The sequence below is a fragment of the Christiangramia forsetii KT0803 genome (genome assembly GCF_000060345.1).
In the GTDB taxonomy this organism is placed as follows: Bacteria; Bacteroidota; Bacteroidia; order Flavobacteriales; family Flavobacteriaceae; genus Christiangramia; species Christiangramia forsetii.
Genome location: NC_008571.1, coordinates 2,306,228 through 2,363,898, shown reverse-complemented (window position 1 = coordinate 2,363,898; position 57,671 = coordinate 2,306,228). Strand labels below are relative to the sequence as shown.

The following is a 57,671-nucleotide window of genomic DNA, read 5'->3' as shown; positions in this document are numbered from 1 at the left end:
GTCAAAATATAAAACTTTTAGTTTCTTTCAAAAGTAAGACTTGCAGCCTGAAAGTCGTTTGGTGTAAAAGTAAATCTGTTTCCGTTAAAATTAACAGTTCCGGGAACTTCACCTAGTTGAGGAACCTGGATCGTGTATTGAGAATTGGAAGAACTACTCCAATTTCCAGAATCTGAGTCTGAAACACATTCATCTCCTTCATTGGTGAAAAATTCAGAAGAAGCAGTATTGTCGGCGTTAAATGTAATCGTCGATTGTCCCGTACATTCATCTACTGTATACCCAGGAATGTTATTAGCTTCAACCAGAAGCCAGGTTCCAACAATATCTCCATCTGAACCTGCATCATCGTCATCACTGCAGGCAGTGAAAAGTGCAATTGATAATAATAGAATTAAAAACTTTTTCATAAATAGCTGTTTTAGTTAGTCAAATATATTCATTTATTAATAATCTTCTTCTCTCTCTAATTCGCCATCAGAGAAATACCTCCAGTTTCCAGTTTTTCGTCCTTCTTGGTACTGGCCTTGAATGGTTTTAATTCCTTTAGGGGTATAATATACAGCCGGCCCGTGTAATTCACCTTCTTTATAGTGCAATTCTTTAGTTACCTGTCCATTATCCGCATAAATAAGACTTTCGCCATGTTTTTGGCTATGTACATAATTAGTCTTTTCGGCAAGTTTACCGTTGGTGAAATAAGTTTTTTGAAGCCCATTCAGTTTATCATTCTTATAAGACTCGATCATCATGATACTATCTGATTTTTGATGATAATATACCCACTTACCTTCGCGCTTTTTATCCAACATCATTCCTTCGCTGATAGATTTACCGGATTGGGCATAGTATGTAACATGAACGGAGTCCTGAGCCTGTTCAAAGTCCATGATGGCTGTTGGGTGATCATAGAAACCTTTTTTGTAAAACTTGAAGGTTCCGGTTTCTTTTCCATGTTCAAAGTTACCTTCGAATTTAGTATTAGAAGTACCTTCAAAATTGACTTTCCAATGTCCATCACGTTTTCCGTCATTATCAAACTCATTTTCCTGGGCAATACTATTTGCTGAAATTAGGATTAATAGTGCGATGTTGAAATAATGTTTAATCATGTTTAGATAAGCCTCTTGAATACAGATTTAATTCTAGTAAAATCAAAAATCAATCCAACAATAGAACTCTGAAATTTGGATTTTATTTTGGAGCGCTGGTAAAACCGGATGATATTAAAAAAGCCCGGTAAGAACCGGGCTTTAAAATATATTATTTATTCTGTTTTTTCTGTTGTTCTTCAGCTTGCTCCATCATCTGCTGAAACTTTTTGGTAAACTTATTCTGCTTTTTAGGTTTCTTCTTATTCTCCTGAATCTTAGCATGGATTTTATCCTCATCAATGATCGCATATTTAATCACAAGCATAATACCAATAGTAATTAGGTTGGAAGTGAAATAATAAAGCGATAATCCACTGGCGTAGTTGTTGAAGAATACCAACATTGCTAATGGAGAAAGATACATTAAGAACTTCATATTAGGCATTCCCGGTTGTTGATTAGCCTGCATACTTTGGCCGGTGGTCATCATCATATACACAAAGATAGCTATAGATGCCAAAATTGGGAATAAACTTACGTGATCACCATAAAACCAAATATGGAAAGGTAATTCAGCAACAACATCATAACTGGAAAGGTCATCTGCCCAAAGGAAGCTCTTCTGCCTTAATTGAAAAGCACTCGGGAAAAACTGGAACAATGCGTAGAATACAGGAATCTGCATCAATGCAGGTAAACATCCGCTCATAGGGCTGGCTCCCGCCTTGCTATAAAGCTTCATAGTTTCCTGCTGCTTTTTCATTGCATTATCCTTGTACTTTTCATTTAGCTCATTAATCTCAGGTTTTAGGATCTTCATCTTAGCCTGAGAGAGATAAGACTTGTAGGTAACCGGCGATAGTACAATTCTTACCACAATCGTCATTGCTATAATTGCAATTCCGTAGCTTGGAAGAAAACCAGCTAAAAAGGCAAAGAAAGGAATGAAAATATATTTATTGATCCATCCAAAGATTCCCCATCCAAGAGGAACTATTTCATCAAGATTGCGGTCGTAATCGTTTAAAATTTTATAATCTGAAGGACCATAATACCAATTCATATTATAATTAAGTTCTCCCGCTTTTAATTCCAAAGGAATAGTAGAGGCAAAAGTCTTGGTAAATACTGTATCTACTTCTTCATCTTCTACCAGATTTTCTACTTTAAAACTACTTGTTTTGAAAGGATTATCGGTTAAAAGAATGGAAGAGAAAAAGTGTTGCCTGTAGGCGATATAACTAATATCTTCATCATCATCTTCTCCATCGCTCACACTATCGTCATCTCCACCATCATATTCATAAATAAGATCGGTATAACGGTTTTCATAAGAGATACTCTTTGCGTGTCGGTAACCTTTAAGTTTCCAGTCTAAAGTAGGAGTTTCAGCACTATTCAAAACTCCTGTTAATCCTTCTGAACGTACACTGAAATCCAGCATATATTCACCCGGACGCATGGCATAACGATATTCCAGGTATTCATCTTCAGAAACTTTAAGTTTCATGGAAAGAATCTGGTTCCCATTACTTTCTGTTAGTTCTGGCTCAAAATATAGATTTTCAGTATTTAAAGTTCTACCATCTGTAGTAGTGAAACTCATATTTAACGAAGCATTTCCGTCCTTAATTAGATAGATCGGAATAGAATCGTATGTTTTGAAATTTTTAAGACGTGCTTCTTCAATATATCCACCTTTATTCGAAATCTTTAGTTCTAAAAGATCATTGGAGATTGTAGTAGAGCCTCCCTGTGCTGAAGTTAATGTTTCTGAATAACCAAAAGCTCCTAAACGACGCTGTGCATCTGCGAGACTAGTAGAGTCATTAGTTTGTGAGGTATTAGAATTGTTGGTAGTAACCTGATTATCTCGAGGTTCCTGTTCAACCTGTTCGGTTGTAGTAGAATTTTCAGTTTCAGTCTCTTCAGGTGTATTGTTATAGAGCATCCATAACAGGAGTCCTCCAATTAATATAAATCCAATTATGGATTGAACGTCTATTTTCTTTTCTTCCATTACTTAATTTTGCTTAATCGTCCTAGGTCAAAAAAACGGCCAAATTTATTTCTGTGCCATCTTGGCATTTTTTTGTTTTACAGAATGTTCGTGTGCAGCTTTTACAAAAGAAACAAAAAGAGGATGTGGACTGGCCACGGTACTCTTATATTCAGGGTGGTATTGAACTCCAACAAACCAGGGATGATCTTTAAGTTCAATAATTTCTACCAGGCCTGTTTCAGGATTGATTCCAGTGCTTAGCATACCGGCATTTTCGAGCTGCTCCTTGTATTTGTTATTGTATTCGTAGCGGTGACGATGGCGTTCTTTAATCTTGTCGACTCCATAAACGGCATGGATAATAGAATCCTTGCTTAACTCACAGTCCCATGCTCCAAGTCGCATAGTTCCACCTTTATGGGTAACTTCTTTCTGAGCTTCCATAAGGTCTATCACCGGGTGTTTGGTGTCAGCATCCATTTCGGTTGAATTGGCTCCTTTTAGCTGAAGAACGTTTCTTGAAAATTCAATAACCGCCATTTGCATTCCAAGACAAATCCCAAGGAAGGGCAAATCATTTTCGCGGGCATATCTTACTGCATCAATCTTTCCTTCAATTCCTCTTTCGCCAAATCCCGGAGCAACAAGTACTCCGTCAAGATGACTTATTTTATTATGAATGGTGCTGTCATTTATAAATTCTGAATGAATATATTCCACATTTACAGAAACTTCATTTTCTGCACCAGCATGAATAAAAGATTCCAGAATCGATTTGTAAGAATCCTGAAGCTCCACATATTTTCCAATCAAGCCAATATGAACTTCAGCTTTCGGATTCTTGTGTCGCTGTAAAAACTGATTCCAACGATCAAGATTAGGCGTGGAGTCATCTGGTAATGCCAGTTTTTTCAAAGTAACTTTATCTAAACCTTCCTTTAGCATCATATTAGGAACATCGTAGATGGTTCGCGCATCAATACTTTGAATTACCGCTTCCTGTCTAACATTACAAAATATGGCCAGTTTTCTTCGAATATCATCCGATAGTTCATGTTCTGTTCGGCAAACAAGAATATCGGCCTTAATTCCACTTTCCATCAGCGTTTTCACACTATGTTGGGTGGGTTTTGTTTTTAATTCACCGGCAGCAGAAAGATATGGTACCAGTGTTAGATGGATTACCAGCGCGTTATCGTCTCCCAATTCCCATTTTAACTGTCTAACAGCTTCAATATAGGGTAGAGATTCTATATCACCTACAGTACCACCAATTTCGGTAATTACAATATCGTAATCTCCGTTCTTGCCCAGGATCTGAATTCTCTCTTTTATTTCATTGGTTATATGCGGCACCACCTGAACGGTCTTTCCAAGAAATTCACCGCGGCGTTCTTTTTCAATAACACTTTGATAAATTCTTCCGGTAGTTACATTATTAGCTTGTGATGTATTTACGTTTAGAAATCGCTCATAGTGACCAAGATCAAGATCGGTTTCCGCGCCATCTTCGGTTACATAACATTCTCCGTGTTCATAGGGATTTAGGGTTCCCGGATCTACATTAATATATGGATCCAGTTTCTGAATAGTAGCTTTAAATCCCCGTGCCTGCAACAATTTTGCTAAAGAAGCAGCGATAATCCCTTTTCCAAGGGAAGAAGACACACCTCCTGTAACAAATATATACTTGGTATCGGCCATTTTATTCTGGTTTGTAGTGTTGTTTTATTCAGGGCGCTAAATTACAAAGAAGAATAGAAAAAGCCGCTAATTTGGAAAGCTAATATTATGACCTTTTTAACAGGTGATTTTTACTGAAATCAGGGTTTTGGATACCGTTTTCTTATCTGTCTCAACAGGCCTTCAAGGCTATTGATCTTCAATTCAAAAACCTGTTGCATTTGGTCTCCAAGTTTCCCGGTTGGAAAACCTTTCTGTCTAAACCAAACATAATACGGTTCTGGAATATCAGAGAGATAATAGTCTTTGTACTTGCCAAAATGCATCTTGGCGTAGGCAAGTTCTAGAAGTTTCTGTGGATCTGGAGTGGGCAACTTTAGGAAGCTTTTAAATAATCTGAAAGTTCAGAAAACTTCTTCTTATTCATAGGTTTTACCATGTATTTTATAACACATGGATATTCTTTGGCCTTTTCCTTATCTATTTTGCTGGTACTGGAAGTGAGTATAATGATACGGTGTCGTACATTTTTGTTCTTCATAGCTTCCAGAAAGTCCCAGCCGTTCATCACAGGCATGTTAAGATCCAGAAAAATAAGGGCGTTTTCATCTTTTACGACAGATTCAAAAGCCATTGTGGGATCTGTATAATCCTCCACATTACCATCAAACCCTTCAAGTTCTATGAGTTTTTTGGTAATAAAATTAGAAATAGGCTGGTCATCTACTAAATAGATCTTTCTCATAAATCTTTGGCCTTTAATTCTGTTAATTCCTTTGATGCCATTTCAACAACTTCTTTTAATACCTCATCCATTTCTTCTACACTCCCTATGAGTTTTGGAATTAACTCTGTTCTACATCCATGATCATCGAAGAATTCAAATAATTCAGCAATTCCCTGAATGCGAGAAAGTGGTTCACGAATATTATGAGCGTTTAGAACCGAAATATGAAGTAGCTTTTCATTTTTTAAAGCAATCTCACTTGTTCGTTCTTTAATCGTTTGTTTTTGATTTTCAACGATTCTTTCGATCTCCAGATTCTTGGATTTAATAGTGTCATAAGCCTCAGAAAGATTTCTATTTTGAATAGAAATTTGTCTTTTTAGATATATTTCACTGAATTTTGCCTGAATGCAATCCACCATTAATTTCAATATCTCTACATCACCGACCGAAAATGCTTTTTCCTGATCGGCGAGCAAAGATACTAATACTTTTCTTTCATATTTATTAAAACACCATCCCCATAGTACGGGATCTGTCAAAGCTTCGATATCAACCTTGTTTCTTACTAATTTATCAGGTATTTTACTGGTCATAATAGGGATTTCTCTAGCCAGTAATTCCCTTTCGTAGTCGTATATCTCAGATTTTTCTTTTAGATCGAACCAGACTTTATTTCCATGTAATTCAAAAAAGAAATATTTATTATTTTGAAATATAGTCATCCTGATAATTCTAAAATTTATCAGATACTTCAAATGTGTTCTGCAAACTTCGGCAACTTCGTCAAGATTGGCACAACGATTCACATCATTGGCAAATTTTGAATAGGCTTCATAGGTGATCCTATATAGCTGAGAAGTGTTGTGAGTTATATTACTCATTTATTTATGAGAGAATATTTATTCAGGAGTTTCAAGCAATTCATTATCAATTCTTATCCCTGAAACGTCGGCAATGGTGTTAAGCATATTTACAAGGTCTGCCTGTGCCATTAATTCCTGAATTTCTTTGTGAGTAAAACCTGCCTCTTCCAGTTTCTGAAAATCTTCATCTGAAATATCAGAATGATTTAAAGCGGCTTTGGTAACCACTTGAACAGCAGTTTTGTAACTCACTGGCATAGACGGAGAGTTTAAATGCTGGGTAGCTTTAAAACCTTCTTCTTCAGAGATCATAGAACTCATGCTATCGGCAAAAATACCATGTGCATGAGAACAGTAATTACATCCTCTTTCTTTCGAAACATTATAGATAATTAGTTGTTTCAATACGTTAGGAACCTGGCCTTCCATTAGAGTATTCTTCAGTTTACTCCAGTTGCCTTGCAATAAAAGGGCATTGTCCCCCTGGCATTTAAACCAGTTTAGAACAAAGGGTAATTGTAGTGTTTTTTTAGTGTCATCGTAAATATCTCTTACTTCTGGAGATGCCGCATCGTAAGAAATCATTTTAAATCTAGATTGAGTTTGAGGTAATGATTGGTTCATAGATTTGTAGGGTAAAAATTAGAGTTCGTAATTATTCTGTAAATATTACAGTTATTTTTTGTATTTCATCGATTTTCAAGGCTATTTAACATTTATTGGAATGTTTTATAATTAAAATGAAACAAGGATGTAAGATTAATATTACGTACGTGAGCCGTTAAATATTTGGTAATCTTTAGTGCTTCTCTAACGGTATTTCTAGATTTAACTTTCCAAAAATTATATACGAGAAATGGCGATATTCGGATCTATTATTAAAAGTCTTATAGACCTAAAAGAAAATTTTACTAGCGAAGGGGAGGCGAATAAAAATCAGGAAGATGTTTTACGAGGTCTGTTGAAAAAAGCCAAAGATACCTCGTTCGGAAAACATTATAATTTTGACGAAATATTAGAATCTGATGATATTCAAAAAGAATTCGCCAATCGAGTTCCATATTTCGACTATAATAAGATAGACAGTGAATGGTGGCATAAATATCATGAAGGGGAAGAAGACGTAACCTGGCCCGGGAAACCGCCATATTTTGCACTGAGTTCGGGAACTACAGGAAAAAGTAGTAAAAGAATTCCGGTTACTGAAGAGATGGTTGAGTCTATTCGTAATGCCGGAATCAAGCAGGTAAGTGCACTTAGTAATTTTGAACTGCCACCAGACTTCTTTGAAAAAGAAATTATGATGCTTGGTAGTTCAACAGATCTTCAAAAAGAAGGAGATCATAAAGAAGGGGAGATTAGCGGAATTAGTGCCAGCAATATTCCTTTCTGGTTTAAAGGATATTATAAACCCGGCGAAGAGATTTCAAAAATCGACGAATGGGATGATCGAGTTCAGAGAATTGCAGAAAAAGCTAAAGATTGGGATATAGGAGCTTTAAGTGGAATTCCTTCATGGATGGAGCTCATGCTCAAAGAAGTTATAAAATACCATAAAGTAGATAATATTCATGAAATTTGGCCAAACCTTCAGGTCTATACATCCGGAGGTGTCGCTTTTGAACCCTATGAAAAAAGTTTTGAAGCACTCTGGGGGAAACCTGTGCAGGTAATAGATACCTATTTGGCTTCTGAAGGCTTTTTAGCTTTGCAGAATAGACCCGGAACCCATTCCATGAAACTTATTCTGGATAATGGGATTTATTTTGAATTTGTTCCTTTTAAACCTGAATATATTAATCAGGATGGATCTATAACTAATGATGCTCCGGTAATTTCACTAGCAGACGTGAATGAAGAGGAAGATTATGTACTTCTTATTTCAACGGTTAGTGGGGCATGGAGATATCTCATTGGGGATACCATTAAGTTTACAGATAAAGAGAAGAATGAGATTAAAATTACCGGAAGGACCAAATTCTTTCTAAACGTTGTGGGTTCTCAACTTTCAGTAAATAAAATGAATGATGCGGTGCAGGAGTTGGAAAATCAATATGATATTAGAATTCCCGAATTTGTAGTTGCTGCAAAAAGGGCTGATGATGGAGAATATTATCACTACTGGTATCTTGGAACTGAAGATAACCCCAATGCTACCGATGAAGAATTAGCTGAAGCACTGGATAATGCACTAAAGGATGCAAATAAGAATTATAAAGTTGCCAGAGGCAAGGCATTAAAAGGAGTTAAGCTAACTACCATTGATCCGAATATGTTTCACGAATGGAATGCCCATAATAAGAAAAAAGGAGGGCAGGTTAAGATGGAAAAAGTGATGAACGAAGAAAAGCTACTTGAATGGCAAAAATTCCTGAAAGACCAGGATGCACTATAAATTAATGATGAAAGTCATTAGATAATCATAACCTGCTAGGGAAAATTCATCCTGAACTACTTTCACAATCTCTTATAGCATTATTATCAATATAATAAGTGGAAATCCTGAAGACGAAGATTAGACGAAGTCAATTAAATTCAGGGTGATGGGATAATTCTTAAACAAAATATAGTGCTATATCCTTTAATTTGTTTCTTCATGAACTTCATTAATTAACACCATAATTTCTTCCTGGGATAAATAAAGATCTTGAATTCTGTTTTTATAAGTTTCTGATAGCTTAGAGTGATTAAGAATAAAGTCTTTGGTAGCAATAATCTGTTCTCCTAAACCGTGATTTACGGCATAAGTGTCTGCAGCTCTTTCTGCTTCCCGTATATAATTTTTGGAGGTTATATATTTTGCGCCAAACCAAACCAGGTTAGCAGCAGATCTATCCCTGTAATCCATTATATGGCCAAGTTCGTGACCAATCCATCCAATTAAAACTTCTGAAGGTACTGTGGTAACATCAAATACTTCATCTTCAATTTTAAATTTTTCATTGATAAAAATAAAATAACTTCGGTTTTTTCTATTCTTCAGAAGTCCGCTAATTTTTGGCTGAGCCTGCATAAAGGACTTCTTAATTTTCTTTTTAAACCTAATTTCTATAGGGGTGTCCTTCAATTCGGGATAATGAGAAAGCGCTACGTAGGTTTCTCTCCAAATAATGTCGGGTACAATTTTATTGCTGAATTCTAAACTGTCTTTTTGTTGCATGGTGGATTGCTGGGCATGACAAACGGGTAGAAATATCAAAAAACTGATAAAATAAATTGTTCTTCTTAAAATGTCTGTCATATAAAATTATTCTTTCTCAAAATACAACAAAATTGATGCCTTTGATACTTTCATGTTTTAAAATAGACTTAAAATATTTGAAGGAATCTACTTTAGTCTATAAAATAAAAAAGCAGGCTGTTAAGCCTGCTTTAAAATTATACTGTACAATGATTTCTAACTTTTCATGATCTCCTGAAGTCTTTGCTGAAGAGAAGCATCAGACTGAAGAGCCATTGCAAGTTGCTGGTATCTTTCCATACTAAGGTCACTTTCAGAAATTACTTCCTGCATCTTTTTTTGTAATTCAGGCTGCATTTCTTCAAGTTGAGAAACAACTGCTTTGTATTTTTTATCTTCTGCATCAGTAGTTTCTACCTCTTTATTTGGATCCATATTAGCCTGGTGAATCTCATTGAATCTTTGAAGTTCAAAATTTTTCTCCTGAACCACAGTCATCATTTCTTTCTGAGCTTCCTGGTTCATCATTCTCATTTTTTGAAATACGTCTGCGAATTGAGTTAATTCAGCATCACTTACTTCTATTTTTTCCTGTTGTTGCGGCATTGTAGTAGATTGAGCCGTTACGGAGGCTGTTCCTACTGCGACTACAAATAACAGACTACTAAAAAACTTTTTCATTTTTCTTATTTTATGATTTCGTTTATGGAACTGCGAAAACTATGCCCATATATCCAAACTACCAAAGCTTTAAGAAAATGAAGTTATGTCTTAAGGAAGCTTTAACAAGCATAGAAGCACCCTGTTAAAATTAGAAACTCCATCAGGCCACGATCTTAATAATTTCTCCATTAACTTTACCGAGAATAGATTTCTTATATCCGTCTGCCACTTTGTCCATCGGTACAGGTGTATGTCCGGGGAAATAATCTTCATATTTCTCTTTCGCATCTTCCACTAAATCTGCGGAAACGGCATTAATTCTAAGGCCATTTTCAAGTTCAAGAGCGACTGCTTTCACAAAACTGTGAATGCCGCCATTTACCATTGCAGCACTGGTTGTTTTATCTACCGGATGATCTGCCAGAATTCCTGCTGTAAGCGTGAATGAACCACCGGGATTTATATAGTTCTGGCCAATTCTTACCAGATTTACCTGACCCATTAATTTACTCTTAATACCAATGTAGAAATCTTCTTCAGAAAGATTATTAAATTTATCCCATTTAGCATCACCGGCTATACACACAATAGCGTCTACTTTTCCCGATTTTTTGAACATCTCTTCAATAGACACAGCATCTGAAATTTCTACCTGGTATTGCCCCGAATTTTTACCCACTTTTATAATTTCGTGCTTATCTGCAAGGGATGCTGTTACTTTTTTACCAATAGTTCCGTTGGCTCCAACTATTAATATCTTCATGGTTTCTTTATTTCTTTTTTACATTATTCTCATAGGTAGCGATCCATTCCTGTGGAGTTATTTTTGAGGAAAGATTTCCTATTAAATCATAAGGAATTGTTTCTATATTCTTCAATCTTATACAACTTTTCCCCATATCGGGTTTTTTCCCAGTCCTTTTCTTGAATTCATTTATAAACCAAGTATGCATCTCATTGTTTGCATATATTCCTAGATGATATACTGCGATATAATTTTTTTGTGATGCCAGATTCATAAATGGAAGGGGGAGGGAAGTATCACAATGATAACCATCTGGATATATGGAGTGAGGCACCACATAGCCTATCATTCCATAGCTCATGGTCTCTTCAAAACCCAGCGGAAGATTATCCTTGATTACCGAGCGTAATTTAACCATAGGTTCTTTTCTTTCCTCGGGAACATTTTCGAGATACTCATCTGGTGAATTCGCTTCTATTTTCATATGATTTCAATTTAAAAAAACAGGAGATACTTGTAATAAAGTTAATGCTTTATTTAAAAAATGTTTTTACTGAAATTAATAATAAAATTGTTTTTGAGTAAAGTATGTCAAACCTATAAATGAGGTTCTTCTGAACTTGTTTCAGAATTTCATATCAATATAAATAACATGATATTAAGACCATGAAATCGAAGATTCGTCGAAGTCAAATAAATTATGGGAGACGAATAAATTTTCAGGTCAGAAAACGGATATGCATTAAAAGAAAAACGGAAGTTTAATGTAGACTTCTTTTCCTATAAAATAAAGCGGCCAACCCAAAAATTGGACCGAGTGCCAGAAAGATAAAAATTAGTGCCGGAGATAAAAGACCATTCAGGAAATTCAATAGTTGTATGCTGAAAATTGTAATAGTAAAACCAATACAATTAACAATGGTTAATGCAGTTCCTCGTGAGTTAGCAGAAGCATTTTGAGCAACGAGGGTAGAAAATAACGGGGAGTCTGCGACTACTACTAATCCCCAGAAAATAAAAAAGGCGATAAGTAGGATTTCAGAATTAAAATAAAATATAAACGGGGAGAGGAGGCAACAAATTCCTGATAATAGCAATGCCGAACTTGCGGTATTTTTAGTCCCAAATTTTTCTGAAATATATCCTCCTGCAACACAAGCCAGTCCGCCAGATCCAATTATTAAAAATGAGATGAGGGATATACTAAAATTTGCTTCCGGATGAAATTGCTTATAGAAATTCAAAATTATCGGAACAAAAGCCCAGAACGCATACAACTCCCACATATGCCCGAAATATCCAAAAGCGGCCGCTCTAAAATTTGAATTTTTAAAAACCTTGAAAGCAAGCTTAAGATCGGGTTTGGTTCTTTTTGACCTGTAAGGACCATCTGGAACCAATAATACAATTAAAATACCACCGATAGCTGCCAGGATTGATGTAAAGATGATCACCGATCTCCACTGTAGATCTATATATCCGGAAAAAACTTTTAATAAATGTGGAAAAGCTGTTCCCAGAACCAAAGCTCCCACAAGATAGCCTAGAGATCTTCCAAGGCCTTTATCATAATAATCTGCAGCGATTTTCATTCCCACGGGATAGATTCCGGCAAGTGAAAACCCAGTTAAAAATCTGAATATTATCAGGCTTACAAGCGTATTGTTTTCAACTAAGATCCCCAGATTAAATAAAGCTCCTAATAAGGCGCAAAGAAAGAAAACCTTTGAAGGTGAAAACCTGTCTGAAATTGTAAGAAAGGCAAAGCTTAGGGTTCCTGATATAAATCCGAATTGAACTGCAGATGTTAGGTGGCCTAAGGCTTCAGAATTCAGGTTGAATTCAAGAAGTAGGTCATTCATTACTGCGTTGCCTGCAAACCATAGAGAAGTGCAGCAGAATTGTGCGAAAACGATAACAGGTAATATCCGGGAAGGTACTTTCAAGAATTAAAAATATAATTATTACTGGATATTACCTGTTTTATGGCATCTTGCTAAACTAATCTTTTAAAGCTTTTTCAGGCATAGTAACATCCTCGTCTTTCAAATACTTATCAAGAAAAGTCAGGATCTGCCTGTAGCCTTTAATCTCATTTTCTTTTTTAATAAAACCATGACCTTCATCCGGGAATACCATATATTCAACAGGAACGTCGTTCGCTTTTACAGCCTCCACAATCTCATCAGATTCCACCTGGAGCACTCGCGGGTCATTTGCACCCTGTAAAACCATGATTGGATTCTTTACATTTTCAGCATGAAATAAAGGTGAAATTTTTCTAAGTCTTATGGAATCTTTCGTGGTGGGATCTCCCAATTCCTCATAAAGGGCGTTTTTGAAAGATTCCCAGTAAGGAGGAATAGATCGTAGCGTACGCAACCAGTTAGTTACCCCAAAAATGTTAACCCCAACTTCAAACTCGTCTGGCTCAAAGGTCATCGCGGCCATGGTCATGTAACCACCGTAACTGCCACCTATAATTCCAATCTGGTCTTTATTGATATAATCCTGTGAGGCCAGCCACTTTTTGCCATAAATTACATCCTGAAGATCTTTTTCACCATGATTCTTATCATCCATTTTGTAGAAACTTGCACCATAACCACTACTACCTCTGTTATTCACCGCTAAAACTGCATATCCATGGTTTACTATATATTGTATAAGCGCAGAATATCCTACTCTGGACTGTCCGCCAGGTCCACCATGCACCCATACCAAGGCAGGTTTTTTATTTTCTGCGGAAGCATTAAGAGGCTTATAATAAATGGCAGGTATTTCCAGTCCGTCGAAAGACTTATATCTCACAACTTCAGCTGAAACAAGATCTTTAGGATCAATTTCCGGATTCAAGGTATTGGTTAATTTCTTAAGTTCTTTAGACTTAATATCATAAACATAGATATTATTAGGAGTTTTTGAAGTTCCTACAGTGAGTCTTAAAAGCTCTTCACTTTCAGAAAAACTGGCAGAAACTATATTACCATCTTTAATTTCAGGAAGTTCCATAGGAGTCTGACTGGCGTTTTTCCATAAAATTAGTTTGTTAGCACCATCTTCATTAAGAGCGATCACCCTATAAGTATCATTCTCGCTAAGATTGCTATACATCACATCCCAATTGGTTTCATAAAGTACCTGAGATTCTTTTGTGTCTAAATTGAAAGACATTAAACGGCTAAATTCTCCACCATGATTAGTGGTGTAATAAAGCTCTGTTTCATCTTTACTGAATCCCGTTGGGCTATAGTTGAAACCGGGTTTAGAAATTTCGGTCATTTCTTCACTCTCTCTATTCAATAAGAAAAGTTTATTCTCGCTGGTTGTAATAGGTTTTGACAAAATCAGAAATTTTCCTGAACTGGATACCTCTGAAACAGAATAACCTTCATTATTCTCATAGAGCATATTCGGTTCCCATTTGCCAATCTCCATTTTATACAGATCGAAAAATTGTGGATCTCTTTTGTTAGACAAATAATACATAGTGGATTTATCTGTGCTCCAACCTGCAAAATTCACCTTTTCATTTTCTCCGGTGGTTAATTCCTTAGAAGTTCCATCAGGTTTTAATAGATAAAGATGACTTATTTCATTTCCTCCTTTATCTGCGGAATATAAAATATCACTGGAATTGGGAACATAATCTACCGCAAATAATGATTCCTGATCAGATGTGGTAATAGCTTTTTGACTTCCATCAGAAATATTAATCTCGTACAAATTAAAAATTCCGGATTCATCATTGCTTATAAGGAGCTTAGATTCATTAGCAGAGAAACTCCCGCCGCCAATACGCGTATTCTCATAAAACTGTTCAATACTATACTCTTTTGGTTTTTGCTGATCTTGTGCAAATAGTCCTACGGCAAAAAGAAAAATTAAGAAGTTGATCTTTTTCATTTAGTGAGTGTTAGTTAGAAATGATCCTGATTTTCAACCTAATATACAAAAATTAGAATTTTAGAAATGAGAAGGTATTAACTAAAGATGTTCCTGATCATTATTCGTAAGTCTGTGTTTTTCATTCCCTGTATGTTTTGTAGATGCCGGCTCAAATAGCATCACATGAACTTCATCTTCTGCTATAGGTTTATGTTCAACTCCACGGGGTACTATAAAAAACTCATTTTCTTTAATTTCAACAATTTTATCCTTGAATTCAATTTTTAGTTTTCCTTTTACAATCCAAAACATTTCATCTTCTTCTTCATGAGAGTGCCAGATAAATTCACCTTTTAATTTTGCAAGTTTTACCTGCTGGCCATTAAGCTCCCCTACAATTCTTGGACTCCAGTAATCTGAAAATTTCTCTAATTTCTCTTTTACGTTTATTTTTTTCATAATTATTCCGGGCTTTTGTGATCATAACTTAAAACACGTTTTAGCATCCATTTATCATTTTCAAGTATCCAGACATGCGTAAATTTTGCAGAACTGGTTTTGTATGCTTTAATATTTGGCTCTTTGATATAAAAATCATGGATTCCATTTTGAATTGCTCCATATAATCTACTATCCTTATATAAGGGGAAAATTTCGAGACTCCCAACCATAAGTTTTCGTAAAGGTTTTTTATCAGGATTAGAACAAATATTATCTCGTATAGCTTGCAGAAAATTACCTTTAGTGGTACTCAATCCACCCTGGTCGTGATAGAATTCCAGGTCGTCGCTTATAAAGTTTTTATATTCATCAATTTTGCAATGATTAAATCCAACGTCAAATAATAAGCTGTCTCGAGACTTCAATTGTTTATATATTTCTGAATCTGTAGCTACCTGAGCGTTTGCTTGATTGAATATAACAAAGCAGACAAAAAACGTGAAAATATTCTTCATATTAGTTTAATTATTTTTTCATCAACCAAAGATAAGTTTCAGTAAAATTCTCCCTCCAGAGCGCCTCGTTATGTTCACCGTCTTCTACAAATTTCACCATATAATTTGATGATTTCAAACCTTTTTCGCCTAAAAGCGTGATCATTTTTTCAATGTCCGGCACCATTTCTTCAGATTCTGCAGTGCCAGCCAAAAAGTAGAATTTTGTGTTGGAATTTAATTCAGCATTCCTGGTGGCATCATAAATTTTATCACTAAACCAGAAAGAAGGAGAATAAACTCCAGCCATTCCAAAGGTCTCAGGATATTTTAGAGCGGCATAAAAAGAAAAAAGTCCACCTAGCGAAGAACCGAAAATCCCTGTATTTTCATAATCTGGCAGTGTTCTATAAGTGCTGTCTACATATGGTTTCAAATTCTCCACGAGAAAATCAAGATATACATCGGCCTTTCCACCACCATATTTTTCATGGGAAAAAGGCGTCAGTTCATTAATTCGCTTATCACCTCCATGTTCAATTCCCACGATAATAGCTTCAGGTTCCCGAATGCTATCAAGGCTTTCGTCTACTTTCCATTCTCCAACATAAGAGCTTTCAATATCAAAAAGGTTTTGTGCATCGTGCATATAGATCACCGGATATTTTTTATCTGAAGATTTATACGTTTTTGGCAAATAGATCCAGATCTTTTTGACCGTATCAAGCTGAGGTGCCTGGATAGTGAAAGTGCATACCTGTTTAGATGCTGTACTTTGAGAAAATACATTACAGGAAATAACAAGCGATAGGAGTAGTAAAACAGATCTCAATTTCATGAAAAAGGTAATTTTTGGGATGTCTATTCAAAAATAGAATTTAAACCGGTAGGCTTAACTATTATTTCAATTCGTTTCCCCACATTCAAAACATGGAATAATGCTCTCTAAAATTTACTTTTTCAATATTTTCAATCTTGTAAGTCTCAAACTTCTTGCTGGTTCTTAAAATTCACACGTAAATTGGTAAAATAAAAATGAGTAAAAGAATTGAGACAAGGGCAAGGACTTTTTTTATTTAGACCTGTATTAAGATTTTTTGAAGTTTAAGTATATAATTTTGAAGAATATGAGCTCATAAAAAAGGCGATAATCAAAAAATAACAACTAGAGCTTTGGTTATATAGAAGGCTAATCCATTTGTAGTTCACTGCGCTTATTTCTTAAATCTGGCCCGTTGAGTAAAATAGATTTTAGATTGAGCAAATAAAAAGTCCATCCTGTTTTACAACCCACAAAAAAATTCATTCTGGATTCTTCATCTTGTGGAATATTTTCCTGAATTAATCTTAGAATGGTCTGTTTATTTTCTTCAACTATTTTAATCCCAACGATACCGGATTTTCCAAACACGAATCTCAGAAATTCCCCCTGTTCCGGATTTAAAATTTTTCCATGTTCTTCAGTGCTTTCCGGCCAACCGTACCACTGCCATCTGTATGAATCGCCTGGCTGTATCTTTTCTTCACGTTTTCTTTTTTCACCGCTTGGAGTAGAAAATTCTGCTAATCGCAAAAACCAGTTCTCCAATGCTTTCGGAGTCATCCATGCTTCAATGATCTTATCTTTTGAGATATCTAATGGAATATTAACCGTAAAGCTGCTCCAATCTAATTTTTTCCTGTCTTCCATAACTTAGCTTTTATTAATCAGTACACACCAATTATTGATTCTTACTTAAATTTAAAGAAAAATACCATGTCTAAAATGTATAAAGTGCCTAATGAAACGAGAATTGGCCATGTACACCTAAAAGTTTCGAATATTGAAAACGCGCTGGGTTTTTACCGGGATATTCTGGGTTTTGAGATCACCCAGCGAATAGGTGATCATGCAGTTTTTCTTTCGGCCGGGGGTTATCATCATCACATTGGCTTAAATACCTGGCATAGTGAAGGTGCAGGGAAAGCTTCAAAATCTGGCGTAGGCTTGTTTCACGCCGCGATCCTTTATCCCACAAGAAAAGACCTTTCGGAAGTAACAAAAAGATTATTTGAAAAAGCTTATCCAATAACTGGAGCCGCAGATCATGGTATTTCCGAAGCTATCTATCTGAATGATCCAGATGGCAATGGCATCGAGCTCTACTGGGACAGACCAAAAGAAGAGTGGCCTAAAAATATGGATGGAACATTGAATATGTTTACTAAAAATCTCAATTTAGATGATCTACTGAAAATATGATTAAGATTCTTAAAATCAGATAGGTATATTTATATTTATTTTTTATGCGTAACCGATATGAATATTCTTCGATTTTTCATATCATTGTCAGCCAAAATCTATTTATATGAAAACTCTATTGATGATAATTATTTTGCTATTCCTTAGTTTATTTGCGTCTGCTCAGGAAGAACCAGATAATTTTTTGATTGAAAAAGGCACCTGGAGTCTGGGAGGTGCTATCGGATTTAATTCTTCGAATTCAGAATATGAATCTTATGAAACCAAAAATTTTGGATTTACAATTAGACCAAAGGCGGCCTATTTTATTAATGATAATTTAGCCGCCGGCTTGCTATTAGGATATAATTATAACTCTAATAAGTATTCGCAGTCTGATAATCTTCAGGAGTCGACAAATAATGCCATTACCATAGCTCCATCTTTGCAAAAGTACATTGGTATCTCAGAATCATTTGCTATCAACCTCACCGGTTCATTGGAATATAGCCGGATTTGGTATGAAAATGATGAAAGTGAGAATGACTGTCTTAATTGCATAGAAACCATCCGGGATCGCTATGGTATTGCATTAAGGCCGGGTATAACATATTTATTGTCAGATAAATTTTCAATAGATGCGAATTTGGGAGCTCTTCAATTTACTCATACAGATAGGCAAGAGGAGGGAATTAATGATGCTTCGACCAACTCGCTGGTCTTTTCCTTAGGTCTAAGTAATATCTATTTAGGGCTCACATTTTATTTGAATTGATATTCATTTTTGTAAAATTTCTTCTTCAACCAAAAGGAGACTCTTACCAATAATATTAATGCCGGAACTTCTACCAACGGGCCTATGACGCCCGCAAAAGCCTGTCCGCTATTCAATCCAAATACCGCGATTGCCACAGCGATTGCCAGTTCAAAATTATTTCCGGCAGCGGTGAAAGAAATAGAGGCATTCTTATCGTAAGAAGCACCAATGGCTTTGCTCATAAAGAAACTAATAAGAAACATCAGGCTGAAATAAATTAATAGGGGAATAGCAATTCTTACCACATCCATCGGGATTTCTACAATAAGTTCTCCTTTTAAAGAGAACATTAAAATAATTGTAAATAGAAGCGCGATTAAAGTTAAGGGTGAAATCGTTGGTATAAATTTGGTGTCATACCACTCTTCTCCTTTTATATTTACTAAAATTAGCCTGCTCAAAATTCCCAGAGCAAAAGGGATTCCCAGGTAAATGGCAACACTTTCCGCAACGGTTGCGATAGAAATATCTACAATAGCGCTTTCAAATCCAAAGAAGGGTGGAAGCCAGGTGATAAACAGCCAGGCATAAAAACTATAGGCAAACACCTGAAAAATGCTGTTTAAAGCAACCAGACCGGCGCCATATTCGCTACTTCCTTCTGCCAGGTCATTCCATACCAATACCATAGCGATGCACCTGGCAAGACCTATTAAAATAAGTCCAACCATGTATTCAGGATGATCCTGTAGAAAGATGATCGCGAGAAAAAACATAAGAAACGGACCAATGATCCAGTTAAGTATCAAAGAAATACTTAGAATCTTCACATTTTTAAACACTTTTGGCAATAATCTATACTTTACCTTGGCTAATGGAGGATACATCATAAGAATAAGGCCAATGGCTATGGGTATATTTGTCGCTCCCGAGCTATAAGAATTAATATTTTCAGGAATCGAAGGGATAAAATAGCCTAATCCAACACCAATTCCCATGGCCAGAAAGATCCACAAAGTGAGGTTTTTATCCAGGTAGTTTAGTTTTCTCGCCATATTAACTTATATTTTCAAATACATAGATCATCTCTGAACCAATTTGATCACTGCGCTCACTATACTTTTCCTGAGCTTTTGGAGTATTGTCAAATTCTTTTGGATCCTTGTAATCAAGGGCGATTCTGACTTCAGAACCTGGAATAAAAGGACAGTTTTCATCAGCATGAGAACAAGTCATTATTGCAGCAAAATTTTTTGAAGGATTTCCCAGGGCCTCATAAACTTTAGAATAACATTTAAGCGGTTGACTGTTTTTAGAAAAACCTACTTCAAATTCTGGATTTTCACCAGGCTTAGAATCTATTTTAAATCCTGCTCGTCTTAGTGCGTTAATTGCATTTATAAAAAAAGCCGTTTCTTCTGTTCCGCCAGAAAAACATTGAACTTCTATGCCTTTATATTCCGAAATCACTTTTGCCCATATCTGTGCTAACTGGCTGCGCCTGGAGTTATGCGTACAAATGAAGTTGAGCTTAATATTTTCTTTAGCATCTTTTTTTTGTTGAATATATTCAATGAGCGGTTGAAGAATTTTTTTTCGGTTTTCAGGAATATCGAGATTTTCTAGTTCCTTCAATTTTTCGTTCAATTCAGGATAAAGTTTTAGATGATGCATATCTATTTTTTTAGCAACAGCCTGATTTTGGAGAGCAGCCGGAGTTTTGTAATTGAGATAATTTTACTTTAGGTTTTGATACCGGGATGCCACAATCTTCTTTTGCCAGGCAGTCGGTTTGAGTGTTGGTTAAAATAAAGCCTTCCTCTTTGACGTCTAAACCAAATTTATTAATGCTTTCACCCTGGTACTCCACTTCTATTTCAGCATCAGGCAAATTCAATTTATTTTTCGCAAGCTCAATGATATTCACCAGTTTTTCAGGATGCAGACGATGGTTATAATCATTCTCTTCCCATAACTGAAAAGATATTTTTTCTTCATGTCTCAATGTTCCACCACAGTCTATAAACTGTTTGCTGATTTTTCCAACTTCAGTTACATGAAAATGCTCTGGTACGAGCTGGCCGTTAGGAAGCTGGAAAATGATTTCTTTTAATTTGTTTAAATGTTTAGTAAATTCTGAAAGTTTCATAATCTTATTATCTATTTATCGTATTATTACGATAGTTATTAGTAAATTTTTTTAGCAGCATTCTCCAGAATCACAATTCTGGATTTTATCAAACAAACCATTAAAAAGTTTTTGTACGCTATACCATTTTTCAGCATTTATACAATAGCTCATGGAAGCACCTTCAATATTTCCCTGAATAAGTCCGGCATTTTTAAGCTCTCTTAGATGCTGACTGATCGTTGCCTGAGCCAGACCGAGCTCGTTCACCAGATCACCATTTATACATTTATTAGATTCTAATAGATATTCTAGAATAGCAATACGTGCCGGATGTGCAAAGGCTTTGGCTAAAACTGCAAGCTCATTCTGTTCTATTGTGAATAAATCTGTTCTGGTTACACCCATGCGGAAAATTATATATTGCAATATTACGATGAATAGATTATTCAGCAAAATTTAAATGTAAAAATTTTAAATCTGGATTCGTTGGCCGGTGGCGGAGGCCTTATTGATCTTCTCTACAATATGAATATCCTTCATTCCTTCTTCACCAGAAACCAGCACTTCAGTATTATTCAAAATTGCCAGCGCATCATCGTCCATTTGAACAGCCTGCTGATTTTTGCGCATAGGAGTAAGAATTTTTCCATTGCTGGTTTTCCCACGTACACCGGAATAGGATTGCATAGGTCTCAAATAATACCAGCCATTTTTTGTGGTCACCTCCAGGTTATTAAGACTTTCACCAAAACTGGTCTTTCCGTCCACTATAATTCCGTTTGGAAATTCCATTTTATAACTTGTAGTCTCGTCAACTTCTGTAAAGATATCTGGTCGGTTCGTGCTTTGTTTTGCAGTTACCGCTATTGGTTCAAGCCCGGTAGAGTATCTCGCTGCATTAATTGAATAGACACCCATATCGTAGATTGCACCACCTCCCATTTCTTTTTTAAGTTTCCAGGGATTGATGCTTCCTCCATTATATCCAGCTTCAGAAATGACTTGCTGGATCTCACCATAAGGTTGTGTTTTAGCCCATTTCATGATTGTTTGAGTATTAACCTCATGCTGCATTCTATAGCCAATGGAAAGTTTTACCCGGTTTTTATTACAGGCTTCAATAATCTGTTGACATTCATTTGCTGTTCTGGCCATTGGTTTTTCACACCAAACATGTTTCCCGGTATTGGCAGCCTTAATTGCATATTTAGCATGAAGACCAGTGGGTAGGACGATATATATTACATCTATTTCATCATTATTCGAAATTTCATGCATATTTTGGTAGTTATATACATTGGAATCTTTGATTCCATATTTTTTTTGCCAGACCGGAATTTTTTCCTGGCTTCCTGTGACGATTCCTTTTAACTCACAATGATCTGTGAGCTGAAGAGCAGGGGCAAGAAGATCTCTGCTATAGTATCCCAGTCCTACAAGTGCAATTCCTAGCTTTTCTTTAGATTCTGCAGCGATACAACCTGGAAAAGGGAGAACAGCAGCACCAAGTAGTAGTCCTGATCTCTTAATAAAATTTCTTCTACTGCTCATGATTTTCAGATTAACCTCATTAAAAGTAACTTTTTGAAAACATGAATTATAAAAAAAGTTAATTTTTCTGAAAAATTTAAGCAAATATTCAAAAGATGCTTCCTAAAATTGGTTAATTATCATAAAGTAAACAAAGCCTTAACGCATTATTGGCAGTTTCTAAGGGTGTTCTAAGGTAATTTCATAAAGATAAATCAAACTACTACAATCAATGAAACCCTTAACTGTCTTCAGGAATATTTCCCTGCTAATCATAATGAGTATATTTTTTTACGCATGTAATTCTAAAACTCAAGTTGTAGAACCTTCGGTTTCTCAATCAGAAAAGGTGAGTATGAAGAATCCGGTGACAAAGAGTACTCCTGAAACATATAAGAAAGAGATAAGATATTCTATCGATTCACTTAAAACGAAAGAACAAATAGATAGTCTTATTACTACTTATACTGAAGGGGAATTAAAAACAATATTAGCCTTAAATCGTATTGAGAAAAACAGGTTAAGACCCAAGAGGCCTATTGTAATTCCAGAATGTTCTTCAGATGAATTTAACGCCTACAGTCCGTTTCCTGAAACAGTAAGCTTTTTACAGTGTATCCCAAAGACGGTGCTTATTTCTCAAAGAGTTCAGGCTTTCGGATTATATGAAAATGGAGAATTAGTAAAATGGGGTCCGGTTAGTACCGGTAAAAATTCTACGAGAACTCCTAATGGTTTGAATTATGGAAATTATAAAGCCAAGCGTAAGGTGAGTACTGTAGATGAATCATGGATATTACCATATTATTTCAATTTTATGAATTTTGAAGGGGTAGGGGTGCATCAATATGCATTACCGGGATATCCTGCGAGTCATGGATGTGTACGTTTATACATGGATGATGCAAAATATATCTTTGACTGGGCGAACATGTGGGATGTAGAAGGATCTAAAATTGCAAAAAACGGAACTCCGTTTATGGTATTTGGCGAATATGATTACGGAAAAGGGAAGCCATGGATTAATCTTACTCAGAATATGAAAGCAAATGATCTTACTCAGGAGGAAATAAACACACTTGAAGGTTATATTCAGAAATATCAGGAAGATCCTAAAAACTTTAAAAATATAGCTTCGAAAAATGCTGAAGCAGAATTAGCCAAAGCTTAATTAAATCAGATTTTAATTATATTAGCCGGTAAACATTAATGCTATGAAAGGTTTTAATTTTTACCGGTTTTTTTGTGCTTTTACTTTTGTATTATTTGCTTTCAGTTCAATCGCACAGGAAACCAGTATCATGATAAGGGCGAAGGCGAAAGATGCTAAATTTATTGGTTCCTCTATCGGTGGAGCTAAAATTTTGGTCAAAGATGCTTTAACAGGAGAAATTCTAGTAGAAGGTATTACTTCGGGAAGTACCGGAAACACCGAAAAGATTATGAAACAGGACCGGAAGCGTAATGAGATGCTTTCAGATGATAAAACTGCAGGCTTTAATGCATTGTTGGATATACAACAGCCTAAATTTATTACTGTGGAGGCTTATGCTCCTGTAAATAAAAAACAGGCTCAGGTTATGAGCAGTACTCAGCTATGGGTAATACCGGGAAAACATATTAAGGGAGATGGCGTGGTGCTCGATATTCCCGGATTTGTCGTAGATATTTTAAGTCCGCAAACTCATGAAAGATTGGCTTCTACTGAAAAAATCGAAATAAAGGCCAATATCGTAATGATGTGTGGCTGTCCCGTAACTGAAGATGGGATTTGGGATGCCAGTCAGTACGAAGTAAAAGCAATCCTTAGGAACTCAGAAGGTATTTCAGAAGAAATTGAAATGAACCAGAAAAATAAGGAGAGTACTTTTCAAGCAGATTTATCACTGGATAAAGGACTTTATGAAGTATTGATCTATGCCTACGATCCGGTGACAGGAAATACCGGTGTAGATAAGACCAATATCATCGTGAATTAGGCATTTAATAAGCCTAGAGATTCTATTGTTCTTAGTACCCCATTATCATTATTATCATGGCTGGTAACGAAATTACTGGCCTGAATAATTTCGGGATGCGCATTTTTCATGGCATAGCTGTGTTTTGCCACTTGCATCATTTCTAAATCATTTAAATAATCCCCAAAAACAAGGGTTTCTTCCGGAGAGATATTTAGTTCTTTTTGGATGCCTTTTATAGCGTTTCCTTTGTTCGCATTCAGCGAAGTAATATCTATAAATACTTTAGCAGCTATGGCAACTTTATACCTGTCTGTATAATTTACAAAATGTGGGAATGTATTATCTTCCACCCCATTAAAATTACACAGGGTCACCTTTAAATAGGTGTCCTCTACCATGGTTAGATCATCTACCACTTGTAAGCGTTCATAGAATTTAGAGATCTCATTTCTAAATTCTTCATCTTTGGTTTCGATGTATGCAGATTCTTTTCCGCACAAAACCAAATTGGTATTTTCAAGTTTTCGTCCCAATTTAATAAAATCAATAGCTGCAGCTTTTTCTATGGGATTTACGTATAACTCTTTGCCTTTGTGAGAAACGTAGGTTCCATTTTCAGCAAAGAACATAGTGCGATCTTTTATTTTTTCAAACTTTGATGCTAGATTATAAAACTGGCGACCGCTGGCAATAGAAAATAAAATCCCCTTTTTAGTAAGTTGCTCTTCAATTTTCCAGAAATCTGGATGTAACTCGTGGTTGTCGTTCAGTAAAGTCCCATCAACATCGGTTACGATAAGCTTAATCATAGATTTTAATTTGAAAAGTCAAAAGTAGTAGAAACCCGGGTTACTAAATTTAATTACCAATTAAATTTTCTGTTTGAGTTATAAAAATTCTTTATGAATGGTTTTATAAGTGTTTGGGTGACAAATGATTCAATAATTTTATTTAAAATAAATCTAAATAAGCTTTTATTTTTCATTCTGTGATGATAGATTTGCGGTTCTATTTATAATAAGTCTAAATAAAATTAACCAATAATGAACCGACAAATACTATTACTAATATTGCTTATAACCTATACTGGATTTGCGCAGAATTCAGGAAATATAAAAGGCGTGGTCACTAGTGAAAAGAATGAGGCCGTCTCTGAAGCGAATATAAATATTGAGGGAGCCAGCATCGGAACCAGAACCAATACCAATGGTTCTTTTAATATAAATAATGTACCCGAAGGGAATTACCTGCTACGAATTTCCTATATAGGATTTAAATCACAACAAATAGCTATTTCTATTGAGGGAGGAGCAACAACGCAATTACCAAATATAGTCTTGAAAGTAAGTGAAGAGGAATTAAATGAGGTGGTGATCAATGGTAACGGAAATGCCAATAAATTTAACCGTGAGAAGAGTGCTTACGTTTCAAAATTGCCTTTAAAGAATATTGAAAACCCACAGGTTTATGACAATATTACTGCTGAAATCCTTAACGAGCAGATCGTGACCAGTTTTGATGATGCTTTAAAGAATAGCTCAGGAATTACCAAGCTCTGGGAATCTACAGGTAGAGGTGGAGATGGAGCTGGTTATTACTCGTTAAGAGGTTTTCCTGTGCAGCCAAACCTTGTAAATGGATTGCCGGCGATTACTAACGGTAGCCCGGATCCCGCCAATATTGAAAATATTGAGGTTATAAAAGGTCCTTCTGGTACTTTATATGGAAGCAGTCTAATCTCTTACGGAGGTTTAATTAATATTACTACAAAGAAACCTTACGATTATTTTGGGGGGAATATAAGTTATACCCTGGGAAGTTTTGGCCTTAACAGGGTTGCGGCAGATATTAATACTCCATTAGATGAAGAAGGTGATATCGCTTTACGAGTAAATACGGCCTATCAAACAAAAAACTCATTTCAGGATGCCGGGTTTTCAAAATCATTTTTTATTGCGCCGTCATTCAGCTACAAGGTAAACGATCGTCTCTCATTTCTTGTGAATACTGAATTTTATAATGGGAAGTCTACTAATCCCACCATGCTTTTCTTAGATAGGGGAGCACCTTTAACAGCGACCAATATTGATGAGCTGAATTATGACACAAACAGATCGTACACCAGCAATGATCTAACTCTGGAAAATCCTACCTATAGTCTTCAGGGGCAGATGAATTATAAACTTTCAGATGAATGGACTTCGCAAACAGTAATTTCACGTGGTAGTGCCAAATCCAAAGGCTATTATTCATATTTATATGAAGGCACTAGATTTGTGGAAGGTTTGGATGAAGGCGTTGTATTTACTAGGTTTATGAACAATCAGAATTCAACCACCCTTACAACAGATTTTCAGCAGAACTTCATTGGTGACTTTGAGATCTTTGGTATGAGAAATAGAATGGTCGCCGGCCTTGATTACTTTCAGAGAGAAGTAATAGATAATGGAACCGGGTATGTAGGCAATGGCAGTGTTTATATTGGAAATGCCAGTTTACAAAATGTAAACGAAAGTGTTTTCGGAATCTTCGAGCAGGAAAATTATATCACAGATGGAGATAGTGGAATTCTTTCTACTGCTGCTGTTGATGGTTTGCTGGAAAATATAGAAAGAAATAATATCCATACTAAAGAAGATATTTATAGTGCATACGTTTCCAATGTTTTGAATATCACTCCTGCTTTGTCGGTAATGGCCAGTTTACGTATAGATCAGTTTGAAAACGATAGTAATAGTCAGACGGCACTTTCCCCAAAATTTGGAGTGGTGTATCAGCCAATTATCGATAAGGTTTCGATTTTTGCTAATTATATGGATGGTTTTAGTAACGTGGCTCCTTCTGAAGCAATAGATCAAAGCACAGGAGAAACCAGAAGAATTACTTTTGATCCTGAGCATGCCAGTCAGTTTGAATTCGGAACAAAACTGAACTTTTTGAATGATAAGCTTTTTGCAACATTAAGCTATTATGATATTGAAGTTGAAAATATTGTTTTAGGTAGTGGATTTGAAGTTACTCAGGATGGTACTCAATACAGCCGTGGATTTGAAGCCAGAATTACGGCCAGCCCGATAGACGGATTGAATTTGGTTGCAGGTTTTAGTCATAATGATAGTGAAGTTACCGAAGCTACAGCAAATGATGATTTCCTTGGGAGAAGACCAGAATCTGCCGGACCTGAAAATCTTGCGAATCTTTGGGCAAGTTACAGGCTAACTTCAGGCGCGGCAGAAGGCTTCGGAATTGGATTTGGAGGTAATTATGCCAGTGAAAATATGATCTTTAACAGGAATATTGCCGGTACTTTTACATTGCCTTCTTACACCGTACTAAACGCAGCGGTTTTCTATGATGTGGACCAATTTTCTATCAATTTAAAACTGAATAATCTTACCAATGAAGATTATTTTAATGGATGGTCAACGATAAATCCGCAAGCACCAAGAAACTTCGCAGCTGCATTGACGTATAATTTTTAAAATTGAATTAGCTGCTGGGATTGTTTAAAAAAGCTATTCTGTCAGGTTGAGTGCAGTCTGAACCTTAGTTATAAATGATTAATTAAAAACTTCGGCTACGCTCAGTTTGACAACTTAGTTGATGTATTGAACACTCAGCGAAAACAAGGTTTTTTAGAGAGACTCTTTTTAGATATGAAGAAAAAGAAAAAAAATAATATATTAAAAAAGTGGGCCGGCCGAATTCATCTTTGGCTAGGCCTTATTACAGGTATCATCGTTTTTATTGTTGCAGTTACAGGATGCATCTATGTATTTCATGACGAAATAAAAGACGCGGTTTATGACTACCGCTTTGTAGAAGAGAAGAATGAGGCATTTATTGCTCCATCAAAGATCAAAAATATTGTCCAGGAACGATATCCTGGAACAACAGATGATTTCGTGCTTTATACAGGGAAAGATAGACCCGTTGCTGTTTACGGAGTGCATGAAGAAACGCCATATTACTTCTACTTAAATCCTTATACTGGTGAATTTTTATATGCACAGGATTTTACAGAAGATTTTTTCGAGATTATAAAGTCTTTACATATGTATCTCCTTTTACCAGAGAATATAGGTAGGCAAATAGTAGGTGCTTCTACACTTATATTTATTTTAATGATGATCACGGGAATTATCCTGTGGTGGCCAAAAAAGATAAAAAATCTCAAGAAAAATTTGACGATTAAGTGGAGTGCCCGTTGGAGAAGGGTAAACTATGATCTTCATAATATTAGTGGATTCTATCTGCATATTCTGGCAATAATTGTTGCGATTACCGGCTTATATTTTTCGTATGACTGGATGAAAACTGCTATCTATTTCACCGGAAATCTTGGAGAAGATGTGGCAAGTGATCATCATATTGAAGATATTATCCAAAAACCAAGAATTTTAGAAAACCCTATAGATATTGCGTTTTATGAAACAATCAAAATGAAACCGAATAATGACATGTATTTTGTCTGGACAGAAGGAGATCATCATCCTGTGGTAACGGGGGTTTATCCCGAATCTTTGGATTACGACCATCAGTCTAACTATTATTTTCATCCACAAACAGCTGAATTACTTCAGAAACAAGATTACGAAACTAAAAGTACAGGTCTTAAATTACAGGAAATGAGCTATGGAATTCATACCGGCCAATATTTTGGAATGGTCGGAAAGATCGTAGCTTTTATATTGAGTTTGTTCGTAGCTTCTTTACCGGTCACCGGATTTATAGTCTGGTGGGGAAGAAAAAACCGGATGAAGCATCTCACCCGGTAATCTATTTTTAAAACAATAATGCATCTACAATCCCTCCAACAATAGCAATTAAAACGGCAAGCCATAAAGAAGGCCAAAAACCATCAGTTTTAAAGTCAGAGGAAAGTTTATCTGCGATCTCAATTACGATTGCATAGGCAATGACCCTGGTTACAAAACCAATTCCGAGGAAATAGAAAATACCTAAAGTAGCGATGTTGAGAATGGCAGTTAATAGCCAGCTTAAAAGAAAGCTTAGCACTCCAATTATTATTGCTACGATAATGGCAGATTTAAAGCCGCTTAAATGGACTTTGCTGAGAAATTTTGCGGCAATAAGAAGTACAACGGCATCAATTAGAATATGAATTAACCACTGGATCATATTATTAGATTTTAGAAGTTAGTAGTACTCTAATATAGCAAAAAAGAGAATTAAGGAGTATAGTTGTTGAAATCTATTAAAGACGAGCCTGTAAAGTCCTCGGTTTCTTTTTTAGAAGTACTTCCCAAAGAGCTTTCAGATTTGCCAGTTTTTCACGTTGCTTTAACCTGTATTCAGTTTGATAGGCTCTTTGATCGGCTGCAAAACCTCTATAGTCCAATCCTAGATTTTTGGCAATAAACAAGGTTCTTGGAAGATGAAATTTCTGGGTTACTACAATTGCATTTTCGACTTCGAATAATTTTCCTGCTCTGTACATGCTATCATAGGTGTCTAGCCCAGCATGGTCTGAGATGATTAATTTTTTGTCTATTCCTTTTTCTTCGAGATATCCTACCATAGCAGCGACTTCATTATAATCATCACTTCGGTGATCTCCGGTAACCAGGAAATTGCTCACCTTATCATTCTTATATAACCTGATGGCTGTATCCACACGGTCCTGAAGAATTGGGGAAAGCTTTCCATCTGCATGTACACTAGCACCAAGGATAATCACCGTTTTTGCAGGAGGAACATTAGACATATTGGTATAAATAAGTCCCGTCGTTTGTCTTTGAAAGATCGCTTCAATACCCAGAATCACGAAAATGACCAGTACAAGACCGATTACAGAAGCCAGAATTATTTTTTTTAGCCGCCTCATTAAAGATTGATGAATTGATTACCGAAGATAGCCATAATAATTGGATGTATAAGATTAATTTATGCGCTAACGCCAGTGTTACCTTATACATTGTGTACATTTGTAAAATATTATTTTAATTGATTATGAGTAATATAAAAGCTTTAAACTGGCGCTACGCGACCAAAAAATTCGATGATTCAAGAATGCTTTCTGAAGATAAGGTAAAGGTCTTAAAGCAGGCATTTAATCTTACAGCTACTTCATACGGGTTACAACCTCTAAAGATGTTGATCATTTCGAATAAAGAAACTCAAAAAAAGTTGCGTGAGTTTTCAATGGATCAGCAACAAGTAGATACCGCTTCTCATGTAATGGTGATTTGCATAGAAGATAAAGTGGATAAAGAGTTTATTGATAATTATTTTAAACGAGTTAAGCATCTAAGGGAAACCCCTGATGAGGTAATAAAACCGTTTCAAAATTTTCTCGTTGACGATTTTAGAAAGAAAGCAGTAGAAGAAATTCATGCCTGGGCCATTAATCAGGCATATCTTGCTTTAGGGACTTTACTTACCGTTTGTGCAGCCGAAGAGATCGACGCTTGCCCAATGGAAGGTTTTGAACCTGAAAAATATGATGAATTTTTAAACCTTCATGATAAAAATCTCCGGTCTGTACTGGTGCTACCGGTTGGATATCGTTCTCAGGAAGATATGTTCTCTAAGTTTAAAAAAGTTAGAAGACCTTTAGATGAGGTAATTATAGAAATAGACTAGTATTAAGTAAAACTGAAATGGCGCTTAAGACACTCACAAATTTTGTGATAGAGCAGGTAAAAAATAATTGCATAGCCGAAGCTAAGAAATTATTTAAGTACTAATAGCTCACGTATTCCGTAATTTCCAGTCCGTAGCCTATCATTCCAACACGTTTGCTTTGTTGTGTATTTGAAAGTAACCTGATCTTATGAATCTCCAGGTCATGCAGAATCTGAGCTCCAATCCCAAAATCTTTATTATCCATTTTTACAGGAGGTGCCTTGATTTCTCCATTTTTTTGACTCTCTTTTAATTCTGTAAGTCGGTTTAAAAGATTGGGAGATTGGTTCGCCGGATTTATAAAAACAATCGCACCACGACCTTCATCATTGATAGCTTTGAACATTCCGTCAAGCTTCTTATCGGCGTTATTAGTTAAGGTGCCAAGAATATCATTATTTACGAGTGTGGAATTCACTCTAACCATGATCTCTTCACTTGGCTTCCATGCTCCTTTCGTCAGTGCTACATGTACCTGGGAATTGGTAGTTTGTTCATAGGCTCTTAATCTGAATTTTCCAAACCTTGTATCCAGTTCAAAATCTTCTTTCTTTTTAATAAGAGAATCATGTTGCATTCTATAGGCCACAAGATCTTCAATAGAAACTACCTTAAGATCAAACTTTTTAGCAACTTCCATAAGCTGAGGTAAGCGTGCCATGGTACCGTCTTCATTCATGATCTCCACGATCACACCTGCCGGTTGAAAACCTGCAAGCCTGGCGAAGTCTATGGCAGCTTCCGTATGCCCCGTACGTCTTAAAACACCACCTTCTTTCGCCTTAAGCGGAAAAATATGACCGGGTCTGTTAAGGTCCTGTGGTTTGATTTCGGGGTCTATAAGTGCTTCCACCGTTTTAGCACGATCTGCTGCAGAGATACCGGTAGTCACTCCTTTTCCTCTAAGATCGATAGAAATGGTAAAGGCTGTCTCCATGGGGTCGGTATTATTACCAACCATCATGTCTAGTTTTAGCTCATTACATCTGGCTTCGGTAAGAGGAGAACAAATAAGTCCGCGACCATGAGTAGCCATGAAATTGATCATTTCAGGAGTAACTTTTTCAGCAGCTGCCAGGAAATCACCTTCATTTTCACGATCAATATCATCCACAACGATAATCACCTTTCCGGCACGAATATCATCGATAGCTTCCTGAATAGTATCCAGTTTTATCGAATATTGATTGTTTTCCACCTGAGCCATAACATCTATTTTTGTGGCTGCAAAGGTATTTATTCTGTTTTACTTTTGTCCTTGAAAAGACCGGCTTTTTTGAAGAGTTTTTTGAAAGGTTCTAAAATATTATCAAAAACAAAGAGTCCTTGATCTGTCGTCGCCCGGTAGGTTAAATAGATTCCCAGAGGCAACATGATGAAAGTGGAAAGCCAGGTAGCAACAAATGCTGGCACACTGCCATCTTCCGCTGAATTTTTTGCAAAAATCCCTATAAAGTGATAGGTGAGGAAAAGCAATATCGCTACCACGATAGGAAGTCCAATTCCTCCCTTTCTTATAATAGCGCCTAAGGGTGCACCCACAAAGAATAGTACGATACAGGCGATAGATAAAGCGTATTTTTCATGCAGGGCAATCTCAAACTTATTTACTTGCTGTACGTTCCTTTTAAATTCCTGCTTTTTCATTCCCAAATGAGCCAACGCAGAATTAACCGTCCCCAGGGCAAGATTCGCAATTTGAGCCCCATCATAGGTGTCGTAATAAGATAAAAGACCCTCATCAAAAGCCACCACAGTATCTTTTGCCTTGTAATTGATCTTCATGGTTTTTACTCCGGTTCGGTTGTACATAGATTCTTTAAATTCTGCCATCCTGTTGTTGTAAGAAACAGAAAATGAATCTATACTTTCATCCAATTCTGAAATTTTCAACATTCCGTGAGTAGAACTGTAACTTTCATCTTCCAGGTTAACATTATTAAAATCTGAAAGATCAATATTGATCACATATTCATCAAAATAACTTTTTGTAAACGGCTTATTTTTTCGTTTGTCGTAATCACTGGGTTTTATCTCATCGTAGTAATTTCCTTCCTTGAGTATAAGAGAAAGTACATCAGATTCTGTACTACCCACTAATTCGCCTTCTTTGGCCTTAATAACGGTGGTATTTCCTCCAGTTTGTTTTTTCTGGTGTATTATAACATCGGTAAGATATTGATCATTTTCACCAGTCTTATCTTCCACTTTTATGTTGAAAGTACCTATATCATTAAAAATACCTTCAGAAATAGCCATTGCAGGCTTTAACTGTGCTATATTCTTTCTAAGGTTTATCGATTTAAATTCAGCAGCAGGAATCACATTATTCGCAAAAAAGAAGGCCACAAAACTTATAAAAACTATAAAAACGGTTAGACTTCGCATGGCCCGGCCTAATGAAATTCCGGAAGATTTCATTGCTGCGAATTCATAATTTTCAGCAAATGAGCCGAAGGTCATAATGGAAGTAAGCAGGATGGTGAGCGGCAATACCAGTGGCACCAGTTTTGGGGAAAAATACAAAAGGAACTTTAAGATCACTTCTGCATCCAGGTCTTTACCAGCAAGTTCACCTATGTACAGCCAGATCGTTTGGAGCACAAAGATGAACATGAGTATTATAAAGACCGTAAAAAAAGTTTTTAAAAAACTGATTAGTATGTACCGGTCGAGTATCTTCAATTTAGTCTAGTCTATTGATGTAGTAATCGCTATATCTATCTTCGTTAAAGGTAAACAGGTTTTTCGCTAAAGGCTGATCTGTTTTAAAACTTTTTACGGTAATAGTGACTTTAGTGCCATTTTCCTGAGTTTGTATCAAATTGTAGATATGCTTGGTCTGGCTATCTATTCCCAAGAGAATATTTTTGATCTCGGCATCACTGTCCTTAGGCGTTAATTTTACATATTGAATTTCACGTCCTTTTACATTTTGAGCGATATCCATTTCATAGTTGTAACCCTCTTCATAGAAACTGAACATTTTTGAAGGAGTAATACTGTTATTATCTTCTTCAACATAATTTGAAATGTTGATCTCTTCATCTTCAGGAATGATGGTATATATTTTTTTCCCATCAAACATCTGGGTAGTACCCATAAGGTTTAAAACATATTTTTCACCATGAATACTTACGTCCCCTCTTGTCTCCTGACTCACATTTTCTGCCGTGTTCTCCAATGCATACTTAAATTCAATCACCATATTATCATAGGCTTTCACCTTTGAAGAAACAGAATTTAGTAATTTTTCGGCTTTTTGTGAGCTCTGAGCCTGCATGTTTAGAGACATGATCGCGGCCAGAATAAATACGAATTTTTTCATTTTGATTTTTTAATTATCTGGTTTTTCATTTAAAAGTTGATCTAATGCCGCAAAGTCTGTTACTAAAACCTGTCTGGCTTTGCTTCCTTCAAATGGACCCACGATACCGGCAGCTTCCAGTTGATCTATGATTCTACCTGCTCGGTTATACCCAAGTTTCAATTTTCTCTGAAGTAATGATGCTGAACCTTGTTGGTGCGTCACGATCACTTCTGCGGCATCACGGAATAACTTATCCCGCTCGCTCACATCTATATCAACACCTGTGCCACTTTCCTCGCTCTCGTAGGCTGGTAGTTGATGAGCATCTGGATATGCCTTTTGTGAACCTATAAATTCGGTGATCTTATCCACTTCAGGAGTATCTACAAAAGCACATTGCAATCTTTTTAATTCATTCCCTTGTGTAAACAACATATCTCCACGACCAATTAATTGGTCTGCACCCTGACTGTCCAGAATTGTTCTTGAGTCAATTTTTGAAGTTACCCTAAAAGCCACCCTTGCCGGGAAGTTTGCTTTAATTATACCGGTAATAACATTTACCGACGGTCGCTGTGTGGCGATGATCAAATGAATTCCAATAGCACGAGCCAACTGAGCGAGTCGGGCAATTGGTGTTTCAACTTCTTTTCCAGCCGTCATAATAAGATCGGCGAACTCATCTACTACTAAAACGATATAAGGAAGGAACTTATGCCCGTCATTCGGATTAAGTTTTCTGGCCTTAAATTTCGTGTTGTATTCTTTGATGTTACGGCACATGGCATTTTTCAGCATATCGTAACGATTATCCATTTCTATACAAAGCGAATTCAGTGTATTAATCACTTTTGTATTATCGGTAATAATAGCATCTCCGGAATCTGGTAATTTTGCCAGGTAATGACGTTCAATTTTATTGAAGAGCGTAAGTTCAACTTTCTTTGGATCTACCAAAACAAATTTCACCTCTGCCGGATGTTTAGAGTATAGAAGAGAAGTAAGGATTGCATTTAATCCAACCGATTTACCCTGACCCGTGGCTCCTGCCATGAGCATATGCGGCATTTTAGCCAGATCTACCACAAAAGTTTCATTGGAAATTGTTTTCCCCAGCGCCAGCGGTAATTCCATTTCGGCGTTTTGAAATTTAGCGGAAGCAATTACAGAACGCATGGAAACAATACTTGCGTTTTTATTTGGAACCTCTATACCAATAGTTCCTCTTCCCGGAATTGGAGCAATAATCCTAATTCCTAAAGCTGAAAGGGATAGCGCGATATCATCTTCCAGATTTTTGATCTTGGAAATTCTAATTCCAGCTTCTGGTACAATTTCGTAGAGGGTAACCGTAGGACCTACTGTTGCCTTGATCTGGGCAATCTCAATTTTGTAATTCTTTAGTGTTTCAACAATTCGGTTCTTGTTTTCTTCAAGTTCTTCCTGATCTATAGTGATCGTGCCTCCATAGTCCTTTAAAAGCTCAATTGTAGGGAACTTATATTTTTTTAATTCCAGCGTAGGATCAAACTCTCCAAAGTCTTTTACGAGTTTGTTGCTTAAATTATCTTCTTCTTCCTCTTCAGGAGCAGCCTCAACTTCCATGGTTACATCTTCTTCAGGAGGAGTGGTGACTTCCATTTTTGGAGAGGGTGACGGTTCTTTTTTCTTCTTAGCCTTTTCGTCTGAAAGATCTACGCTTTGAGGTTTTTCTTCTTCAACTTTTGGTTTAACAACTGTTTCTTTCCAATCTTTTTCCTCATCGGTTTCAGAAATATTGGATTGATGCTCTTCCATGGCATCTTTCAATTCCTTTTTTCCAGATTTAAAATAAGTTCCAACCATTTCCGGAGTAACTTTTAAACGTATGGCCAGATACGCTATAAATAGAAAAAGCATTAATAATACGGTACCGAAAAAGCCTAAGTAGTCCTGGATAAAATCGTTTGTTTCAAAACCAATACGTCCTCCGAGAAGTGCATTGTTTTCTGCGAAAAACCCTAAAAAAACGGATAACCAGATCATGACTAAAATTCCCCAGAACCAGAACTTTCTAAGATTAGAACTATTAAATCCGAAGAAAAGATAGATACCGCTTAATAAAATTAGAAAAGCGATTGAAAAGGCGGCAAGTCCAAATCCCTGATAGATAAAAAAGTTACTCACATTAGCACCAAATTTACTAAGCCAGTTATGAGCTTCGATCTCACGGTTTGCAAATTCGTTAAGTACACTTTGATCTGCCTGCCAGTTAAAAAGAAAGGAAATAAATGCAACGCTAAGCCCAAGACCAAAGAGCATGAGGAAACTACCCAGAACCACCTTCTGCTGCCTGTCAAGCTTTAATGAAAAATTACGTGATTTTTTGGCGGTTTTCTTGGTCTTAGCCTTCTTTTTAGCCATATATAGGTTGAACGGTTTCGGCAAAAATACAAATTAGCCTTTTCCAAATTAAGGAAAAAAAACTTCAATTTTTAAAGTTGCCTGTTTTACATGGCAAAAACGACAGAAATTACTTTTTATTTTTCTAAATATGGAACCAGTGCTTTTATAAATTCATCGAAAGCTTCTATGTGAGGTAGGTGACCGGTATCTGGAATTTCTACTAATTCAGAATTTGGTATTTTTTCGGCAGTATCTTTACCCAGCTGTTCGTATAATCCCATCGTAGCTTTCACCTCTTTACTTACCAGGTTTTTTCCAAGTGCTGTTCTATCCCTGGTTCCAATAATAAGTAACGTAGGAACTTCCAATTCCTGGAATTCATACACCACCGGCTGAGTTAAAATCATATCATATGTAAGTGCAGCATTCCATGCAATTCTGGAGTAGTCCTCATTAAGTGTCCATCCTGCCAGTAATTTTGCCCACTTCGCATAATCCTCATTCCAGTCTCCGGCATAATAACTTTCTTTTTGATATTTTTTTATGCCTTCGTAATCCTTTTTCAATTCCTGTTGATACCAATCATTAATACTTTGATACGGAATTTTTAATTTCCAATCTTCAAGTCCAATTGGGTTTACCAGAACCAGTTTTTCAGTAATTTCAGGATACATTAAAGCAAACCGAGTAGCAAGCATTCCCCCCATAGAATGTCCAAGGATCGTTGTTTCTTCAATTTGAAGCGCTTCAATAAGATTTTTGGTGTTTTCGGCTAATTGCTGAAAGCTATATTGAAAATATTCAGGTTTACTTGATTTTCCGAAGCCAATTTGATCTGGAACCAAAACATCAAATCCCTTTTTACTCAAAGCCTCCATAGTGGTTTGCCAGTAGGCACCATTAAAATTTTTTCCATGTAAAAGAACCACCGTTTTTCCATTCGGATTTTCAGCCTTTACGTACATGTAGGCCATGGTATAGGTTTCCTGCTGTGCCTCAATTTCAAGAAAACTTACCTGGTATGGATATTTATAGTTCTCTAGATTCAAATCAAGCTTTTTCAATTCTTCCTGAGCCTGAACGTTTGTAAACAAAAAAAGGCCGATAACGACCAGTAGCAACTTTTTCATAGTTATTATTTTTTGGTTATAAATAGGGGATGTAGATAAAACCAGCAATTATAACAGCTATTATCGCGGCAATAAATACTGCACCGGCAGCTACATCTTTAATATGGCCAATTTTATTATGAAAATCCGGATGCACAAAATCTGCCATGGCTTCCATAGCAGTATTTAGACCTTCCGTAGACATTACCAGGCCTATGGCCAGGAATTGAAAGATCCATTCTGTTTTAGTGATTTCAAAATACCAGCCAGCGATGCAAACAAGGATAGAAATAACGAATTGAACCTGAATACTCGGTTCATGCCTTAGTAGTAACCAGGCTCCTTTCATTGCATAACCACCTCCTCTTATTCTTTTTCCGAGGAAACTGTTCTTCATTATAATAGCGTTTTCAGAGCGGCAAGATAATCTGGCTCATCCTCGATCTTTTCAATCTGCTGGGAATGGATTACACGTCCATTTTCATCCAACACAAGCACAGCCCGTGATAAAAGTCCTTCAAATGCACCATCTATCATCTCTACTCCGTAGTCTTTTCCAAAATTTCTATCCCTGAAATCTGAAAGATTTGTCACATTCTCTAAACCTTCATCGTTTACAAATCTTTTTTGCGCAAATGGCAGATCTCTGGAGATGCACAAAACTACAGTATTTTTCAATTCTGAAGCTTTTTTATTAAAATTCCGGACGGAAGTTGCACAAACACCGGTATCAATACTCGGAAAAATATTTAGAATTACTCTTTTTCCTTTGAAATCTTCCAGAGTACCTACTGATAAATCAGATTTTGTTAATTCAAAGTGTGGTGCTTTTTCATTCAATTCTGGAAGATTACCGTAAGTAGTTACTCTTTCTCCTCCAAGTTCAACCTTTGCCATGCTGTTTTTATATTAGAAATATAAATTTAGAAGATTGTGTTTGGGTTATTACTAAAATTATCATAAAACAACAGAGGCTGTTTCCCAATGAAAACAGCCTCTATGAATTGGTTTGTAAGAAAGATTATTTGTCTATAGAACCTAATACCTTTTTTACAAAATTATTTGCAGCATCCCTCTCTGGAACACCATCATTTATCATTTTATGAACTTCTACAGCTCCACAAAGATTCGTTAGCAATTCACCTATTACATCCATTTCCTCTTCAGAAACTGAACGATGCTCGGTAAAATTCTCCAGAACTTCAATAGTATTCTGAATTTTTAACTCATCATTATTCTTCTGCAGATGTCTAATTACTGGTAACTTCATCAACTAAGCTTTTTAACTGGTCAAACTTATTTGTTTGAACCTGATTCTTAAAACTTCCATTTTTGAATGTAGCGAAAGTAGGCAGATTATCAACTGTAGCCAATTTTCTTGATTCTGGAAATTTTTCGGCATCCACAAAAATGAATTGAGCGTTTTCGTTTTCAGAAGCCAGCTTTTTAAATTTTGGTTTCATCAACCTACAATTCCCACACCATCCGGCCATGTATTGAACCACAACAGTATCGTTGCCATTAATCACTTCGCTTAAGTTATCTTGATCTAATTCCTTTATCATAGCAATTTTTTTTAGATTCTTAATTAAGCTTTTCTTAGTTCAGGCTAAGGTAAGATGCAACACCTTCACGGTCTGCGTTCATCGCTTCTTTACCTTCTTCCCAGTTTGCAGGACAAACTTCTCCTTTTTCCTGAACATGAGTATAAGCATCGATCAATCTTAAGAATTCATTTACATTTCTACCAAGTGGCATATGGTTTACCCCTTCATGAAATACCGTTCCTTCTTCATCGATAAGATACGTTGCTCTATACGTTACATTATCACCTTCTAAGGTAATTGCACCGGTTTCATCATCATAAGTTTCACTCATGATATCTAAAATGTCAAGTCTTGAACTTAGGTTACGGTTAGAATCTGCAAGAATTGGATATTTAACACCTTCAATACCACCGTTATCTTTTGGAGTATTTAACCATGCAAAATGTACCTCTGGAGTATCACAAGACGCTCCAACAACCATAACATTTCTTTTTTCAAATTCTTCCATAGCGTTTTGAAACGCGTGAAGTTCTGTAGGGCAAACAAAGGTGAAGTCTTTTGGGTACCAGAAAAGCAATACTTTTTTGTTGTTTTTCTGAGCTTCTTCCAAAATATTTAATTTGAAAGTATCTCCCATTTCGTTCATTGCGTCTACACTAAGATTTGGAAATTTTCTTCCTACTAAAGCCATATTGTTGTTTTATTTTTAATTAAACTTTTTCTTTTTCTACACTGCAAATTTAGTATCTAAGGGGATATTTTAAAACTTGAAAAATTTTTAAATTTTATTGTTTAATAGAGGTTGTCTATTGATTTGAATAAACACAATAGTATGCGTCTATAATTGTCAAATTATCAGGATATTAACTTTGAAATTAGAGGAGTGGCAATAATTACTTTTCAGAAAGCATTTTTATTTTGATTCCAACTGCGGCAAATAATAATGTCATAAACGGACTCAAATAGTTGAAGAATGCATATCCGGCATAAGAAAGAACCGGAACTCCTAAAACACCGCTATGATAAGCACCACAAGTATTCCAGGGTACTAAAACAGAAGTTACTGTTCCCGAATCTTCTAAACTACGACTAAGATTTTCAGGAGCAAGGCCTTTGTCTTTATATGCCTTTGCAAACATTTTACCCGGAACTACAATGGCCAGATATTGATCTGAAGCCGTTACATTCAATGCCAGACAGCTAAAAACAGTACTGGCAAATAATCCGAAAGTAGTATGGAACATATCAAGCAAAGCTCTACTGATTGTGGCGAGTGCACCAATAGATTCCATAATTCCCCCAAAAACCATAGCACAAATAATCAACCAGATAGTTCCCAGCATTCCCGCCATTCCGCTAGCTGCGAAAAGATCGTTTAAAGCCTCAGAATCGGTTTCAACCGCTGTATCTACCGTAATTGCGTTCATGATACCCTTGTAACCGCTTACAAAATTCAGGTTTTCCATTCCGCTAACCGCAAGTACGACATCTGGTTGAGCTATTAAAGCTGCAACAGCTCCCAGTAGTGTTCCGATAAGAAGGGCTATCAATGGAGATGTTTTTCTAACTATAAGTACAATTACCAGAACTGGGACAATAAATAACCAGGGGCTAATATTAAATGAGGCGTCAATAGAATTTAAAATTGCAGAAGTATCTGTGGTTCCCGAGGAATCAATATTTAGTCCTATGATTATAAAAGCTATTAGCGTAATGCTAATGGTTGGGACAGTAGTTAACGCCATATACCTAATATGGGTAAATAAGTCTGTGCCCGCCATGGCAGGTGCAAGGTTAGTGGTATCACTCAACGGAGACATTTTATCACCAAAATAGGCTCCGGAAAGAATGGCTCCGGCCGTCATCCCTAAAGATATTCCCAGGGCATCTGCAATTCCAATAAGGGCAATACCTACCGTTGCGGAAGTTGTCCAACTACTACCAGTTGCCAGCGATATTACGGAACATATAACTACACAAGCGGCCAGGAAAATCGTGGGATTTAAAATTTGCAAACCATAATAGATCATTGTGGGGATAATTCCGCTAATAAGCCAGGTTCCAGCAAGTGCGCCTACCATGAGTAAGATAAGAATCGCACCGGCAGTACTTTGAATATTTTTCGCAACTTCATCTATCATATCATCAAATTTCACTTTGTTGAAATAACCAACGATTGCTGCAACTCCACCACCTAATAATAATATAAATTGGTTAGACCCACTAAGAGCGTCATCACCAAAAACGAACACATTAAAAGCCAGCATGGCAATAAGGGCAAAAACAGGAATTAAAGCTTCCCATATATTAAGCTCTCTGTTTTGAATGATAGGTTCATTTTCAGGATTGGCAGTAGAGTTTTCCATTTAGTTTGAGTGCTTTGTATACGGTAAAAATAAAGCCTCACAGTACACCTGAAATCCATCAGATTTACTGTGAGGCTTAGAATTTAAAACCGGTCGTTAATATTGATCATTTTTTTCTGAACGTAATTTTACGACTTTCGGCTTAATCCTGCAAAATTTTAGACCATTTCGGTATTTAAAACACCAACTTTAAGCATACATTCTTTCATCATTTCATAAGTTCTTGCAATATCATTATCCAAACCAATCGAAAAACGAATTAAACCATCACTTAATCCCATTTGTTTTTGTTCTTCTTCCGGAATTTCTGAAGAAGTAGATGTTCCGGGTGCGCTAAAAAGCGTTTTATAGAATCCTAGGCTTACCGCGAGATAACCAAGATTGCGCTCCTGCATTAATTCCATCAGATCATTTGCTTTGTCCAGAGAACCCAGATCTATAGTCAACATTCCCCCGAAACCATAAGATTCATTCATCATTTTTCTGAAAGTTTCATGACCGGGGTGGGATTTCAGACCTGGATAGACCGTTTTAAAGCCGTCTTCCTGAAATTTATTAGCCAGGTATATCGCATTATGACTGTGTTGCTTCATTCGGATATGAAGGGTTCTAAGATTCTTCATAATAGAAGCTGCCCTTAGACTATCCATAGTAGAGCCCAGTAACATTGCTGCACCATCATTCACATTTCTAAGCTCATTGATAAAATCTTTAGTTCCACAAACCACACCACCAACGGTATCACTACTACCATTAATAAATTTAGTAAGACTATGTATAACCACATCAGCTCCTAATTTCGAAGGACTCAAAGACAGTGGGGAAAAAGTATTGTCTACTACCAGTTTAAGATCGTGAGATTTGGATATTTTAGATAAGGATTCCAAATCTGCAATTTCAAGTAACGGGTTGCTTACGCTTTCACAATAGATCACTTTTGTATTTTTCTGAACCGCGTTCTTTACGATTTCCGGTTTAGTGATATCTACAAAAGTGGTTTCGATTCCGAATTTTGGTGCGAAATTTTTCAGAAATGCATAGGTTCCACCGTACACAGTTCTGCTACAAACAATATGATCTCCGGCATTGCATAATTGCATTAAAACCGAAGTAATCGCTCCCATACCGGAAGCGGAAACATTTGCAGTTTCGGTTCCTTCCATTGCGGCCAATGCTTCACCGAGGTAAAGATTAGAAGGGGAAGAGTGTCGTGAATATAAATAACAACCTTCTGCATTTCCTTCAAAAGTGTCAAACATGGTCTTGGCTGAAAGAAAGGTGTAAGTGGAAGAGTCGGAAATTGAAGGGTTTACTCCTCCAAATTCGCCAAAGTACTGTAGATCCTGAATACGATCTGCGGGTTTATATTTCATGATTTCTGAATTTGTATAATATCAAATTTCAGAATTTTATGTATTAAAGTCAATGTATGGTTATATTTATAGAAAATAAATCTCTTATAATTATAATTTATAGATTAATAATCTAATTTTAGTTTAAAGAAATTATATTTTCCGAAAATTTAAAAGCTATGAAAATCGACGATCTGGATAGAAAGATCTTAATGCATCTTCAGCAGGATAGCAAAAAGACGAATAAGGAAATATCTAATGATCTCGGACTTTCGGTCACCGCGATTTATGAAAGAATCCGCAAGTTAGAAAGGGAAGACGTAATTTCGCAATACGTAGCATTAATCAATCCTGAAAGTGTTGAAAAAGGATTTATGGTGCTTTGCCAGATCAAGCTTATTCAGCATAAAAAAGAATTTTTAAATAGGTTTGAAAAGGAAATAACCAGCCTGCCCGAGGTTATTGAATGTCTCCATGTAAGCGGGGATTTTGACTATATGCTAAAAGTCCAGGTGAAAGATATGGATGCTTACCGGGAATTCCTGGTTACTAAGCTAACTACACTGAATCATATTGGAAGTACTAAAAGTATTTTTACGATTAATAAAGTAAAACAGAGTACTTTGATAAGCTTGTAATCCATCAATTCAGGATTTTATATTCGGACTAGACCAAAATCTTATAGAAGCATTCTATCAAGTACACTATAACTAATTACAATAATCAATATCCTTAAGAGTAACTTTTGAATTGCTGAGATTAGTTTATTCAGATGTATAAGTTTCTATTTTCCACGTGTTAATGACCTTCTTGATATTTGGGATACGATTTTGAGGTAGATTACCTTGAAAATTTCTTACCTCACATCTTAAAAAAAGTCCATTCCCAGTTAGTAAAAGTTTACTGTTAAGTAAAATAAAATATTGATCGGGGTATAAGAAAAATCTGTATATTATAAAATGAATAATTTATCTTAAAGAATTGGTTTATCGCAGTGATGTACCTCTTTTTGTATATAATTTTCAAATAAATATTTAAAATTTTAACAAGTTTATTTTTAATATGATTGAAAAAAATACTCAGGCACAAGAGCTCCTGGAGAGGAGAAAGAATATAGTAGCCAACGGGGTCGGTATTTTTAATACTGCCACAGTTAAAGAAGCAAAAGGAGCAATTATTACCGATGTAGATGGCCGGGAACTCATAGATTTCGCTGGTGGAATTGGAGTAGTGAATGCAGGCCATTGTCCGGAACCTGTGGTAGAAGCTATTCGTGAACAGGCAGGTAAATATCTCCATACCAGCTTTAATGTGGTAACTTATGAGCCCTATATAAAACTTTGCGAAGAGCTGGCCGAGATTCTTCCACATGGTGAAAAAACTAAGGCCATGTTGATTAGTACCGGGGCTGAAGCTGTAGAGAATGCGATCAAAATTGCCCGGCAGGCAACTAAAAGACCGGCGATATTATGTTATACAGAAGCCTATCATGGTCGTACCCTTATGGCGATGAGCCTTACCAGTAAAGTTAATTACAAATTTTCTTCTGGACCTTTTGCTCCTGAAGTCTACCGAATTCCTTTTCCTAACTTCTATAAATATGGCGGCACACAGGAGATGGACGATTTTGTGGATACCGAACTCAACCGACTTCGCGAAAGTGCACACAGTATGGTAGATATTAACAGCGTTGCCGCCATTATAATTGAACCCATCCAGGGCGAGGGTGGATTTAATCCCGTGCCGCAAAGATACTTAGAGGGATTGCGTTCTTTTTGTGATGAACACGGTGTTTTATTGATCTTGGATGAAATCCAGAGTGGTTTTTGTCGCACCGGCCATTGGGCAAGCTGGCAACATTATAATGTAGAACCCGATATAAGCACTTATGCCAAGTCGCTGGGATCTGGTTTACCGATTGCAGCTGTATTAGGCAAAGCTGAAATTATGGATGCCGCAGGTTCAGGAACTATTGGGGGTACCTATATAGGTAGTCCAGTTTGTTGCGCTGCGGCACTGGCTACTATTCAGTATATGAAAGATATCAACCTGAATGAAAGGGCAGTACAGGTGGGGAAAATAGTTACGGACCGAATAAAAAAACTTCAGAAGGAATATCCTGGTATTGGTGATGTACGTGGTATAGGTGCAATGATTGGAATTGAATTCGTAAAAGAAAATAATCCCGGTAAACCAGACACCGAACTTTGTGATAAAATTGTGAAAGGCTGTGCAGAAGAGGGCCTCATCCTTTTAAGCGCAGGAACATTTAAAAATGTAATCAGGATTCTTTCGCCACTGGTAATCACTGATGAGCAATTGAATAAAGGGCTGGACATCCTTGTAAATCAAATCAAAAAGAATATTTAAATAATCTGGACTATGAGAAGTTACGATTTTCTTGAGAGGAGAGTCGTATAAATTCCTGTGAGTGGAATTTGAAACTGATTATAGTAAACAGAATAAAATAAAAATAACTAATGAATCCATTCGCAATAGCAGGAATACAAATGAAAGTATCAGCCGTCGCTTCCAATGTGGAAATGATGAAGCTGAAACTGGATATTACCATGAGCCTTTATCCATGGGTAGATATGGTAGTTTTTAGTGAATTGTGTGGTTATGGCCCATTAACCCATACCGCACAGGAAATTCCAGGAGAATTTGAACAGGAAATGCAAAAAATGGCCAAAAAACATAAGATCTGGCTTTTACCAGGTTCTATATTTGAGAAGTCTGAAGGCAAAATTTATAACACGGCCAGTGTAATAAATCCTGAGGGGGAAGTGGTAACACGTTATAGAAAAATGTTTCCTTTCTATCCCTATGAAGTTGGGGTAACCCCGGGATCGCAATTCTGTGTATTTGATGTACCCGGTGTAGCAAAATTTGGTATCTCCATTTGCTACGATATGTGGTTCCCAGAAACCGTACGTACACTTTCGGTAATGGGGGCAGAAGTGATCTTGCATCCAACTATGACGGGTACTATAGATAGAGAGATAGAACTTTCTATTGTAAGGGCAATGGCGGCGGTAAATCAATGCTATTTCTTTGATGTAAATGGTCTGGAATCTGGAGGTAACGGAAGGTCATTAGTTTGTGGTCCAGATGGTCGTGTAATTTATCAGGCTGAAGGGAATGAAGAAATTTTTCCGCTGGAATTGAATATTGACAGGGTTAGACGAAGCCGGGAACTCGGAGTGCTTAGATTGGGACAGCCCTTAAAAAGTTTTAGGGATCATATTGGCCAGTTTGGAATATATCAACAGGGCGCTCAGTTGCCATACTTAAATTCATTAGGACCACTTATCAAACCTACAAAACTTGACACCCTGGCGAAGCTTAAAATGCAGGAAAATGAATATGAACCACCTACAGATCCAACGGGTTATAAAGGATTTGGCGGAGTATAAAATTGAAAATTATGGGAGGAGTATCATCAAAGAAACAGAAAGAAGAAAAACCGGTAAAGAATTTTATCAGCTGGTTTGAAATCCCGGCGGTTAATTTCCAGCAGGCGGTAGATTTCTATAATCATATTTTCCAGATGGAGATGGAGAAAAACTTTGAAGGCAATTACGCGATGGCTTTTTTTCCAGCTAATAAAGGTGTTGGAGGTGCTATAGTCGCTGGGCCGGGATCCACTCCAAGTGACACAGGCCCTTTGATTTATCTTAATGCAGGTAGTGATTTAAGCCATGTGCTGGAGCGTGTTGAACCTGCAGGTGGCAGGATCGTTATGTCTAAAACGCTTATTAATAAGGAGTCAGGTTATTTTGCCATTTTCATCGATTCTGAAGGAAATAAACTTGCCCTACATTCAAATAAATAAAAATTTATGCCAGATAAAAAACATCTTCGTTCCAACCATTATAATATCGCGCAGCTTCGATCGGAATCCTGGAACACCTTAAAAAGTGAATCCACCAAACTCGAGAATTGCAACCGGGGTGTTTCAGAAGAGAAAGATTTGAGGAAAAGCCTTCGAAAACTTTTGAAAGAGCTGGAAGGTGTGGAAAGTTATTTTGCATTTCCCGGTAGATCTTGTTTACAAGTGCTAAACGAAATGCTGGACAGGCAGGAACATACCGCATTGGCACATAAAATAGCGGAGCTTACCAAGAATCTGGTAAGCGATAAGTACAGAAGCCATCCAGATCTTATTGAAGACGAAGAGCAAGGTTTTGATACATCTGAAAGTGGTCCGGTTGGGGAAGCTGTGAAAAAAACTTATTTCGAAGTTCTGTTCGTAGAAGATATTTCCATTCAGGAAGAAAACAAACTCAGAAATGATCTTAAAGATGTTCGTGGCGCCAACGATCAATTCAATTACGGAATTGTAGTGCAGAGGTCTTTTGAGGATGCTTTGATAGCCCTGCATTTTAATTATAATATTCAGGCCGTGGTGGTACGTTATGCGCCACCTTATCATTCCGAAAAAATAACACCAACATTAAAACCTTTTATTCAGAATGTATTAAAACTTGACCTGGCATCCAGAACTACCTCTGAATTAGGGCCAATATTAGGTAATTTAGTCAAGAAGTTCAGGCCAGAACTTGATACTTATTATGTAACAGATACTTCTTTGGGGAACCTTAAGGACAGTACTCTAAAAAGTTTCAGAAGGATTTTTTACAGATCTGAAGATTTGCAGGAATTGCACCTTACCATATTAAGGGGGGTATGCGAGCGATATGAAACTCCTTTCTTTTCTGCCTTAAAGGAATATAGTAAAAAACCAACCGGGATATTTCATGCCATGCCGATTTCAAGGGGGAATTCAGTTTTCAAATCCAGATGGATCAATGATTTCGGTAATTTCTACGGAAGGAATATGTTCCTGGCAGAGACATCTTCCACAACAGGTGGTTTGGATTCCTTACTTCAGCCAACTGGATCTTTAAAAAAGGCGCAGAAGATGGCTAGTGATGCCTATGGATCGCAGCATACTTTTTTTGTAACTAACGGAACTTCAACAGCAAATAAAATTGTTGTCCAAGCCCTGGTAAAACCAGGCGATGTGATCCTCATTGACCGCGATTGTCATAAATCACATCATTATGGATTAGTACTGGCCGGAGCATATCCTGTTTATCTGGATTCTTATCCTATTGAAGAGTATTCCATGTATGGGGCGGTCCCACTGGAACAAATAAAAGAAAAGTTACTCCAATTGAAGGAGGCAGGAAGATTGGACCTTGTAAAAATGTTACTACTTACCAACTGTACTTTCGACGGCCTGGTTTATAATGTAGAGAAGGTAATGCAGGAAATCCTCGCCATAAAACCAGATATGATCTTTTTATGGGATGAAGCCTGGTTTGCTTTTGCTGGATTCACCTATAATTATAAACAAAGAACTGGAATGTTCGTCGCTCAAAAATTGTATGAAAAATACAGGAGCGATGCTTACAGGAACGAATATGATGAGCATATTAAGAATCTTAAAAAAGATGAAATCCCGTCGCTTCCAGATCCAGATAAAGTTAGAATGAGGGTGTATTCCACTCAGAGTACCCATAAAACGCTGAGTAGTTTTCGTCAGGGTTCCATGATACATATTTGGGATGAAGACTTCCGAAGAAAAAGTGAAAATACCTTTATGGAAGCTTATATGACGCATACTTCCACTTCACCAAATTATCAAATGCTTGCTTCATTGGATGCTGGTAGGAGACAGGTTCAGTTTGAGGGCTATGAACTGGTAGAAAAAAGTATAGAAATGGCGATGATGCTGCGCGCCAAAATAAATGATCACCCACGCCTCAATAAATACTTTGATGTTTTGACGGTGAGTGATTTTATTCCTGAAGAACTGCGAAAATCGGGGCTTTCAGAATATTATGATCCTAAAGAGGGATGGAATAGAATGGAAACTGCCTGGGAGAAAGATGAATTTGTGTTGGATCCAACCAAAATAACTTTGCATATTGGCCGTACCGGCGTAGATGGGGATACCTTCAAAAACAAATACCTGATGGATAAGTTCAATATCCAGATAAACAAGACTTCCAGAAACACAGTCTTATTTATGACCAATATTGGAACTACCAGGGGAAGTGTTACCTATTTAACCAATGCCTTGCTGAAAATCGCAGATGAACTAGATAAGGAATTGCGCTCACTGAGTTCAAAAGAAAATAAAATTCGCGAGGATAGGATTTATTCTTTAACCAAAGATTTTCCACCATTACCTGATTTTAGTTACTTCCATCACTCATTTCAGGCAGTTCCCGGGGTGCCGGGAGGTAACATCAGGGAGGCTTTCTTTCTGGCCTATAATGAGGATAACTACGAATATATGCCGTTAACTGAATGTTTGCCTGCAATGGATAATAACAGAACCTTAGTCGCATCTTCCTTTATAATACCTTATCCACCGGGATTTCCAGTGCTCGTCCCCGGGCAGGTAGTGAGTGAGGAAATAATCAGGTTTTTGACCGCACTGGATGTTTCAGAAATTCACGGTTACCGCGCTGATTTAGGACTGCGAATTTTTAAAGAAAATGTATTGAACAGGCAGAAAACTGTTACTTCCATGGGATCTATGGGGAATAATAAAAAAAAGAAACTAATTAAATAAAATCAAAAATTATGGAATCTAAAAAACCGAAAGCTACCAAATCTAAGGAGGCAAAAGACAAAAAATCGAAATCTCCAATAAAAACTGGAACAGATAGGACAAAGGTTCCAATTAGGTGGAAGACCGATGATGGAAAAAAGCAAGCCCCGTCAAAGAAAACCGTAAAAGCTAAAACTAAACGTACCGCTAAAAAATCTAAAGCAACTACTAAACCCACAACGGCTGCCAATAAAACAACCGCTACTAAAAAAGCAGGGGCATCTTCAAATTCAGGTAAAAAGCATTTAAAGGGAGTTTCAGATATCCGTAGATCTTTTCACAAAAATGAGGAACCTCTATATTTTATTAGCGCTACGAATTTTAATCTTTTAGGAGCAGATGAATGGATTAAAGGATTCAAATTCATTACCTATATTGAATGTTTCGATGGATTACATCCGAATGTGTTTTCTCCAAAAGAGGAAATTCCACATGATGATTTTGAAGGAATTGAGGACATTAATAATTATTTACTGCAACATCCCGAAGTGCAGGATTACCTTAAAACAAGGTCTGTTGATGGTTCTCCTGGCAAAGCGATGTTTTTAATGTTCAATGAAGAAACTGAAAGGCTGGCAGAAAAATTAGGTCTGGAGATTATGTTTCCAAGCGCCGAAATGAGAACTTTCCTTGATAATAAGGTAAATACGAACAGAATTGCCGAAAGGGCAGGAGTTGCCTGTGTACCGTATGTACTTTCAAAAGTGAAAAATTACAAACATCTTTCTGAAGTTTCTAAAGAACTTGGTAAAGAACTGGTGATCCAAACACCGTTTGGCGATTCAGGACATACTACCTTTTTTATTTCCAATGAAAAGGAATATAAGAAATATGCTGAAGAAATAGAAGCAGAGGATGAGGTAAAAATTATGAAGCGTATTCGCTGCAGGGGATCTGCAATTGAGGCTTGTGTTACCCGTCACGGAACAATTGTCGCTCCACTAATGACTGAATTAGTCGGTTTTAAGGAACTAACACCTTATGAAGGTGGATGGTGCGGTAATGAGATCTATCCAGATGCCTTCACCCCGGAATTAAGACAAAAAGCAATAGAGAATACTCAGCTTTTTGGAGATCAGTTAAGAGAAGAAGGTTATAAAGGATATTTTGAACTTGATTTTCTTATAGATCAGGATAACGGGGAAATTTATCTTGGAGAATTGAACCCAAGGGTAACAGGAGCGAGTTCTATTACCAATCATGCTGTTTTTGCGCTCGCCGATGCTCCTTTATTTGTGTTTCATATTCTAGAATGGATGAATATTGAATATGAGCTGGATATTGATGCCATCAATAAACGTTGGTCTAACCAGGAAAATCTGGATGGCTGGAGCCAACTAATTGTAAAGCATACAGATGACACGATTGAGTACGTAACCGAGTCACCAAAGTCTGGTATCTGGAGAATGTATGATACCGGTCATATTCAGTATGATAGAATGGATACCCACCGTAGGGCAGTAGAAAATGAAAATGAAGCTTTCTTTTTAAGGATTTCTAAAAAAGGGGATTACCTGTATGAAGGAGCAGATATGGGAATACTGGTAACCAGAGGACGTATGATGACAGATGATTTCGCGCTAAATAATCGTGCAAAGCACTGGATTAAAGCGATTAGATCACAATATAAATCGGAAATGGTAGAGGATAAGAAGAAGCCGAATCTCTCTGGAACTTTAACGAAATAAATTTTTATTTTAACAGCCCGCACTGAAAAATGGGGCTACTTTGCTCCACCTGTTATTTTGCTTTACAGGTGGAAAATGAGCTATGAAAAATTAAAATAGAGATTTATGCAACTACATTTTACGGCAGTTTCTGAAGCCGGTTTACCGGGAAAGAAATGGCAAAAATTGTACAATACCCATTGGGAAGCTTATAAAGCCTGGCTTAATTCTAAAGGAAAGGCCTATTCCCCAGATTTAAAAACCTCCCAGGCGGCCCTCAAAAAATATATGCCTGAAATGTGGCCCACCTACAAGCGTCTTTGTAAACTGGCAAAGGCAGATGAGGTGGCGGCCCGATTTCTAACCGGTTTCCAGCCGCCAGCCTATATAAGTGCCTGCTCTAATGCCGTGCTTTCCGGGGAGGAGATACAGTTAGTGCGCAATTATGATTATCATCCAGATTTGATGGAGGGCACTCAATTATTAAGTGCCTGGAATGGTAAGAAAGTAATTGCTACTAGCGATTGCTTGATAGGTGCGGTAGATGGAATGAATGAAGATGGGCTGGCCATTTCCCTCACTTTCGGTGGGCGGAAAGAGGTTGGAGTAGGTTTTGGAATTCCTTTTATCTTAAGATATGTGCTTGAATTTTGCAGTACTGTGGAAGAAGCTGTATCGGCTTTAATCAGAATTCCTTCGCATATGTCTTATAATGTAACAGTGGTTGATAAGACTGGAGCTTTTAAGACCGTTCAACTAGCACCGGACAAAGAACCAGTTGTTACCGATGCTGCTTTTACCACCAACTATCAGGATACTATTGACTGGCCAGAAAATGCTGCATTCAATCAAACGCTGAAACGTTCTGCTTTTCTGGAGAAAATGCTGGCGGAAAAAGATATGAATGCAACTAAAATCGCCGATGCATTTCTCAAAAGACCGCTTTATAATACTTTGTTCAAAGAAGGTTTTGGAACTTTATTTACATCAGTCTATCGTCCGGTGGAAGGTGTTGTGGAAATGCGCTGGCCCAATGAAAATGTGAGTCAGACTTTTGAAGCTTTTGAAGAGCAGTATAAATTGATCAATTTTGAGCAGGATTCAGCTATGCTGGCGGAAGCATTTAAACAGGATACAGCTTCAGTTCAAAATAACAATTCCTCAGAAAAATGGGCGCAAAAAGAAAGTTTAAATAGGGCTGAATGGCAGGAAAATCTTGCTGATACCATGGTACACGCAATGATTCAAGCGAATCCTTCTATAGAAAAAGCGAAAATTGAAAAATTACGTGGGGAAATAATTCATCGTGGAGAGGTTTCCTGGGAAGTGCTTGCCGATTTCTGGTCTAAAGCGGGAACAGGATACGGAACTAAATGGAATAATTAATTAGGTGTTTTTTGTCAAATCGAGCGTAGTCGAGATATCTTTTGTCAATCCTTCGACTTTAGTTTATCCTGAGCTAGGCCGAAGGGCTCAGGATTTTAAAATTTGGACATCGATTTTCAAACCGAATGCATTTTCAAATAAGTATTAAAATTTATCCTATTGAACTTCAATGAAATAAAATAATTGATGACTTTTAGGCTTGTTTTAGTTATCAAACTTCAATTTAATCTTTCACAAACCAAAATAATTAAATGAAATTTTATAGCGTCAACCCCTTTAACGGAGAACAGGTAGGAGAATATCAGGCTCTTAGCGTGAATGAACTGGATCAAAAACTGAATAAATCGGCAGATGCTTTTAAAGAATGGAGTCAAAAACCTCTTTCCTATCGTACCGGTCTGATCAAAAAAGCCGGTCAGGTACTTCGGGATAATCTTGAAGAGTACGCGCAAATGATAACTTCTGAAATGGGAAAACCCATTTCAGAATCCAGGGCCGAAGTAAATAAATGTGCCTGGGTTTGTGACTATTATGCTGAAAATGCAGAATCTTTTTTAGCCGAGGAGAAAGTGAAAACTGATGCTTCAAAAAGTTTTGTAAGGCACGATCCTATCGGTGCCGTATTTGCCGTAATGCCGTGGAATTTTCCTTTCTGGCAGGTCTTCAGGTTTGCCGCACCTACACTAACCGCAGGAAATACGGGATTGCTAAAACATGCACCCAATGTTTTTGGTTGTGCAGAAAAGATCGAAGAAGTATTTACCAAAGCCGGTTATCCGGAAGGTGTTTTTCAGAATCTTATCGTTCATCACGAACAAACCGAAAAAATAATTGCTCATGATGCTGTAAAAGCAGTGACCCTTACCGGAAGTGAAATGGCGGGTTCTGCTGTGGCACAATTAGCAGGGAAATATATCAAGAAAAGTTTGCTGGAACTCGGGGGTAATAACTCATTTATCGTGCTGGAGGATGCTGATATAGGTCAGGCAGTGAAAACTGCAGTTTCTGCGAGGATGTTAAATTGCGGACAGAGCTGTATTGCAGCAAAACGCTTTATTTTACTTGAATCTATTCACGATGAATTTGTGGAGAAATTTACAGAGGCAGTTAAAAATCTCAAGGCCGGGGATACAAAAGATAATGCTACCCAGGTAGGACCTTTAGCAAGAAAAGACCTGGCAGATCAACTTAATCGTCAGATTAAAGATACTATTTCCCAGGGTGCGACTTTACTGGTTGGGGGCGAACAGGATAATTGCTTTCATGAACCTACGATCCTGGGAAATGTAAAACCGGGAATGACCGCTTTTGATGAAGAAACCTTTGGGCCCTTAGCTGCCATTATTAAAGTTAAGAATGTGGAGGAAGCTTTTGAATTATCCGAAAGGTCCAAATTCGGACTGGGAGTTAGCGTCTTTACTAAAGACACTACGAAATCTTTAGAATATGCAAGTAGAGTTACCGATGGCGCTTTTTTTGTAAATGAACTGGTGAAATCTGATCCCAGATTGCCTTTCGGGGGAAATAAACGATCTGGTTACGGTCGGGAATTAGCGAAAGACGGAATGATGGAATTTGTAAATAAAAAGGTGGTTTACGTAAAATAGGGAAAAGTGCAGATTGAAAAGTAAAAAGTAAAAAGTGAAGAGTGAAGAGTGAAGAGTGAAGAGTGAAAAGTGGAGAGTGGAGAGTGAAGAGTGAAAAGTTGTGAACAAAGTTTTCTGGGCTACGATTAAAATTTTATTTTCTGATAACTGATAACTGATAACTGATAACTGATAACTGATAACTGATAACTGATAACTGATAACTGATAACTGATAACTGATAACTGATAACTGATAACTGATAGCTCCTAACTTTGATATTAGTCATTGCAGAGAATATTTTTATTTTTCCGATTAATAAAGTAAAACAGTGTACTTTGATTAATCTGTAGTCTATAGTTCGTTGTTGCGAATGAGAATTAAGCAGTTTTAAACAAAGCTTTTAAAGTAAGTTTGAAATTTTGATATTCATTGACTGCTTATTTTTATCAAAAAGATTTTATAGTCTTTGAAAAGTTTTTACTTACCAAATCAATTTTTCATTTTAGAAAAAGTTAAAATGGAAACCTATTAACAGAAATTAGTCACAATTATAAAAAATTTAAAAACTTGCTTGTGACATCACAGCAAGTAAGCTTGTATATTGTTGTAAATCAAAAAGATATAAGTTATGAAAAGAGAGAAAAGATTATTTATGTGCATTCTTTTTTGCGCATCACTGTTAACTTCCTGTTCAGTATCAAATGAGGAGGAAGAATTAAAAGTTTCAGAATTATCAGCGAAAAAAATGAAAGATGATAATTCAGAACTTTTTGATTATGTAGATGATTATGCAGAATCTTTCTATGATATTGAACCTTATCCCGCACTAACACCAATGTTCGATATATCAATTGATGATGCCTATGATTTTCAAGAACTTCTTGTGCGGGAATTGAAAAAAGGAGATAGAACCAGGAATGGTGGCGTGAAGCGACTAACGGGTTATAAACTAGGCTTTACAGGTGATGTTAGACCATTTGGAGCTCCAAAACCTCTTTATGGGCGTCTCTACTCTAGTTTCGAAATTCCGGAAGGTTCGACTTTAAGCCTGAGTGAAGATTTTATAAGGGGTTCAGTTGGTTTTGAAGTAGCTATTATCATGGGAAAAAATGTAAGAACTGCTATTACACCTGAGGAAGCTAAAGATGCGGTGAAAGCAATTGCACCAGCTTTTGAATTTGCCGATTTTGGTTTTACTTCTGAAGACTTTAATTTTAAGGATATTATTGCCACTAATAGTGCAGCACGTTATTATATAGTGGGAGAAGAGACACCTTTGGAAGAATTATTCGAGAAAGGTATCGATCCAAACGAAATTCAATTAACGGGGAAACTGGATGGAGAAACAATCCTACAGGCTAAAGTTGGGCTTCCGGTAGATGGTATTTTTAAAGCTGTTTCCTTTCTTAGTGGAGAGTTAGCAGCAAGAGGAGAATTTTTAAAACCTGGAGATATTATTTTGACAGGAGCAATAAAAGGAGATCAAAATGCAGGTACTGGAACCTATGTAGGCGACTATGGTGTTTTGGGTACAATTCAATTTACTTTGGTTGAATAATTGATTTGACCTGACCGAAATTCTAAAAACAGACTATAAATGAAGAATCTTCATTTATAGTCTGTTTTTAAATTATTACGATATTATGACATCTTAATTTTTATAATATTAGGCAGATACTTAACTGCCTGGTAAGAAACTGACCGACTGCTAACTGAATATTGGTCATTGCTGAGAATAGTTGTATTTTTACGATCAATTTTTGAAAAACGAAAAAACACACAATTATGAGTACATATGATGTTGCGGTAATAGGATCTGGACCAGGTGGTTATGTAGCCGCTATTCGTTGCGCCCAGCTGGGTATGAAAACTGCAATCATAGAAAAATATTCCACTCTTGGTGGAACCTGTCTTAACGTTGGGTGTATCCCGAGTAAGGCTTTATTGGATTCTTCTCACCATTATGATGATGCAATTAAGCATTTTGAGGACCACGGAATTGAAATTCCGGGAGAGGTGAAACTTAACCTTGAAAAAATGATGGAACGTAAATCTTCTGTTGTGAGTCAGACTTGCGACGGAGTGAAGTTTCTTATGGACAAGAATAAGATCGATGTAATTGAAGGAGTAGGATCTTTTAAAGATAAAACCCATATCAATATCGAAAAAGACGGGGAAACCCAAACTATCGAGGCGAAAAAGACCATTATCGCGACCGGTTCCAAGCCGGCCAATCTTCCTTTTATCGAATTGGATAAAGAGAGGGTGATCACTTCTACAGAGGCCTTAACGTTGAAAGAAGTTCCAAAGCACATGATCGTTATTGGTGGTGGAGTTATTGGTTTAGAACTTGGTCAGGTGTATCGTCGCCTTGGGGCGGAAGTAACGGTGGTTGAGTTTATGGACAGAATTATCCCTACTATGGATAGTGCTCTTTCCAAAGAACTTCAGAAAGTATTGAAGAAGCAGGGAGTAAAATTCCATACCAGTACAAAGGTGAAGTCGGTGGAGCGAAATGGTGATGAGATTACTATTAAAGCTGATGATAAAAAGGATAAAGAGATCGAACTAAAAGGTGATTATTGTCTGGTTTCTGTAGGACGTCGTCCTTTTACTGACGGTTTGAATGCGGAAGCCGCTGGAGTGAAACTTGATGATAAAGGAAGAGTGAAAGTAAACGATCACCTTCAAACAAACGTGGAGAATATTTATGCGATTGGCGATGTGGTTCGCGGAGCCATGCTAGCTCATAAAGCGGAAGAAGAAGGTTCTATGGTTGCGGAATTGATGGCAGGCCAGAAACCTCATATTGATTATAATCTGATCCCGGGAGTCGTTTATACCTGGCCAGAAGTTGCTTCAGTTGGTAAAACCGAAGAACAACTGAAAGAAGAAGGAGTAAAATATAAAGAAGGTAAATTCCCAATGCGTGCCCTTGGACGTTCCAGAGCAAGCGGAGATATTGACGGACTCGTAAAGATCCTTGCCGATGAGAAAACCGATGAGGTTTTAGGAGTTCATATGATTGGAGCCAGAACAGCAGATCTTATTGCCGAAGCGGTAACAGCGATGGAATTCAGGGCATCTGCAGAGGATATTGCGAGAATGAGCCATGCGCACCCAACGTATGCTGAAGCCGTAAAAGAAGCGGCGTTAGCTGCTACTGAAAATAGAGCGTTGCATATATAAGAAAAACAATATTTTCAATAAGAAGCCGGGCAATGTTCCGGCTTTTTTATTGAAACTTTCCTAAACATTTTAAAACTTCGTCTTTATAAGTACGGCTTATAGGAATAGACT

At 36.8% G+C, this 57,671-nt stretch carries 57 protein-coding genes (1 of these 57 cut by a window edge); 18 read left to right on the top strand and 39 right to left on the bottom strand.

From position 1 onward, the window contains the following. Window positions 1–17 precede the first annotated feature (17 nt). From GFO_RS10455 to GFO_RS10420, 8 genes are all read right to left on the bottom strand, one after another. A complete protein-coding gene (locus GFO_RS10455; protein WP_011710089.1) occupies window positions 18–410 on the bottom strand; it encodes a lipocalin-like domain-containing protein in 393 nt (130 codons plus the stop codon). A 36-nt stretch (window positions 411–446) separates the two neighbouring features. Further along, complete coding sequence (locus GFO_RS10450) at window positions 447–1,112, bottom strand: toxin-antitoxin system YwqK family antitoxin (protein ID WP_011710088.1); 666 nt, start codon at window positions 1,110–1,112, stop codon at window positions 447–449. A gap of 151 nt (window positions 1,113–1,263) precedes the next feature. Continuing rightward, complete coding sequence (gene yidC / locus GFO_RS10445) at window positions 1,264–3,114, bottom strand: membrane protein insertase YidC (RefSeq protein WP_011710087.1); 1,851 nt, start codon at window positions 3,112–3,114, stop codon at window positions 1,264–1,266. Between the two features lie 45 nt (window positions 3,115–3,159). Beyond that, window positions 3,160–4,800: a CTP synthase gene (locus tag GFO_RS10440; RefSeq protein WP_011710086.1), complete on the bottom strand. Its 1,641-nt coding sequence runs from the start codon at window positions 4,798–4,800 to the stop codon at window positions 3,160–3,162. A gap of 119 nt (window positions 4,801–4,919) precedes the next feature. Continuing rightward, the gene (locus GFO_RS10435; RefSeq protein ID WP_011710085.1) at window positions 4,920–5,153 is read right to left on the bottom strand and encodes a DUF3820 family protein; all 234 of its coding nucleotides are present in this window, start codon (window positions 5,151–5,153) and stop codon (window positions 4,920–4,922) included. Window positions 5,154–5,155: 2 nt separating this feature from the next. Continuing rightward, window positions 5,156–5,524, bottom strand: a complete 369-nt coding sequence (locus GFO_RS10430; protein WP_011710084.1) for a response regulator — start codon at window positions 5,522–5,524, stop codon at window positions 5,156–5,158. Continuing rightward, window positions 5,521–6,390 (bottom strand): hypothetical protein, encoded by an 870-nt coding sequence (locus GFO_RS10425; protein ID WP_011710083.1) that lies wholly within the window; start codon window positions 6,388–6,390, stop codon window positions 5,521–5,523. The genes GFO_RS10430 and GFO_RS10425 overlap by 4 nt, the downstream gene beginning before the upstream one ends. Before the next feature lie 18 nt (window positions 6,391–6,408). After that, a complete protein-coding gene (locus tag GFO_RS10420) occupies window positions 6,409–6,996 on the bottom strand; it encodes a carboxymuconolactone decarboxylase family protein (protein ID WP_011710082.1) in 588 nt (195 codons plus the stop codon). A gap of 232 nt (window positions 6,997–7,228) precedes the next feature. Between GFO_RS10420 and GFO_RS10415 the strand changes: the two genes are divergently transcribed. Further along, entirely contained in the window at window positions 7,229–8,767 is a 1,539-nt protein-coding gene (locus GFO_RS10415) for a GH3 family acyl-acid amido synthetase (protein WP_011710081.1), read from the top strand. 186 nt (window positions 8,768–8,953) lie between these two features. Here the strand turns inward: GFO_RS10415 and GFO_RS10410 are convergent, their stop codons facing one another. The 10 genes from GFO_RS10410 to GFO_RS10365 all read right to left on the bottom strand — a co-directional run bounded on the left by GFO_RS10410 (window position 8,954) and on the right by GFO_RS10365 (window position 17,474). Then, a complete protein-coding gene (locus GFO_RS10410) occupies window positions 8,954–9,613 on the bottom strand; it encodes a M48 family metalloprotease (RefSeq protein ID WP_011710080.1) in 660 nt (219 codons plus the stop codon). Between the two features lie 156 nt (window positions 9,614–9,769). Continuing rightward, on the bottom strand, window positions 9,770–10,234 hold the full coding sequence (locus GFO_RS10405) for a DUF4168 domain-containing protein (RefSeq protein ID WP_011710079.1): 465 nt from the start codon (window positions 10,232–10,234) through the stop codon (window positions 9,770–9,772). Window positions 10,235–10,376: 142 nt separating this feature from the next. Further along, on the bottom strand, window positions 10,377–10,979 hold the full coding sequence (locus GFO_RS10400) for a short chain dehydrogenase (protein ID WP_011710078.1): 603 nt from the start codon (window positions 10,977–10,979) through the stop codon (window positions 10,377–10,379). Window positions 10,980–10,986: 7 nt separating this feature from the next. Continuing rightward, window positions 10,987–11,445 carry a DUF1801 domain-containing protein gene (locus GFO_RS10395; RefSeq protein WP_011710077.1) on the bottom strand — a complete coding sequence of 153 codons (459 nt, stop codon included), beginning with the start codon at window positions 11,443–11,445 and terminating at the stop codon, window positions 10,987–10,989. A gap of 277 nt (window positions 11,446–11,722) precedes the next feature. Continuing rightward, complete coding sequence (locus GFO_RS10390) at window positions 11,723–12,907, bottom strand: MFS transporter (protein WP_011710075.1); 1,185 nt, start codon at window positions 12,905–12,907, stop codon at window positions 11,723–11,725. A 55-nt stretch (window positions 12,908–12,962) separates the two neighbouring features. After that, entirely contained in the window at window positions 12,963–14,867 is a 1,905-nt protein-coding gene (locus tag GFO_RS10385; RefSeq protein WP_011710074.1) for a S9 family peptidase, read from the bottom strand. 81 nt (window positions 14,868–14,948) lie between these two features. Next, window positions 14,949–15,308, bottom strand: a complete 360-nt coding sequence (locus tag GFO_RS10380; protein WP_011710073.1) for a cupin domain-containing protein — start codon at window positions 15,306–15,308, stop codon at window positions 14,949–14,951. A 2-nt stretch (window positions 15,309–15,310) separates the two neighbouring features. Then, window positions 15,311–15,805 carry a nuclear transport factor 2 family protein gene (locus GFO_RS10375; RefSeq protein ID WP_011710072.1) on the bottom strand — a complete coding sequence of 165 codons (495 nt, stop codon included), beginning with the start codon at window positions 15,803–15,805 and terminating at the stop codon, window positions 15,311–15,313. A gap of 10 nt (window positions 15,806–15,815) precedes the next feature. Continuing rightward, the gene (locus GFO_RS10370; RefSeq protein WP_011710071.1) at window positions 15,816–16,622 is read right to left on the bottom strand and encodes an alpha/beta hydrolase; all 807 of its coding nucleotides are present in this window, start codon (window positions 16,620–16,622) and stop codon (window positions 15,816–15,818) included. A 351-nt stretch (window positions 16,623–16,973) separates the two neighbouring features. Further along, on the bottom strand, window positions 16,974–17,474 hold the full coding sequence (locus GFO_RS10365; protein ID WP_011710070.1) for an SRPBCC family protein: 501 nt from the start codon (window positions 17,472–17,474) through the stop codon (window positions 16,974–16,976). Between the two features lie 66 nt (window positions 17,475–17,540). On the opposite strand from GFO_RS10365, the gene GFO_RS10360 reads away from it, so the two are divergent. Next, a complete protein-coding gene (locus GFO_RS10360; RefSeq protein WP_011710069.1) occupies window positions 17,541–18,026 on the top strand; it encodes a VOC family protein in 486 nt (161 codons plus the stop codon). A 106-nt stretch (window positions 18,027–18,132) separates the two neighbouring features. Continuing rightward, a complete protein-coding gene (locus tag GFO_RS10355) occupies window positions 18,133–18,780 on the top strand; it encodes an outer membrane beta-barrel protein (RefSeq protein WP_011710068.1) in 648 nt (215 codons plus the stop codon). On the opposite strand, the gene arsB is transcribed toward GFO_RS10355, so the two are convergent. The 5 genes from arsB to GFO_RS10330 form a co-directional block, all read right to left on the bottom strand. Next, window positions 18,768–19,817, bottom strand: a complete 1,050-nt coding sequence (arsB, locus tag GFO_RS10350; RefSeq protein ID WP_011710067.1) for an ACR3 family arsenite efflux transporter — start codon at window positions 19,815–19,817, stop codon at window positions 18,768–18,770. The genes GFO_RS10355 and arsB overlap by 13 nt on opposite strands. A gap of 1 nt (window position 19,818) precedes the next feature. Continuing rightward, window positions 19,819–20,436 carry a low molecular weight phosphatase family protein gene (locus GFO_RS10345; protein WP_011710066.1) on the bottom strand — a complete coding sequence of 206 codons (618 nt, stop codon included), beginning with the start codon at window positions 20,434–20,436 and terminating at the stop codon, window positions 19,819–19,821. 10 nt (window positions 20,437–20,446) lie between these two features. Further along, window positions 20,447–20,911 carry a DUF6428 family protein gene (locus tag GFO_RS10340; RefSeq protein WP_011710065.1) on the bottom strand — a complete coding sequence of 155 codons (465 nt, stop codon included), beginning with the start codon at window positions 20,909–20,911 and terminating at the stop codon, window positions 20,447–20,449. A gap of 51 nt (window positions 20,912–20,962) precedes the next feature. Next, window positions 20,963–21,298, bottom strand: coding sequence for an ArsR/SmtB family transcription factor (locus tag GFO_RS10335; protein ID WP_041250091.1), 336 nt, complete (start codon window positions 21,296–21,298; stop codon window positions 20,963–20,965). A gap of 66 nt (window positions 21,299–21,364) precedes the next feature. Next, window positions 21,365–22,444, bottom strand: a complete 1,080-nt coding sequence (locus GFO_RS10330) for a Gfo/Idh/MocA family protein (protein ID WP_011710063.1) — start codon at window positions 22,442–22,444, stop codon at window positions 21,365–21,367. A 256-nt stretch (window positions 22,445–22,700) separates the two neighbouring features. Between GFO_RS10330 and GFO_RS10325 the strand changes: the two genes are divergently transcribed. Further along, the gene (locus tag GFO_RS10325; protein ID WP_229664732.1) at window positions 22,701–23,594 is read left to right on the top strand and encodes a L,D-transpeptidase; all 894 of its coding nucleotides are present in this window, start codon (window positions 22,701–22,703) and stop codon (window positions 23,592–23,594) included. Between the two features lie 43 nt (window positions 23,595–23,637). Next, window positions 23,638–24,402, top strand: a complete 765-nt coding sequence (locus GFO_RS10320) for a hypothetical protein (RefSeq protein WP_011710061.1) — start codon at window positions 23,638–23,640, stop codon at window positions 24,400–24,402. Here GFO_RS10320 and GFO_RS10315 read toward each other — a convergent pair. Continuing rightward, on the bottom strand, window positions 24,399–25,193 hold the full coding sequence (locus GFO_RS10315; RefSeq protein ID WP_011710060.1) for an HAD family hydrolase: 795 nt from the start codon (window positions 25,191–25,193) through the stop codon (window positions 24,399–24,401). The two genes, GFO_RS10320 and GFO_RS10315, sit on opposite strands and share 4 nt — an antisense overlap. 234 nt (window positions 25,194–25,427) lie before the next feature. Between GFO_RS10315 and GFO_RS10310 the strand changes: the two genes are divergently transcribed. Together GFO_RS10310 and GFO_RS10305 are read left to right on the top strand one after the other, a co-directional pair. Beyond that, window positions 25,428–27,866 carry a TonB-dependent receptor gene (locus tag GFO_RS10310; RefSeq protein ID WP_011710059.1) on the top strand — a complete coding sequence of 813 codons (2,439 nt, stop codon included), beginning with the start codon at window positions 25,428–25,430 and terminating at the stop codon, window positions 27,864–27,866. Between the two features lie 174 nt (window positions 27,867–28,040). Further along, window positions 28,041–29,162: a PepSY-associated TM helix domain-containing protein gene (locus tag GFO_RS10305; protein ID WP_011710058.1), complete on the top strand. Its 1,122-nt coding sequence runs from the start codon at window positions 28,041–28,043 to the stop codon at window positions 29,160–29,162. Window positions 29,163–29,169: 7 nt separating this feature from the next. Here the strand turns inward: GFO_RS10305 and GFO_RS10300 are convergent, their stop codons facing one another. Continuing rightward, complete coding sequence (locus GFO_RS10300; protein WP_011710057.1) at window positions 29,170–29,526, bottom strand: phage holin family protein; 357 nt, start codon at window positions 29,524–29,526, stop codon at window positions 29,170–29,172. A gap of 76 nt (window positions 29,527–29,602) precedes the next feature. Next, a complete protein-coding gene (locus tag GFO_RS10295; protein ID WP_011710056.1) occupies window positions 29,603–30,232 on the bottom strand; it encodes a SanA/YdcF family protein in 630 nt (209 codons plus the stop codon). A gap of 125 nt (window positions 30,233–30,357) precedes the next feature. On the opposite strand from GFO_RS10295, the gene GFO_RS10290 reads away from it, so the two are divergent. Next, entirely contained in the window at window positions 30,358–30,990 is a 633-nt protein-coding gene (locus tag GFO_RS10290; RefSeq protein ID WP_011710055.1) for an NAD(P)H-dependent oxidoreductase, read from the top strand. 100 nt (window positions 30,991–31,090) lie between these two features. Here the strand turns inward: GFO_RS10290 and ribB are convergent, their stop codons facing one another. The 12 genes from ribB to GFO_RS10230 all read right to left on the bottom strand — a co-directional run bounded on the left by ribB (window position 31,091) and on the right by GFO_RS10230 (window position 43,122). Continuing rightward, on the bottom strand, window positions 31,091–32,239 hold the full coding sequence (gene ribB / locus GFO_RS10285) for a 3,4-dihydroxy-2-butanone-4-phosphate synthase (protein ID WP_011710054.1): 1,149 nt from the start codon (window positions 32,237–32,239) through the stop codon (window positions 31,091–31,093). Between the two features lie 29 nt (window positions 32,240–32,268). Then, window positions 32,269–33,648 (bottom strand): LptF/LptG family permease, encoded by a 1,380-nt coding sequence (locus GFO_RS10280; RefSeq protein WP_011710053.1) that lies wholly within the window; start codon window positions 33,646–33,648, stop codon window positions 32,269–32,271. 70 nt (window positions 33,649–33,718) lie between these two features. Further along, window positions 33,719–34,360 carry an outer membrane lipoprotein periplasmic chaperone LolA1 gene (gene lolA1 / locus GFO_RS10275; protein WP_011710052.1) on the bottom strand — a complete coding sequence of 214 codons (642 nt, stop codon included), beginning with the start codon at window positions 34,358–34,360 and terminating at the stop codon, window positions 33,719–33,721. Window positions 34,361–34,369: 9 nt separating this feature from the next. Next, on the bottom strand, window positions 34,370–36,745 hold the full coding sequence (locus GFO_RS10270; protein WP_011710051.1) for a DNA translocase FtsK: 2,376 nt from the start codon (window positions 36,743–36,745) through the stop codon (window positions 34,370–34,372). Window positions 36,746–36,861: 116 nt separating this feature from the next. Beyond that, window positions 36,862–37,857 carry an alpha/beta fold hydrolase gene (locus GFO_RS10265; RefSeq protein WP_011710050.1) on the bottom strand — a complete coding sequence of 332 codons (996 nt, stop codon included), beginning with the start codon at window positions 37,855–37,857 and terminating at the stop codon, window positions 36,862–36,864. Between the two features lie 16 nt (window positions 37,858–37,873). Then, a complete protein-coding gene (locus tag GFO_RS10260; RefSeq protein WP_011710049.1) occupies window positions 37,874–38,233 on the bottom strand; it encodes a diacylglycerol kinase family protein in 360 nt (119 codons plus the stop codon). Then, window positions 38,233–38,733 (bottom strand): thiol peroxidase, encoded by a 501-nt coding sequence (gene tpx, locus GFO_RS10255; protein ID WP_011710048.1) that lies wholly within the window; start codon window positions 38,731–38,733, stop codon window positions 38,233–38,235. Before tpx ends, GFO_RS10260 begins: the two co-directional genes overlap by 1 nt. A gap of 124 nt (window positions 38,734–38,857) precedes the next feature. Beyond that, window positions 38,858–39,106 (bottom strand): DUF6952 family protein, encoded by a 249-nt coding sequence (locus GFO_RS10250; protein WP_011710047.1) that lies wholly within the window; start codon window positions 39,104–39,106, stop codon window positions 38,858–38,860. After that, complete coding sequence (locus tag GFO_RS10245) at window positions 39,087–39,401, bottom strand: thioredoxin family protein (protein WP_011710046.1); 315 nt, start codon at window positions 39,399–39,401, stop codon at window positions 39,087–39,089. The genes GFO_RS10250 and GFO_RS10245 overlap by 20 nt, the downstream gene beginning before the upstream one ends. A 34-nt stretch (window positions 39,402–39,435) precedes the next feature. Beyond that, on the bottom strand, window positions 39,436–40,074 hold the full coding sequence (locus GFO_RS10240) for a peroxiredoxin (RefSeq protein WP_011710045.1): 639 nt from the start codon (window positions 40,072–40,074) through the stop codon (window positions 39,436–39,438). Between the two features lie 202 nt (window positions 40,075–40,276). Then, window positions 40,277–41,749 (bottom strand): Na+/H+ antiporter NhaC, encoded by a 1,473-nt coding sequence (gene nhaC / locus GFO_RS10235; RefSeq protein WP_011710044.1) that lies wholly within the window; start codon window positions 41,747–41,749, stop codon window positions 40,277–40,279. Between the two features lie 158 nt (window positions 41,750–41,907). Then, a complete protein-coding gene (locus tag GFO_RS10230) occupies window positions 41,908–43,122 on the bottom strand; it encodes an aminotransferase class I/II-fold pyridoxal phosphate-dependent enzyme (protein WP_011710043.1) in 1,215 nt (404 codons plus the stop codon). A 158-nt stretch (window positions 43,123–43,280) separates the two neighbouring features. Between GFO_RS10230 and GFO_RS10225 the strand changes: the two genes are divergently transcribed. The 10 genes from GFO_RS10225 (at window position 43,281) to lpdA (ending at window position 57,560) form a co-directional block, all read left to right on the top strand. Next, window positions 43,281–43,739 carry an Lrp/AsnC family transcriptional regulator gene (locus GFO_RS10225; RefSeq protein WP_011710042.1) on the top strand — a complete coding sequence of 153 codons (459 nt, stop codon included), beginning with the start codon at window positions 43,281–43,283 and terminating at the stop codon, window positions 43,737–43,739. Between the two features lie 424 nt (window positions 43,740–44,163). Then, on the top strand, window positions 44,164–45,471 hold the full coding sequence (locus GFO_RS10220; RefSeq protein WP_011710041.1) for an aspartate aminotransferase family protein: 1,308 nt from the start codon (window positions 44,164–44,166) through the stop codon (window positions 45,469–45,471). Window positions 45,472–45,581: 110 nt separating this feature from the next. Continuing rightward, entirely contained in the window at window positions 45,582–46,517 is a 936-nt protein-coding gene (locus GFO_RS10215) for a carbon-nitrogen hydrolase family protein (protein ID WP_011710040.1), read from the top strand. Window positions 46,518–46,528: 11 nt separating this feature from the next. Then, entirely contained in the window at window positions 46,529–46,936 is a 408-nt protein-coding gene (locus tag GFO_RS10210) for a VOC family protein (RefSeq protein WP_011710039.1), read from the top strand. A gap of 6 nt (window positions 46,937–46,942) precedes the next feature. After that, window positions 46,943–49,690, top strand: coding sequence for an aminotransferase class I/II-fold pyridoxal phosphate-dependent enzyme (locus tag GFO_RS10205; protein WP_011710038.1), 2,748 nt, complete (start codon window positions 46,943–46,945; stop codon window positions 49,688–49,690). A gap of 11 nt (window positions 49,691–49,701) precedes the next feature. Beyond that, window positions 49,702–51,417, top strand: a complete 1,716-nt coding sequence (locus GFO_RS10200; RefSeq protein ID WP_011710037.1) for a biotin carboxylase — start codon at window positions 49,702–49,704, stop codon at window positions 51,415–51,417. 105 nt (window positions 51,418–51,522) lie between these two features. Next, window positions 51,523–52,782 carry a C45 family autoproteolytic acyltransferase/hydrolase gene (locus tag GFO_RS10195; RefSeq protein ID WP_011710036.1) on the top strand — a complete coding sequence of 420 codons (1,260 nt, stop codon included), beginning with the start codon at window positions 51,523–51,525 and terminating at the stop codon, window positions 52,780–52,782. 251 nt (window positions 52,783–53,033) lie between these two features. After that, window positions 53,034–54,389, top strand: a complete 1,356-nt coding sequence (locus GFO_RS10190; RefSeq protein ID WP_011710035.1) for an NAD-dependent succinate-semialdehyde dehydrogenase — start codon at window positions 53,034–53,036, stop codon at window positions 54,387–54,389. A 610-nt stretch (window positions 54,390–54,999) separates the two neighbouring features. Then, window positions 55,000–55,929: a 2-keto-4-pentenoate hydratase gene (locus tag GFO_RS10185; RefSeq protein WP_011710034.1), complete on the top strand. Its 930-nt coding sequence runs from the start codon at window positions 55,000–55,002 to the stop codon at window positions 55,927–55,929. A gap of 227 nt (window positions 55,930–56,156) precedes the next feature. Further along, window positions 56,157–57,560, top strand: coding sequence for a dihydrolipoyl dehydrogenase (gene lpdA / locus GFO_RS10180; RefSeq protein WP_011710033.1), 1,404 nt, complete (start codon window positions 56,157–56,159; stop codon window positions 57,558–57,560). Window positions 57,561–57,606: 46 nt separating this feature from the next. Here lpdA and GFO_RS10175 read toward each other — a convergent pair whose 3' ends face one another. Further along, window positions 57,607–57,671 carry the final stretch of a LytR/AlgR family response regulator transcription factor gene (locus GFO_RS10175; protein WP_011710032.1) on the bottom strand. It continues 649 nt past the right edge of the window, so the window shows 65 of its 714 coding nt (coding positions 650–714); the start codon falls outside the window, past its right edge; the stop codon is at window positions 57,607–57,609.

Coding starts and splice junctions, on each gene's coding strand:
- GFO_RS10455 (WP_011710089.1), bottom strand. CDS start 410: ATGAAAAAGTTTTTAATTCTATTATTATCAATTGCACTTTTCACTGCC.
- GFO_RS10450 (WP_011710088.1), bottom strand. CDS start 1,112: ATGATTAAACATTATTTCAACATCGCACTATTAATCCTAATTTCAGCA.
- yidC (WP_011710087.1), bottom strand. CDS start 3,114: ATGGAAGAAAAGAAAATAGACGTTCAATCCATAATTGGATTTATATTA.
- GFO_RS10440 (WP_011710086.1), bottom strand. CDS start 4,800: ATGGCCGATACCAAGTATATATTTGTTACAGGAGGTGTGTCTTCTTCC.
- GFO_RS10430 (WP_011710084.1), bottom strand. CDS start 5,524: ATGAGAAAGATCTATTTAGTAGATGACCAGCCTATTTCTAATTTTATT.
- GFO_RS10425 (WP_011710083.1), bottom strand. CDS start 6,390: ATGAGTAATATAACTCACAACACTTCTCAGCTATATAGGATCACCTAT.
- GFO_RS10420 (WP_011710082.1), bottom strand. CDS start 6,996: ATGAACCAATCATTACCTCAAACTCAATCTAGATTTAAAATGATTTCT.
- GFO_RS10415 (WP_011710081.1), top strand. CDS start 7,229: ATGGCGATATTCGGATCTATTATTAAAAGTCTTATAGACCTAAAAGAA.
- GFO_RS10410 (WP_011710080.1), bottom strand. CDS start 9,613: ATGACAGACATTTTAAGAAGAACAATTTATTTTATCAGTTTTTTGATA.
- GFO_RS10405 (WP_011710079.1), bottom strand. CDS start 10,234: ATGAAAAAGTTTTTTAGTAGTCTGTTATTTGTAGTCGCAGTAGGAACA.
- GFO_RS10400 (WP_011710078.1), bottom strand. CDS start 10,979: ATGAAGATATTAATAGTTGGAGCCAACGGAACTATTGGTAAAAAAGTA.
- GFO_RS10395 (WP_011710077.1), bottom strand. CDS start 11,445: ATGAAAATAGAAGCGAATTCACCAGATGAGTATCTCGAAAATGTTCCC.
- GFO_RS10385 (WP_011710074.1), bottom strand. CDS start 14,867: ATGAAAAAGATCAACTTCTTAATTTTTCTTTTTGCCGTAGGACTATTT.
- GFO_RS10380 (WP_011710073.1), bottom strand. CDS start 15,308: ATGAAAAAAATAAACGTAAAAGAGAAATTAGAGAAATTTTCAGATTAC.
- GFO_RS10375 (WP_011710072.1), bottom strand. CDS start 15,805: ATGAAGAATATTTTCACGTTTTTTGTCTGCTTTGTTATATTCAATCAA.
- GFO_RS10370 (WP_011710071.1), bottom strand. CDS start 16,622: ATGAAATTGAGATCTGTTTTACTACTCCTATCGCTTGTTATTTCCTGT.
- GFO_RS10365 (WP_011710070.1), bottom strand. CDS start 17,474: ATGGAAGACAGGAAAAAATTAGATTGGAGCAGCTTTACGGTTAATATT.
- GFO_RS10360 (WP_011710069.1), top strand. CDS start 17,541: ATGTCTAAAATGTATAAAGTGCCTAATGAAACGAGAATTGGCCATGTA.
- GFO_RS10355 (WP_011710068.1), top strand. CDS start 18,133: ATGAAAACTCTATTGATGATAATTATTTTGCTATTCCTTAGTTTATTT.
- arsB (WP_011710067.1), bottom strand. CDS start 19,817: ATGGCGAGAAAACTAAACTACCTGGATAAAAACCTCACTTTGTGGATC.
- GFO_RS10345 (WP_011710066.1), bottom strand. CDS start 20,436: ATGCATCATCTAAAACTTTATCCTGAATTGAACGAAAAATTGAAGGAA.
- GFO_RS10340 (WP_011710065.1), bottom strand. CDS start 20,911: ATGAAACTTTCAGAATTTACTAAACATTTAAACAAATTAAAAGAAATC.
- GFO_RS10335 (WP_041250091.1), bottom strand. CDS start 21,298: ATGGGTGTAACCAGAACAGATTTATTCACAATAGAACAGAATGAGCTT.
- GFO_RS10330 (WP_011710063.1), bottom strand. CDS start 22,444: ATGAGCAGTAGAAGAAATTTTATTAAGAGATCAGGACTACTACTTGGT.
- GFO_RS10325 (WP_229664732.1), top strand. CDS start 22,701: ATGAGTATATTTTTTTACGCATGTAATTCTAAAACTCAAGTTGTAGAA.
- GFO_RS10320 (WP_011710061.1), top strand. CDS start 23,638: ATGAAAGGTTTTAATTTTTACCGGTTTTTTTGTGCTTTTACTTTTGTA.
- GFO_RS10315 (WP_011710060.1), bottom strand. CDS start 25,193: ATGATTAAGCTTATCGTAACCGATGTTGATGGGACTTTACTGAACGAC.
- GFO_RS10310 (WP_011710059.1), top strand. CDS start 25,428: ATGAACCGACAAATACTATTACTAATATTGCTTATAACCTATACTGGA.
- GFO_RS10305 (WP_011710058.1), top strand. CDS start 28,041: ATGAAGAAAAAGAAAAAAAATAATATATTAAAAAAGTGGGCCGGCCGA.
- GFO_RS10300 (WP_011710057.1), bottom strand. CDS start 29,526: ATGATCCAGTGGTTAATTCATATTCTAATTGATGCCGTTGTACTTCTT.
- GFO_RS10295 (WP_011710056.1), bottom strand. CDS start 30,232: ATGAGGCGGCTAAAAAAAATAATTCTGGCTTCTGTAATCGGTCTTGTA.
- GFO_RS10290 (WP_011710055.1), top strand. CDS start 30,358: ATGAGTAATATAAAAGCTTTAAACTGGCGCTACGCGACCAAAAAATTC.
- ribB (WP_011710054.1), bottom strand. CDS start 32,239: ATGGCTCAGGTGGAAAACAATCAATATTCGATAAAACTGGATACTATT.
- GFO_RS10280 (WP_011710053.1), bottom strand. CDS start 33,648: ATGTTCATCTTTGTGCTCCAAACGATCTGGCTGTACATAGGTGAACTT.
- lolA1 (WP_011710052.1), bottom strand. CDS start 34,360: ATGAAAAAATTCGTATTTATTCTGGCCGCGATCATGTCTCTAAACATG.
- GFO_RS10270 (WP_011710051.1), bottom strand. CDS start 36,745: ATGGCTAAAAAGAAGGCTAAGACCAAGAAAACCGCCAAAAAATCACGT.
- GFO_RS10265 (WP_011710050.1), bottom strand. CDS start 37,857: ATGAAAAAGTTGCTACTGGTCGTTATCGGCCTTTTTTTGTTTACAAAC.
- GFO_RS10260 (WP_011710049.1), bottom strand. CDS start 38,233: ATGAAGAACAGTTTCCTCGGAAAAAGAATAAGAGGAGGTGGTTATGCA.
- tpx (WP_011710048.1), bottom strand. CDS start 38,733: ATGGCAAAGGTTGAACTTGGAGGAGAAAGAGTAACTACTTACGGTAAT.
- GFO_RS10250 (WP_011710047.1), bottom strand. CDS start 39,106: ATGAAGTTACCAGTAATTAGACATCTGCAGAAGAATAATGATGAGTTA.
- GFO_RS10245 (WP_011710046.1), bottom strand. CDS start 39,401: ATGATAAAGGAATTAGATCAAGATAACTTAAGCGAAGTGATTAATGGC.
- GFO_RS10240 (WP_011710045.1), bottom strand. CDS start 40,074: ATGGCTTTAGTAGGAAGAAAATTTCCAAATCTTAGTGTAGACGCAATG.
- nhaC (WP_011710044.1), bottom strand. CDS start 41,749: ATGGAAAACTCTACTGCCAATCCTGAAAATGAACCTATCATTCAAAAC.
- GFO_RS10230 (WP_011710043.1), bottom strand. CDS start 43,122: ATGAAATATAAACCCGCAGATCGTATTCAGGATCTACAGTACTTTGGC.
- GFO_RS10225 (WP_011710042.1), top strand. CDS start 43,281: ATGAAAATCGACGATCTGGATAGAAAGATCTTAATGCATCTTCAGCAG.
- GFO_RS10220 (WP_011710041.1), top strand. CDS start 44,164: ATGATTGAAAAAAATACTCAGGCACAAGAGCTCCTGGAGAGGAGAAAG.
- GFO_RS10215 (WP_011710040.1), top strand. CDS start 45,582: ATGAATCCATTCGCAATAGCAGGAATACAAATGAAAGTATCAGCCGTC.
- GFO_RS10210 (WP_011710039.1), top strand. CDS start 46,529: ATGGGAGGAGTATCATCAAAGAAACAGAAAGAAGAAAAACCGGTAAAG.
- GFO_RS10205 (WP_011710038.1), top strand. CDS start 46,943: ATGCCAGATAAAAAACATCTTCGTTCCAACCATTATAATATCGCGCAG.
- GFO_RS10200 (WP_011710037.1), top strand. CDS start 49,702: ATGGAATCTAAAAAACCGAAAGCTACCAAATCTAAGGAGGCAAAAGAC.
- GFO_RS10195 (WP_011710036.1), top strand. CDS start 51,523: ATGCAACTACATTTTACGGCAGTTTCTGAAGCCGGTTTACCGGGAAAG.
- GFO_RS10190 (WP_011710035.1), top strand. CDS start 53,034: ATGAAATTTTATAGCGTCAACCCCTTTAACGGAGAACAGGTAGGAGAA.
- GFO_RS10185 (WP_011710034.1), top strand. CDS start 55,000: ATGAAAAGAGAGAAAAGATTATTTATGTGCATTCTTTTTTGCGCATCA.
- lpdA (WP_011710033.1), top strand. CDS start 56,157: ATGAGTACATATGATGTTGCGGTAATAGGATCTGGACCAGGTGGTTAT.